This window comes from Kitasatospora griseola, from assembly GCF_014648555.1.
In the GTDB taxonomy this organism is placed as follows: Bacteria; Actinomycetota; Actinomycetes; order Streptomycetales; family Streptomycetaceae; genus Kitasatospora; species Kitasatospora griseola.
The window spans coordinates 1-44,858 of the sequence record NZ_BMRI01000011.1; the positions used below are offsets into that span (position 1 = coordinate 1).

Genomic DNA, 44,858 nt, shown 5'->3' on the forward strand with positions numbered 1-44,858 from the left:
GGCGTCACAACCGACCTTTGGACTCCCTCGCGTCATTTCATGCACGCCAGCGAGCCCTTGGCATCAATCATCTAGGGCAGAAAGGCCGGATCGGCGGCAGAGTTGAAGGGCGAGCGGAGACGGCCCGACAGACCGCACCGCGACCAGCGACTTTCAGCCATTCCCCTGAGCGTGCAACCGAAAAGCTGCTGTTTAGGTCCTGGCAATGCAACACCCCAGGCCCGAGGGGGATGTTCCCGCAATGTTCCCGCGGGAACATAGGGGCCCGTTTGGGCGGGCTGATCCGGGCTGATTCGGGGAGATTCGGGAGCTTTCGCGCTGGCCATCGCATCGCCGCAGGTCAGATGGGGTGCGGCCTCCGGTTCGAGTCCGGCTCTGGGCACCAGCATGCATATATGCCGTGACCTGCGGTGATGGGCCGACTACCGGTCGGCCGGCCCGCCCGGCGTCCCGGGCGGCGTGACGCACCGTCACTTACGCGGCCGTTCCCTCGCTTTGCGTAGCCCCGGAGCGCACCCGCGCGAGGCGGCTCCGCACCCTGCGAATGAACACTTCGTTCACAACAAAGGGTTGACGTCGTCCCGTTCACCGCCGCATGCTGCTGCCATGACCGACACCGACCCGTTCGCTCCCCCGCACCCCGAGACCGCGCGCACCGAGCGCGTCTGGACCTCGCTGTTCCGGATCGCCGAGCGGCACGCCACCACCGACGAACAGCGCCGCCGCCAGACCAACCCGGCGATGCTCGCCCCGCACGAGGCGGTCCGGCTGGTCGCCTTCCTGCTCAGCGGCGCCGCCCTCGCCGAGGACGGCGAACCGGAGGTGGACCGCGCCGACGTGACGGCCGCCCTCACCCTGCTCCCCCTGGTCCGGGCCGAACTCGACGAGCTGGAGGCCGGGTTGCTCACCATGGCCCGCGGCCGCGGGATGACCTGGCAGGAGATCGCGTTCGGCCTCGGCCTCGGCACCCCGCAGGCCGCCCGTCAGCGCCACGAACGCCTGAGCGACCGCACCGCGCCCGCCGACCAGGCCTGACGGCGGCCCGGAGAAGCCCGAAGGCCCCCATCCGGCAGGGGTGGGGGCCTTGGTCAACCGATTGCTGTACTCCGCCCGGCAGCAGGGCCGGCTGAGCACCACGGAGGACGTGGTCCGGCGGCGTTGCCGGGCGGAGGGCCTCCGACTCGTAACCCGAACTGGCGGGTCTGGTCGCCTACTTGCTAGAGGCGAGTTCCTTCTTCGGCTCGGCCGCGGCGGCCGGCTTCGGCGGAGCGGTCGCCTCCTGGAAGGCGTCGAACGGCTTCTCCATCTCGGAGAGGCCGACGGTCTCGCGCTTGAGGAACATCGCCAGCGTCCAGTCGGTGAAGACCCGGATCTTGCGGTTCATGGTGGGGACCATCGCACCGTGGTAGGCGCGGTGGAAGTACCAGGCGAGGCGGCCCTTGAGCTTGACCTTGCCGAACAGGATCGCCACACCCTTGTGCAGGCCGAGGCCGGCCACCGCACCGAGGTTCTTGTGCTTGTACTCGGCCTGCGGGAAGCCGCGCATGCCGGCCACCACGTTGTCGCCGAGGACGGCGGCCTGACGGACCGCGTGCTGCGCGTTCGGCGGGCACCAGGCGCCCTCACCGGCGGCCAGGTCGGGGACCTGGGCGTTGTCGCCGGCCGCCCACACGTAGTCGAAGCCCTGGACCTGCAGGGTCGGCTTGGTGTCGACGTGGCCGCGCGGGCCGAGCGGCAGACCGAAGCGGTTGACGACCGGGTTCGGCTTCACGCCGGCGGTCCACACGATGGTGGAGGCGTCGAACTCCATGCCGTTCTTCAGCACCACGTGCTGGTCGACGCAGGAGTCCATCGAGGTCTCGATGTAGACCTCGATGTTGCGCTCCTCCAGGCGGCCCTTGGTCCACAGACCCAGGTCGGGGCCCATCTCGGGGAGGATGCGGTTGGCCGCCTCCACCACGACGAAGCGCATGTCGTCACGGCTGACGGTCTTGTAGATCTTGGCGGCGTCGCGCGCCATGTCCTCGATCTCGGCGACCGTCTCGATGCCGGCGAAGCCGCCGCCGATGACGACGAAGGTCAGCGCCTTGCGGCGGACGTCCTCGTCGGTGGTCGACTCGGCCTTGTCCAGCTGCGCCATGACGTGGTTGCGGAGGCTGATCGCCTCTTCCACCGTCTTCATGCCGATGCCGTGCTCCGCCAGGCCCGGGATCGGGAAGGTGCGGGAGACCGAGCCGGTCGCCACGACCAGGTACTCGAAGGGCAGTTCGTAGGACTCGCCGGCCGCGGGCTGGATGGTGGCGACCTTGCGGGCGTGGTCCACCTCGGTCACGTGACCGGTGAGCACCTCCGCCTTCTTCAGGGCGCTGCGCAGGGGCGCGACGAGGTTGCGGGGGGCGACGTTGCCGCCGGCCGCCTCCGGGAGGAAGGGCAGGTACGTCATGTACGACCGCGGGTCGACGACCGTGACGGTCGCTTCGCCGTAGCGCATCTTCTTGAGGATGCGCATCGCGGCATACAGGCCGACGTAACCACCGCCGACAATGAGGATGCGAGGACGCTCCGTGGTGCTCATATCCGAAAGTATCCACCCCCGCCTGATGGGCCGTTCGTGAGGCCCATCACAAGCTTCTGGACACCGGCTGCTACACTGCGCGCCCGCACTTTCGGCCCGTCGGCTCCCGCCGGCCCCCGCCGACCGCCCGCCGCGACCAGCGCGGCACCCAGTGCCTCGCTGAGCAGCAACGATCCTTGCGCCGTACGGGTTCCCGGGTGCACTTTCGATTTCTTCGGCGTGAACGACGGGTGGCCTGCGATCCCATGAACCACCCGCCCCGGACGCCTTCGGTCCCACATATCGGACGAACCGATCACCGCGCTGGGCCGAAAGGCCCGATCGCCATGTGAAGAAATTCACGAAGCTTGTTGCCGCGACACGCCGGGAGGCCCGCTCGGGGCCTCCCGGCGCGGCCGGGTCAGGCGATCGACCAGGCGATGCCGTCGAGGATGTCGTGCTCGGAGACCAGCAGTTCGGCGGCGCCGGTGCGCTCCATGATCTCCAGCAGGACCAGGGCGCCGGCCGCGATCACGTCGACCCGGCCGGGGTGCATCACGGGGACGGCGGCCCGCTCGGCGTGCGAGGAGTGCAGCAGCCACTCGGCGGTCTCCCGCACCTGCTGCACGGTCAGCACCGCGTGGTGGATCCGCTCGGAGTCGTAGCCGGGCAGCTCCAGGGCGATCCCGGCGACCGTGGTGACGGTGCCGGCCAGGCCGACCAGGGTGGCGTCCCCGGTCAGCGGGACGCTCTCGGCGACGGCGTCCAGCGCGGCCCGGATGTCGGCCCGGGCGGCGGCGATCTGCTCCTCGGTGGGGTGCCCGCCCGCGAAGTGGCGCTCCGTCATCCGCACGCAGCCGATGTCCATCGAGTGCGCGGCCCGGACGTCCTGCTCGCCGAGCACGAACTCGGTGGAGCCGCCGCCCAGGTCGAACACCAGGTACGGCGGGCGGTGCGGGCCACCGAGCAGCTCGCGGGTGGCGCCGGTGAAGGAGAGCCGGGCCTCCTCCTCGCCGCTGACCACGCTCGGGGTGATGCCGAGGATCTCCTTGACGCCCGCGGTGAACTCGGCGGCGTTCTCGGCGTCCCGGGAGGCCGAGGTGGCGACCATCCGGATCCGCTCCGGGCCGACCCCGTGCGCGGCGATGACCTCCGCGTACTCGCGGCAGGCCGCGAAGGTGCGGTCCAGCGCCTCGGGGTGCAGCCGGCCGGTCCGGTCGACGCCCTGGCCGAGCCGGACGATCAGCATCCGCCGGTCCAGGTCGACGATCTCCCCGGTCTCCGGGTCCAGGTCGGCGATCAGCAGGCGGATCGAGTTGGTGCCGCAGTCGATCGCGGCGACCCGGGTGCTGCTCACGACTCGTCACCCTCCACGGTGTCCTCGGCGTCCTCGGCGGCCTTGCGGGCGGCGGCCCGCTCGGCGGTCAGCGCCTCCTTGGCGGCGATCACCGCGGCGTGGTCCTCGGCCTTGGCACGGTTGCGGACGACCCGCTCACCGGCGGCCTCGACCTCGGCGGGGCTGACGCACGGGCCCTTGGCCCACCAGTCCTCCAGCATGCCGATCGCCTCGTCGCCGAGCGGGTTGACGCCCTCGCCGGCCGCCAGCGAGTGGCCGACCAGCACGTGCAGGCACTTGACCCGGTCGGGCATGCCGCCGGCGCTGGGGAAGCCCTCCAGCACCTCGATGGCGTCCCGGCGGGCGATGTAGTCCTCGTGCGCGGCCCGGTAGGCGGCGGCGAGTTCCGGGTCCTCGGCGAGCCGGGCGCTCTGCTCCTTCATCACGCCGTCCGCCTCCAGGGTGCCGATCAGCGAGGCGGCCTTGGGACAGGTCAGGTAGTAGAGCGTCGGGAACGGCGTGCCGTCGGGCAGCCGGGGCGCGGTCTCCACCACGTCCGGGTTGCCGCACGGGCAGCGGTGGGCGACGGCGCGCAGCCCGCGCGGCACCCGGCCGAGCTGGGCGGCGATGGCCGCGACGTCGTGGTCGGAGACAGGAGGGTTCTGGTTGCTCATCAGCAGTCTGTTCGTCGGATGGGGGCGGGTGGGGTGACGTGGCGTCAGGGCCGTCAGGGGACGGCGGGCGGTGCGGCGAGTGCGGTGTCGGCGGCGTCCACCGAGTCCCAGAAGGAGGAGTACCAGGGGCGGGCGGCCTTCGGGTGTCCGGTGGCGTCCGAGGCGGACTGCTTGTCGCCCGGCGCGGGCGGCGGGGCGACCGAGACGAACGGGATCTCGCCCGGCAGCGCGTAGTGCAGCCGTTCCCGGGCCTGTGCCTTGACGTACTCCGGGTCCTGCCAGCGGGCCCTGGCCCGGCGCAGCTCGTCGACCTGCTGGTGGGCGTGCTCGGCCTTGGCCCGCTGATCGGCGATCTCGCCCCGCTGGGCGATGTACTGCCGGGCGGGGTAGACGAGTATCGCCACCAGTGAGCACAGCACGAGCACCAGCACGGTGGCCCGGCTGGTGAAGCGCGGGCGCGCCGCCAGTCCGGGGATCCTCCACTTGGCCATCTGGTCGCCCCTCCTGCGCATGCCGGTGCCCCGGCCCACCCTACGCGGTGGAGGCCGGGGCACCGGTCACATCGAGCTCAGTGGCGGATCAGCCCTTGAAGCGCGGGAACGCGCCGCGGCCCGCGTACTCCGCGGCGTCGTCGAGGATCTCCTCGATGCGCAGCAGCTGGTTGTACTTGGCGACGCGCTCGGAGCGGGCCGGGGCGCCGGTCTTGATCTGGCCGCAGTTGGTGGCGACGGCGAGGTCCGCGATGGTGACGTCCTCGGTCTCGCCGGAGCGGTGCGACATCATGCAGCGGTAGCCGTTGCGCTGGGCCAGCTCGACGGCGTCCAGGGTCTCGGTGAGCGAGCCGATCTGGTTGACCTTCACCAGCAGCGCGTTGGCGGTGCCGGTCTCGATGCCCCGGCGCAGGCGCTCCGGGTTGGTGACGAACAGGTCGTCGCCGACCAGCTGGACCTTGTCGCCCAGCTTGTCGGTGATGGCCTTCCAGCCGTCCCAGTCGGACTCGTCCAGCGGGTCCTCGATGGAGACCAGCGGGTAGGCGGCGACCAGCTCGGCGTAGTACTCGACCAGCTCGGCGGCCGACAGGGCCTTGCCCTCGAACTGGTAGGCGCCGTCCTTGTAGAACTCGGAGGCGGCGACGTCCAGGGCGAGCGCGACGTCCTTGCCCGGGGTGTAGCCGGCCTTCTTGATGGCCTCGGTGATCAGGTCGAGGGCCTCGCGGTTGGAGTCCAGGTTCGGGGCGAAGCCGCCCTCGTCGCCCAGGCCGGTGGAGAGCCCGCGCTCCTTCAGCACGCCCTTGAGGGTGTGGTAGACCTCGACGCCCCAGCGGACGGCCTCGGAGAAGGACTCCGCGCCGATCGGGGCGATCATGAACTCCTGGATGTCGACGTTGGAGTCCGCGTGCGAGCCGCCGTTGAGGATGTTCATCATCGGGACCGGCAGCACGTGGGCGTTCGGGCCGCCCAGGTAGCGGAACAGCGGCAGGTCGCTGGCCTCGGACGCGGCGTGCGCGACGGCGAGCGAGACGCCGAGGATGGCGTTGGCGCCGAGCGAGGACTTGTCCGGGGTGGCGTCCAGGTCGAGCATGGCCTGGTCGATCAGGCGCTGCTCGGTGGCGTCGTAGCCGACCAGCTCCGGGCCGATCTGCTCGATGACAGCGAGGACGGCCTTCTCGACGCCCTTGCCGAAGTAGCGGTTCTTGTCGCCGTCGCGGAGCTCCAGCGCCTCGAAGGCGCCGGTGGAGGCGCCCGACGGGACAGCCGCGCGACCGGTGCTGCCGTCGTCGAGACCGACCTCGACCTCGACCGTGGGGTTGCCGCGGGAGTCGAGGATCTCACGGGCTACGACGACATCAATGGACGGCACGAGGCATCTCCTAGCGGAAGCGGATGTGTGGTCGTTACGCCCAGAGCCTAGCCGCAGACATGCCTGCGGCCACGCCCGGCCGGGCCCCGTCTCACCGTGTGGCCCGGCTACTCACTGGTAGTTCACCTGTTTGCCCGCCACCCGGCCGCTCCGGGCGGCGCGAACTGCTCGGCGCGCGCCCGGAACGGACGGAGCGTCAGCCCGGCCGGCCGACGCTCCGCGGCGTCACATCGAGAGGACCTGCCCGGGGACGATCAGGTCGGGGTTGCCGCCGATCACGTCGCGGTTCGCCTGGAACAGCTGCTCCCAGCCGCCGGACAGGTTCCGCGCGGCGGCGATCCCGGACAGCGTGTCACCGCTCTGCACGGTGTACTTCCCGGCGGCCTGCGAGGTGGTGGCCGGCTTCGGGGACTTGTAGCCCTGCTGCGGCTGCTGCGCCTTCGGGGTCTGCTGCTGGGACTTCGGTGCCTTGGTCGTCTTGGCCGACTGCTGCTGCGGCGTGGCCGGGCGCTGCTGCGAGCGGGAGGCGGTGTCCTGGGAGCCGCTGCCGCCGCCCTTGGTCAGGCCGGCCTTGCCCGAGCAGACCGGCCAGGCGCCGGGGCCCTGGGAGGCGAGCACCCGCTCGGCCACCGCGATCTGCTGGGAGCGGGAGGCCTGGTCGGCGCGGGACGCGTACTCGCTGCCGCCGTAGGCGCGCCAGGTGGAGGAGGAGAACTGCAGGCCGCCGTAGTACCCGTTGCCGGTGTTGATGGCCCAGTTGCCGCCGCTCTCGCACTGGGCGACGCGGTCCCAGGTGTCGGCGGGCGCGGCGGCCGCTCCGGTGGCGGACAGCAGGGGCAGGGCCAGACCCACGGACGCCACGCCTGCGGCGGCGACGACCTTCTCGGCCTTGGTACTACGGCGGTGACGACCGGAACCGGTGAACAGCATGGGACTTCCTCTCCGCACGCCTGCGAGGTGAGCTGTCGGGTTCGGACCGGGAGGCTGGCCCGGCCGCCGGGGAGCGGGGACGCGACTGCGTCCGCTCCGGGGCGGCTTCACCCCAAGCCGTCGGAACTGCTACGGCGATCACACCTGGGTCCCCCGCTCCTGTCCGAATTCCTGGTCGGTGTCCCGAGGGCGCGGTGGACAGGACTCGGCGTGCCGCGTTCGGGGCCCACGGCTGCGGGCAGATCGGAGAGTAAGCAGAGCTGATGAGCAATCACAAGCTCATATCACCGGTATCACGCCGAAATTACGGACCTTCACATCTCGTGCACAAACCGTCCATGTATGTCCGTATTCGCCCGTCCGGGGGCGCACCGCGCGCCCCTGGCACGGCAGTTGGCGATCCCGCGCGGGAGCAGGTCGGCCGCGGTCGAAACCGGGGTCAGCGGGGCGTGAAGGAGACCGGGAGCTCCCGCAGCCCGCGCATGATCAGCCCGCCCCGCCAACGGAGTTCGGCCGGATCGGCGGCGAGCTGGAGGTCCGGCAGCCGTGTCAGCAGTGTGCCTATCGCGCGCTGCCCTTCGAGCCGGGCGAGCGGCGCGCCGATGCAGTAGTGGATCCCGTGCCCGAAACCGAGGTGCGGATTGTCCGCCCGGGCCAGGTCCAGGGTGTTCTCGTCGGAGAACCGGGCCGGGTCGCGGTCCGCCGCGGCCAGCACCACCAGCACCGGATCGCCCACCGGGATGTCCACCCCGCCGATGGTCAGCGGCCGGGTGGCGAACCGCCAGGTCGCCAGCTCCACCGGGCCGTCGTAGCGCAGCAGTTCCTCGATGCCGGTCTCCAGCAGGCCCGACTCGCCGCGGGCCAGCGAATCCTGCAGCAGGGTGCGCTGGCCGGGGTTGCGAAGCAGGGCGAAAAGTCCGTTTCCGACCAGGTTGATAGTGGTTTCGAACCCCGCGAAGAGCAGGATGAAGGCCATCGCCGCGGCCTCGTTCTCGGTCAGGTGCTCGCCGTGGTCACCGGCCCGGATCAGGCCGGAGATCAGGTCGTCGCCGAGGTCGGCCCGCTTGCGGTGGATCAGGTCGGCCAGGTAGCCGCGGATCTGCTTGACCGCGCGGCCCACTCCCCCGCGCTTGCCGCCCGTGTGTCGGATCATCATGCCGGCCCAGTCGCGCAGGTCGTCCTGGTCCTCGGCGGGGACGCCCAGCAGGTCGCAGATCGCGTAGATCGGCAGCGGGAAGGCGAACTCGTGGATCAGGTCGGCCTCGCCGCGCTCCGCGAAGGAGTCGATCAGCCGGTCGGTGAGCTGCTGCACCCGCGGTTCGAACTCGGCGACCCGGCGCGGCGTGAACGCCTTCGACACCAGGCGGCGCAGCCGGGTGTGGTCCGGCGGGTCGATGTTCAGCAGGTGGGTCATCAGATCGGCCTGCCGCTCGCCCGGGATGCCCACCCGGCCGGTGCGGTGCGCCTGCTCGCTGTGGTGCGCCGGGTTCTTGGAGAGCCGGGAGTCGGCCAGCGCCTGCCGGGCGTCCGCGTACCGGGTGACCAGCCACGCCTCCACTCCGCTGGGCAGGGTGGTGCGGTGCACCGGGGAGTGCTCCCGCAGCCAGGCGTACGCCGGATACGGGTCGGCCGCGAACTCCCAGGTGAAGAGTTGCGGGTGGGCGGCGTGGGGCTGATCTGGCATGTCTTGACCGTATCTGGAACCGCCGTCGCGTGAGTCTGGTCACCTGGCGGGTAATCCCTGTTGCGGAGCGTCGGGGCGAGCCTACGATCCTCCGATGAAGCACAGTGGGCGGCGTGCGGACCGCCCCGGTTTCGCTCTGAAAGGGGAGCAGGCCATGCGAGTAGCCGGTGCAGTGGTCGTCATCGCGGTGCTCGACGGGGGCGAGGGGGGCGACCTGGCCCGCCGGTTCTCCGCCGCCGGAGCCGCCGGCCTGCTCATCGCCGATCTCCGCCCCGGCGTCGCGGAGGACCTGGCGGCCGAACTCGACCGTCCCGGCTGCCCCGTGGTCGGGGTCTCCGGTGACGTCCACCGCCCCGCCGACATCGCCGCGCTGGTCGACACCGCCGCCAAGCACCTCGGGCCGATCGACCTGTTCGCCGTCGCCGGCCCGGACGGCGAGCGGGTCGTCCAGCTCGTCGAGCTGCCGGGCCACCTCGACCCGCTGGCCGAGGTGCTGGCCCTGGTCGGCGAGGCGATCGGCGAGGTCGTCCCGGCGCAGCGCCGCCCGGTCACTGACGTCCCGCTGGCCGGCTGACCTCCGTCAGTCCGTCTCGGGCAGGCCCTCCGCGGTCCGCACCGCCCGGCGGTAGCGCCGGGCGGCGGCCCGCAGGGCCGCGTCCACGTCCACGCCGTGGTCGTAGCCGCGCTGGGCGATCGCCAGCAGCAGGTCGCCGGCCGACTCGGCGGTGAGTTCGGCGGGCAGCTCGTACGGCGCGTCCGGCACCCCGGTGAACCGCGCACGGCGCACCCGGGAGACCAGCTTCGCCGCGTAGGCCAGCGCGGGCAGGCCGGCCGGCACGCCGTCCAGCACCGATTCGCGCTGCTTCTCGGCGGCCTTCAGCTGCTCCCAGTTGGCCTCCGTCTCGGCGGAGTCCTCGACGCTGACGTCGCCGAACACGTGCGGGTGGCGGTACATCAGCTTCTCGACGATGTCGCCCGCCACGTCGTCGATCGAGAACGGGTCCTCGGCGTCCTCCTCGGCGATCCGGGAGTGGAAGAACACCTGGAGCAGCACGTCCCCAAGTTCCTCGCGGAGGGTCGGCCGGTCGTCCTCCTCGATCGCCTCGACCAGTTCGAACGCCTCCTCGACCAGGTACTTCACCAGGCTCCGGTGGGTCTGCTCGGCGTCCCAGGGGCAGCCGCCGGGCGAGCGCAGGCGGTCCATCACCGAGACCAGGTCCAGCAGCCGGGCGCCCGGCAGGTCGTACGAACCCGGCAGCACCTCGATCTCCGGGTGCTCGCCGGCCTCCTCCACCGCGATCCTGGCCAGCGCGTCGGTCAGCCCCGGGTCGCCGTCCGGGCTCTCCAGCCACACCGCGGGGGCCTCGGCGAGCAGCTGCCGGGCCAGCGCCGGGGCGGTGCCCCGTTCGACCAGCCGGGGCTCGACGCCGGCGGCGCGCAGCGCGGGCAGCTGCGGGTGGTCGGCGACGCCGACCAGCACCACGGGCGCCGAGCGGAGGGCCTCCCAGGCCGGCCAGCCGAGCAGGCCGGGTGCGACGCGGTGGGTGGTGGTGAGCAGGATCAGCTTCGGAGTGTCCACGGCACCGAACCTACAACGACGCCGGACGGGGCGGCCGAGCGGTTTTCCCGCGCGGGGCCGGTCACCCGGCGGGCTGCAGCATGATCTGGCGGGTGACGGCCAGCAGGTCGGCGGGCGTCAGCTCGGCCAGCAGCGCGGTGGCGTGCTCGATCAGCGCGGCGGCCGCATCGGTGAGCGCGGCGTCGTCCAGCGGGCGGCCCGGCAGGGCGAGGCTGTCGGCCAGCAGGCTCTGCGCGACGGTGTACAGGTTGGCGCTGGCCGCCTCCCGGATGGTCAGCGACAGGTGCGTGGACGGCGCGCCGTCCTCGGCGCGGGCCCGGTGCGCGAATCCGCGCGGCACGTACAGCACCTCGCCCGGCTGCAGGACGGTCTCCAGCAGCACCTCGCCCGGGTCGCCGTCCTCCCGGTCGGGCACCCAGTTGCCGTCGGCCGGCCCGCCGTGCACCCACCAGCGCTTGGCCCCGGAGATCTGCACCACCAGCACGTCCGCGTCGTCGCGGTGCACCGGGCGGCCCTGGGTGCCGGGCGGGGTGTGGAACCAGAACGCCTCGACCTGTCGGCCGATCTCCGCGGCCAGGCCGCGGGCCAGCTCGCGCACCCCGTCGTGCCACTGGTCGACGTAGCGCAGCAGCAGCGTCGCCTGCTCGTCCCGGATCAGCGCCCGCACGGCCGCGCCGTCGGCGTACCCCCCGACCACCTCGCCGAGCACCACTCGCGGCGGGCAGAACCGCTCGACGGGCAGGTGGGCGTCGCGCTGCACCAGGCCCAGGTACGGCACCTTCAGCAGGCCGTGGTCGAGCAGTCGGTCGAGTTCGGCGGCGGGCAGCACGTCCACCGGCGGGCGCGAAGGGCGCAGCACGGCCGGGGTGGTGCGCCACAGCTCGGTGCGGAACTGCTCCTCGTCCGCGACGAAGCGGCTCAGCCAGGTCTCGGTCATGGTCGGGTCTCCTCTGAGGCTCAGGCAGCGGGGTCGGGTGGCGGGTCGAGGCAGGGTGGGTTCAGGCAGGCGGGTTCAGGCGGTGGGTCGGCTGCTGTACGCGGCGCGGCGGGCGGCGGACACCAGCTCGGCGGGGTCGGCGGTGGCGATCCGGGTGCGCAGGTGGTCGAGCAGCTGCGCACCGGCCTCCAGCAGGTCGTCCTCGTCGCGGGGGCGGGCCGGCAGTTCGAGCCCCTCGGCGAGCAGGGTGCGCAGTTGGGTGCGCAGGTGGACGGCGCAGGCCTCGCGCAGGGCGATCGTCAGGTGCAGCGAGGGGCCGTCCTCGGTGGCGCGGGCGGTGTGGGCGTAGCCGTTGGGCACGTACAGCACCTCGCCCGGGTGGACGACGGTGTCCAGCAGGCACGGGCCCGGGTTGTCCTCGCGGACCGGCTGCCAGCTCGGCTCGGTCGGCCCGCCGTACACCTGCCAGTGCTTGTGGCCGCTGAGCTGGATGACCAGGATGTCGCCCTCGTCGCGGTGCACCGGGCCGTGCCGGCCGGGCTGCGAGTAGAACATGAACGCCTCGGTGAGCCGGCCCAGGCTCTCGGACAGGCCGGCGGTGAGCGCGCGCACTGCCGGGTGCCAGTGGTTGAGGTAGCGCAGCTGCAGCGTGGCGTTGCGGTCCCGGATCAGCGCCCGCACCCGCTCCGGGTCGAGACACCCCTCCAGCGTCCGGCCGGCGATCACCCGCGGCGGGCAGTACTCCTCCTGCGGCACGGTGCCCTCGACGGTGAACAGCCCCGCGTACGGGTCGCGCAGCGTCCCCTCGTCGATCAGGTCGAACAGGCTCTCCACGGTGAGCACTTCGGTGGGCGGATCGGCGGGGCGGAGCACCACCGGGCCCTGGCGCCAGTGCTTGCGCAGGAAGGTCTCGGGGTCGTCGACGCAGCGTTCCAGCCAGTCCATGGCGGTGTTCCTCTCCGGTGTCCGGGTGGGGCAGGGAAGTCGGGGTCGGGGCGGACGCGGGGCGCCGGCGGCGGCAGGGCCGCCGGCACCCCGGGCGTGGTGCGTCGATCAGATGACGTCGGGGTAGCAGGCGCCGCAGCCGTCCGTGGTGGCGTGACCGGCACTCACCGACGGCGCGGTCGCGGCCTGAGCGACGGCCGGCGCGAACACCGCACCACCCACGGCGGCGGCCACCGCCACCGACAACGCCGCCTGACGGGCCAGCGCAGCGAACTTCGAAGCCGACTCAGTGGACTGAACACCCATGACAGAACTCCTTGTTGAGAGGGGGAACCGAGGAATGACGAGCTGGCTCAGATGACGTCGGGGTAGCAGGCGCCGCAACCGTCCGTGGTGGCGTGACCGGCACTCACCGACGGCGCGGTCGCGGCCTGGGCCACGGCCGGCGCGAACACCGCACCACCCACGGCGGCGGCCACCGCCACCGACAACGCCGCATGACGGGCCAGCGCAGCGAACTTCGAAGCCGACTCAGTGGACTGAACACCCATGACAGAACTCCTTGGAGAGAGGGGGGATGAATCGGGAGGAAATGGGCGACCGGAGGCATGTTTGGGCCCGGCCGCAGGTGGTGCGGGGTCAGGCGGTCGGGATCCGCAGGGCCAGGGGTTCGGCGCCGGGGCGGCACTGGAGGTCGCAGCTGCAGCCCGGGGGCAGCAGCAGCCAGTGGCCGGGGAGGAGCCGGACGCCCTGTCGGGTTCCGGTGTCGTCGGGTCGGACCCGACTGCCGCCGTGGTGCTGGAAGAGCAGCAGGCTGCTGTCCTCCGCTGCGGTGAGCCGCCGGACGGGCCGGCTCGGGGCGGGTTCGACGGGGCGGCCGAGGTGGTGACGCAGGGTCTCGGCCCAGTGGGCCGCGCCCGACACGTCGTCGGTCCACAGGAGTGCCGGGCCGGTGCCGAGGCGGCGGTTCAGGAAGGCGACGACCTCGCGTTCCGGGTCGGCCGTACGGTTCTCGTCCTGTCCCCACTGCATGTCGTCACCTCCGTCTCCGCTGTCCCGGCGGGGCCCGGTGTGCCCCGCTGAGATCAATACTGCGGGGCGGCCGGATTGACGCACAGTCACGGATTGCCGGTCCCCGGCGGGCGGTAACGGGACCACGTGACACGCGGTCGGCGAGCGGCGGGCGACGTCAGTCGTCGAGCAGGCCGGCCTTCGCGGCGGCCACGCCCGCCTGGAAGCGGCTCTCGGCGCCCAACTCGTCCATGATGTCGGCGATGTGGCGGCGCGCGGTGCGCAGCGACATGCCGAGACGGCGGGCGATGGCCTCGTCCTTGAGGCCGGCGGCGAGCATCCGCACGATGGTGCGGTCGAGTTCCTGGGAGACCTGTTCGAGGCCGTCCTCGGCGGCGGCGGCGAACGGGCGGGCGAGCGACCAGGCCTGCTCGAAGATGTCGCAGAGGTAGGCGAGCATCGCCTCCTGTCGGACCACCAGCGCGCCCCAGGTGCCGTCGCTGAGCGGCAGGAAAGCGAGTTCGCGGTCGAAGACGATGAGCTGGCCGAACAGCTCGTGCGCCGTGCGGTACTCGGCGCCGAGGGCGGTCGCGGCTTCCACGTAGGCCTGGCTGGGGCCGTTGAAGCGCGCGGTGTGGTGGTACAGGGTGCGCATCCGGACGCCGCGGCCGAGCAGGGCGCGGTCGCGGCGCAGCGCCTCCTCCATCGCGTCGGGCACCCGGGAGCCGCCGCCGGGCTGGCTGGTGATGACTTCGCTGCGGCATTCGGCGGAGGCCCGGTCGAGTGCGGCGCGGACATTCAGCAGGTCGGCGATCACCTCGATCTCGCCGGCGCCGCCGGAGTCCCGGACGGCCTGGTGGAAGGGCAGGAAGCCGGCCACCCGGGCCTGGCGTTCGGCGAGTTCGGCGCGGCTGCGCTGGATCGCGGCCTCGACGGGGGCGGCGAGGGCGGTGATCGCGGTCTGCGGGGGCATGGCCCGCCAGCGTCCGGGGTCGGACGGGTCGGGCTGGAGCAGCTGCCAGGCGGTCAGCCGGTCCAGGGCGTCGCCGGCGGTGGCCGGGTCGAGCCCCTGGCGGGTGAAGTGCCCGGCCAGTGCGGCGGGGTCGAGGCGGCCGTGCTCCAGCACCCAGGCGTAGGCCGCGGCGTCGGCCGGATCGGGTACGAACTCGGTTCCGGCGCACGGCGTTTGGGCCAACAGGTCCATTTTCGTCCCCCGGTCATCTTGCTGCCAGAGCAGTTGGTGAGGTGGCTGCACGATGGTTCGGGCACCCCGCGCTCGCCATGCTAGTTCCAGGCGCCGGCCCCCGGACCGGGAACCGGGCACCAAGATCCGTTCTTCACCGTCCCCAGGAGGACCTGCCATGAAGCGCTTCGCCCGCACCGCCGCGTTCGCCGGTCTGCTGCTCGCCCTGGCCGGCGCGGCCCCGGCGGTGGTCGCGGCGACGCAGTCCGCGCCGTCGGCGATGGTGCGGGCCGACGGCGCGACTCCGTCCGGTGACACCTCCTGGGGCGGCAGCTGCGAGCTGCCGCTGTGCCAGCCGGGGCTGTACTAGGCCCTGTTCGGCCGATCTTGCCGGGCGGACAGGGCCTGGGCGGGACCGGACCGTCCGGTCAGAGCGGGCGGACGTTCATCGGCAGCCAGTTGTCGGTGGTGTCGGTGAGCCCGATCCGGGCGGCGTCCCACGTGCCGTAGCGCGGGTTGACCTGGATGTGCAGGGCGGTGCCCGCGTCCACCAGGGCCTTGCGGATCGTGGCGTCGCCGGCGGGGCCGGTCGGGTCCTGGCCGCCGGCCAGCTTGGCGAGGCCGAGCTGCTGGCGGTAGAAGTCGTCGATCCCGCCGGCCGGCACGCCCTGCTTGACCCGCAGCAGCTCGGCCAGCTTGGCGTCACCGCCCACGGTGCGGCTGTCCGCGGCCCTGGCGGCGCCGATCTCGCTCGCGTCGACCGTCAGCCGACGTTCCGTCAGGGCCCGGCCGATGACCTTGTCGAGGATCAGGTCGTTGACCGCGTGCCGGACCAGCCCGGGCTGCTCGTTCGCCGCCGGGGCGCCGGCCTGCGCACCGCCGACCTCGCGGACCGCCGACAGCCTCGCCTGCACCTGCGCGATGGTGATCCGCTCGTCGCCGACCACGGCGGCGGAGCCCTGGTGCGCCGGCGCCCCGCCGCAGGCGGAGAGCGCGGCGGCGGCGATCGCCACGCCGAGGGCGGCGCGCAGTCGTCGGACGGTGCTGGTGCGGGTCACTGGGGCCTCCTGGTCGATGGAGCGCGTTCCGGTGGTGCGTCGCGTTCGTGGCTGGGACGAACAATAGGGAGCCCCGCCCCCGGGTGCCAGACCCCGCGCGCACGGTGGCCCGTCCGGGATCGACCGCGCCGGCGGCCCGACCCCGCTTCCGATCGACCGTCAGGTCGCGTACGGGTTGGTGGTGGTGCGGTGGGCGCCGAGCTGTTCCAGGTGGGTGCGCAGCCGGCGGACGTCGGGGTGGTGGGGGCCGTGGCGGCGTTCGGTCTCCAGCAGGAGTTCCAGCAGGGTCTGCCAGCCGGTCTCGGCGTGGCCGGTGGCGGCGAGCTGGAGGCCGATGCGTTCGCGCAGCTCGGGGGCGTGCGGGGAGCCGGGCGGGAGGGCCGCGAGGACGGCCCGGTACTCGGCGAGGGCGTCGTGGGCGAGGCCGAGCTGTTCCAGGCAGCGGGCGGCGTGCCGGCGGTGGTCGAGGGCGGCCGGGTCGTGCGGGCCGCGTTCGGCGGCCGCGGCGGCGGCCAGCAGGCGCAGTTCGGGCAGCGCCTCGCCCCAGTGGCGCTCGGCGAGCAGGGTGCGGGCCCGGATGGCGCGCACGGTGTGCACCAGCGGCGCGGCCTCGCCCTGTTCGGCGACGGCCCGGGGCAGCAGCCGGGCGGACAGGTCGAGCACCTCGGTGTGCCGGCCGGCCGCGACCAGGTCGGAGAGCCGGGCGCAGGCCCCCGCCAGCGTCTCCTGCCCGGGCCGCGCGGCCGGCGGCGGGACCACCGGCGGGGCCGCGGGCACGGGCGGCGGCGGTGGCAGGACGGCCCCGCCGACGGGCCCGGGGTGGTGGGGGTAGCGGTACGGGTCCGCCGGGTCGGGGACGACCGGCAGCAGGGTGCGCGGCCGGCCCGCCGGAACGGGCAGCAGCGGCAGCAGCAGGGCGTGCACCTCGGCCGCGTCCGCGGGCCGCCGGTCGGGCTGCTTGGCGAGCAGCCGCAGCACCAACTCCTCCAGCACGGGCGGGACTTCCGCGCGCAACGCACGCAGCGGCTGCGGCGGGTCGTCGACCTGGCGGCGCAGCACGCCGAGCGCGGTGGGCGCGGGGAACGGGGGGCCGCCGGCCAGCATCTCGTGCAGCATGCAGCCGAGCGCGTACAGGTCGCTGCGGCGGTCGGTGTCGGTGGCCATGGCCTGTTCGGGGGCCATGTAGGCGGGGCTGCCGATCGGGCTGCCGGTGAGGGTGAGGCGGGTGGCGGCGGGGTCGATGGCGGCGGCGATGCCGAGGTCGAGCAGCACCACCCGCCCGTCCGGACGGACCATCACATTGCTCGGCTTGAGGTCCCGGTGGACCACCCGCGCCCCGTGCACGGCGGCCAGCGCGGCGCACAGCTGCCCGGCCACGGCGACGGCCCGCTCGACGGTGAACGGGCCCTCCTCGGCGATCAGGTCGGCCAGGCTCAGCCCGGGCACCCGCTGCATCACCAGGTAGAGCTCGTCCCCGTCGGCGCCCGCGTCGTACACGGTGACCAGCCCGGGGTGGTCGAGGGACGCGCCGATCCGGCACTCGCGCAGGAATCGCTGCCGCAGCAGATCGCCCTGGCTGTCGCCGCGACCGGCCGGGTACGGCACCGCGTCGGTGCGCAGCAGCTTGACCGCGACCGACCGGCCCAACTGCTGGTCCCGGGCGGCCCAGACCTGCCCCATCCCGCCGTGCCCGATCTTCTCGTCGAGCAGGTACCGCCCGCCGACGGTGCGACTCACGACTGCCCGTCCCCGGCCTGACGGCGCAACAACTCACCGAGCTCGCGCAGCTCCGCGGCCCCGGTCGCACCGGTCGCACCGGCCGCACCGGCCGGCGGCACGGCGGGCGGCACCGGCCGGGTGACGGCCTGCGGGTGGTCGGCGTACGGGTGGTCGGCGTACGGGCCGGCGGCCGGGTACGTCGGGGCCGACGCCGGGTACGGCTGGTAGGCCGGGTACGGCGCCGGGGCGTCGGCCACCGGCCAGAACCGGCGCTGGTTCATCACCAGGTAGTGCACCGGCGTACCGAGGAACAGCGGGAGCAGCAGCAGCACACCCACCAGGTTGTTGATCTTCTCGCCCGACGGGGTCAGCCCGGCGGCCACGTACAGCCCCAACTGCATCAGCCCGATGACGACCGCACCGACGAGGTCGGCCCGGCGCCGCCGCCCGACCGCCAGCACCAGCGAGGGCACCATGCCGAGCATCCCGAGGGTCAGCACCGGCACCGCGGCGCACAGCAGCGTCACCCAGATCCGGGGCGGGCCGGAGACGGCACGGGCGGGCATGGACACTCCTCGGCGACAGCGGGAAAGTGCGAAAGTGCTGCGCACACGCTACCTCCACCGAGTTGCCGTGCCACGACTGACGGCCGGTCAAGGACGGGGCTTCGCCGCTCCTGCGGCGAGGACGTCGGTGAGTGCCCGGGTCAGGGTGCGGGCCTCGGCGGTGGCGCGGGTCAGGGCCGCCTCGTACTCGGCGATTCGGCGGAACGCCGCGCCCAGCGCCCGCTGTTGCTCGACGGGGACGCGCGGCACCTCGACCCGTCGGATGTCCAGCCGGCTGGTGGTGGAGGCGTAGCTGCTGGCCCGGCGGCCGGCGCCGGTGGCGCGCAGCTGTCCGGCCAGGAAGTCCGGGTCGAGCAGGGCCGGGTCGGGCCGCAGCAGGTGCAGCCGGGCCCCGAGCGCGGCGTCCGCGTACGGGCTGCCGGGGTGCACCGCCTGGGCGCCGTCACCACCCAATGCCGGTACCAGTACGTCACCGTGACAAACCGTCACCACACCTTCCGCGTCCGTGGCGGCGCTCGGCGGGGCGGCGGACTGCAGGTCCTGGTCGGTGAGCAGCGGGGTGCGGCCGCCGGGGCGGGCGGGGGCGCCCTGGCCGGAGGAGTGCACCTCCAGGGCGCCGGAGCGGGCCAGTTCGCCGATGCTGACCTGCGGGGGCGCGGCCGCGCCGGTGGCGGCGAGGGCGGGCAGCGCGGCGTCCAGGTCGGCGAGCCGGGCGAGTTCGGCGGCCAGGCGGGTGCGCAGGGCGGTCAGCGCGTCGGGGGCGGCCTCGGCGGGCAGCGCGGGCAGGTGGCGGGCCGGGGTGAGGTCGGTCTCGTCGTCCAGCAGGTCGAGCGCGGGGACCGCCCGGGAGCGGCCGGGCCGGTCGGCCGGCAGCGGGCCGCCGGTACGGGCGGCCCGGTCGAACGCCTGCCACGCCGTCAGGACGTCGCTCCGGAGCGCGGCGCGGTCGATCCGCTCCCGGCCGCCGTCGGCGGCGGCGTCCAGCAGCAGCAGGTGCCGGAAGTCGTCGCCGGGCTCCGGTCCGCGCAGCACCCACACGTGCAGCGGCACCCCGTACGGCGGGGCGACGCCGGCGGGCAGGGCGATCACGGCGCGCAGCGCGCCCGAGCGGACCAGTTCGGCCCGCACCCGGCGGCCGGCCCGGCGGGACGCCACGGTGGGCGGCAGCAGCAGCACGGCCGTCCCGCCGGGGCGGGTGTGCGCCAGGCAGTGCAGCACCCACGCCAGTTCGGACTCGCCGCGCGGCGGCACCACCCCGCCGGGCCAGCGGCTGTCGTACTGCAACTGGTCGTGGCCCCAGTCGCGTTCGTTGTACGGCGGCCGGCACAGCACCGCGTCGGCGGCCACCCCGGGGAAGGCGTCGGCGCGCAGCGCGTCGCCCGGGCGGACGTCCACCGGCAGCGGGCCGGGGCGGTCGGCGGGGGCGGCCAGCGCGAGGCGCAGCAGTGCGACGCCGGCCAGGCCGGGGTCGGCGTCCTGCCCGAGGCGCGCGGCGGGCGCGGCGGCCAGCAGCACCCCGCCGGCGCCGCACGCCGGGTCCAGCACCGTCCGGTCCTCGCCCGGCGCGCCGGCCAGCGCGGCCAGCAGGGCGGCGGTCTCGGCCGGAATCGGCTGCTGCAGACGGGGGTTGGCCTCGGTGTACCTGGTCAGCAGCTGCTCGTACGCGGCAGCCGGGCCGCTCTCCGCGGCCAGTCGGGCGAGCAGCCGGGCCAGGTCCAGCTGGGTGGCGCCGGCGATCAGCGGCAGGGCGAGAGTCGCGGCCGCGTCCGGACCGAGCAGCGCCCCGGCGGCGCGGCGCAGCGCCTTGGGCAGCGCGGTGGCCAGCCGGGTGTCCGACTGCTCGGCGAGCTCCGCCCACGCGGACGGCTCACGGTGCAGCAGGAGCAGCAGCGAACCCGCCTCCACCAGCGGGGCGACGGCCGATCCGGACGGGTCGCGGAGCGTCTCCAGCTGCTGCCAGACCCGTTCCAGCAGCGGCAGTTCGGCGAGTTTCCCCTGCGCCCGCAGCCACTGCTCGACCTGGTCGAGCCGGAACGTCGGACTGGTCTCGGTGCCGCCCGCGGGCCGCGGGAAGTCGACGTGACGGCGGCGCCAGTTGGACACTGCGGCCCTGCCGACACCGGCGAGCCGGGCGATCTCGGCGGCCGTGACCTCGGGACTCTCCGACATGCGCGGGCTCCTCAGCAGCGTGGTGTGGCCACACAGCATAGCCAGACCGAGATCCGGGAGCGTTCACACGTGAACAGAGAGGTTTCGTGAATCGCCATTGACACTGTTCACAGTCGAGGCTTTACTGGAGTCATCGCCGGAACCCCGGCCCACCGCAGAAAACCTGGGGGAGAGACCCGCCATGCTTGAGTCGTCCGTCCGCATCAGCACCCGCCGCACCGCCGCCGTCCTCCTCGGCGCCTGCCTGCTCGCCGCCGCGACCGCCTGCGGCCCCGACAACTCCGTCTCCACCACCCCCAAGAGCGCCGCCTCCGCCGCGAACACCGCGTCCGGCGACCAGGGCAAGGCCGCCGCCTCGACCGCCAAGGTCGGCGACACCATCGGCCTCAAGGGCACCGAGAAGAGCAACACCGCGGACGTCACGCTGGTGAAGGTCGCCGACAACGCCGAGGGCGCGGACGAGTACACGAAGGCCGCCGACGGCAAGCGCTTCGTCTCGGTCCAGTTCCGGATCAAGGCCACCGGCAGCGCGGCCTACGCCGACGCCCCGGCCAACAGCGCGAAGGTCATCGACGACAAGGGCCAGGGCTACGGCTCGACCGTCGCCGAGACCAAGGCCGGCCCCGAGTTCCCCGTCCCGGCGAACATCGCCCCCGGCGAGACCGCCCTCGGCTTCATCACCTTCGAGGTCCCGGCGGACGCCAAGCTCGACAAGATCCAGTTCGCGCTGGACAGCGGCTTCGCGCAGCAGACCGGCCAGTGGAAGCTGTGACAGGTAGGGGTGCGCAAAGAAGGGGCGCGGGGAACTGCGCGAGCGACCACGCGCCCGCCCGCAAGGTCGCGATCAAGTGCAGGTCAATGTCCCGCGTCGCGATCTTGCGGTTGGGTGCCTTCCGCTTCGCGCAGTTCCCCGCGCCCCTGGTGGTGCCGCTTTTCTCTACCGCTTGAGGTCGTCGAACATCGTGCTCAGGAACTCCGTGCACCAGGACAGCAGTTCACGCCCCACCAGCGGCTTGCCGCCGATCCGGCCGCCGGAGCTGGGGCGGGGGACGAGGAGTTGCTGGGCGGCGGACTTGATCTGGGTACGGGGGTAGAGCCGGTTCAGGCGGAGCTGCTGGGACTCGCGCAGGTCGACCGGGCCGAAGCGGACGAAGGCGCCCTGGAGGGTGATGTCGCCGATGCCGCAGCGCCGGGCGAACAGTCGCAGGCCGGCCACCAGCAGGAGGTTCTCGACCGGCTCGGGGAGCTTTCCGTAACGGTCCGTCAGCTCCTCGCGGACCTGGGTGATGTCGTCCTCGGAGTTGACGGCCGCGATCGACCGGTACGCCTGCAGCCGCAGCCGCTCGCCGGGCGCGTAGTCGTGCGGGACGTGCGCGTCGACCGGCAGCTCGATCTTGACTTCGAGCGGCTCCTCCTCCGGTTCGCCGCCGCCGGCCTCCAGGGACTGGCGGAAGTCGGCGACGGCTTCGCCGACCATCCGCATGTAGAGGTCGAAGCCGACGCCCGCGATGTGGCCGGACTGTTCGCCGCCGAGCAGGTTGCCCGCGCCGCGGATCTCCAGGTCCTTCATGGCGACGTACATGCCGGCGCCCATCTCGGTGTGCTGGGCGATGGTGGCGAGGCGCTCGTGCGCGGTCTCGGTGAGCGGCTTCTCCGGCGGGTACAGCATGTACGCGTAGCCGCGTTCCCGGCCTCGGCCGACCCGGCCGCGGAGCTGGTGCAGCTGGGAGAGGCCGAAGGTGTCGCCGCGTTCGACGATCAGGGTGTTGGCGTTGGAGATGTCGATGCCGGACTCGACGATGGTGGTGGAGACCAGGACGTCGAACTCCTTCTCCCAGAAGTCGACCACCACCTTCTCCAGGTGGGTCTCCCCCATCTGTCCGTGCGCGGTGGCGACCCGCGCCTCGGGCACCAGGTCCTTGAGCCGGGCGGCCGCCTTGTCGATCGACTCGACCCGGTTGTGGATGTAGAACACCTGGCCCTCGCGCAGCAGTTCGCGCCGGATCGCGGCGGCGATCTGCTTCTCGTCGTACGGGCCGACGAAGGTCAGGACGGGGTGGCGCTCCTCCGGCGGGGTGGTGATGGTGGACATCTCGCGGATGCCGGTGACCGCCATCTCCAGGGTGCGCGGGATCGGGGTGGCGGACATGGTGAGCACGTCCACGTTGGCCCGCAGCTTCTTCAGCTGCTCCTTGTGCTCGACGCCGAAGCGCTGCTCCTCGTCGACGATGACCAGGCCGAGGTCCTTGAACCGGGTCTCCGAGGAGAACAGCCGGTGCGTTCCGATGACCACGTCCACCGAGCCCTCGAACAGGCCCTCCAGGACGGCCTTGGCCTCGGTGTCGGTCTGGAACCGGGACAGCGCCTTCACGTTGACCGGGAAGTTCGCGTACCGCTCGGCGAAGGTCGAGAAGTGCTGCTGCACCAGCAGCGTGGTGGGCACCAGCACGGCCACCTGCTTGCCGTCCTGCACGGCCTTGAAGGCGGCCCGGACCGCGATCTCGGTCTTGCCGTAGCCGACGTCGCCGCAGATCAGCCGGTCCATCGGGACGGACTTCTCCATGTCCGACTTGACCTCGCCGATGGTGGTCAGCTGGTCGGGCGTCTCGGCGTACGGGAAGGCGTCCTCCAACTCCCGCTGCCAGGGGGTGTCCTGGCCGAAGGCGTGGCCGGGGGCGGCCATCCGGGCCGAGTACAGCTTGATCAGGTCGGCGGCGATCTCCTTGACGGCCTTCTTGGCGCGCTGCTTGGTCTTCGCCCAGTCCGCGCCGCCGAGGCGGTGCAGCGTCGGGGCCTCGCCGCCGACGTACTTGGTGACCTGGTCGAGCTGGTCGGTGGGCACGAACAGCCGGTCGCCGGGGTGGCCGCGCTTGGCGGGGGCGTACTCCAGCACCAGGTACTCGCGGGTGGCGCCCTGCACGGTGCGCTGCACCATCTCCACGTACCGGCCGACGCCGTGCTGCTCGTGCACCACGTAGTCGCCGGCGGCCAGCGCCAGCGGGTCGATGGCGTTGCGGCGGCGGGACGGCATCCGGCGCATGTCCTTGGTGGAGGACTTCTGGCCGGACAGGTCGGTCTCGGTGATGACGGTGAGCTTGAGGGCCTCGTCGACGAAGCCGTGCTCGATCGAGCCGCAGGAGACGTACACGACGTCCCGGGTGGGGGCCTCGCCCAGGTCGGCGACCAGCCGGGCCGGGATGCCCTCGTTGCCGAGCACCTCGGCCAGCCGGGCGGCCGGGCCGTGGCCCTCCGTCACCAGCACCACCCGCCAGTCGGCGGCCAGCCGCTCCTTGGCGTCGGCGATCGCCCGCGCGGTGTCGCCCCGGTACGCCTCCACGGCGTGCATGCCCAACGTCAGTGTGTCGGCATCGCCGTGCCAATCAGCGGCTCCGCCGCGGGCGAGGATCTCGGACACCGCGGAGTCGCTGGTCGCGAACGGGCTCACCGACCACCAGGGCAGCCCGATCTCGGCGGCGTGCTCGCGCACGTCTGCCAGCGACCAGAGGGACGCGGCGGAGACGTCGATCGCCTCCAGGTCGATCGGCCGGTCGGCGCCCGCGGCGGCGGCCACCCAGGACGCGGCCAGGAACTCCTGGCTGGTGGCGACCAGGTCGGCGGCCCGGGTGCGGACCCGCTCGGGGTCGCAGACCACCGCGATCGAGCCGGTGGGCAGCACGTCGAGCAGCAGCTCCATGTCGTCGACCAGCACGGGGGCCAGCGACTCCATGCCCTCGACCGCGATGCCCTGCGCGATCTTGTCCAGGATCTCGCCCAACTCGGGGTGCCGGGCGGCCAGTTCGGCAGCCCGGCCGCGCACCTCGTCGGTCAGCAGCAGCTCCCGGCAGGGCGGCGCCCACAGGCCGTGCTCGGCGATCTCCAGCGACCGCTGGTCGGCGATCTTGAAGTAGCGGATCTCCTCGACGTCGTCGCCCCAGAACTCCACCCGCAGCGGGTGCTCCTCGGTCGGCGGGAAGACGTCCAGGATGCCGCCGCGAACCGCGAACTCGCCGCGCTTCTCGACCAGTTCGACCCGCGCGTAGGCCGCGGCCGACAGCTTGCGGGCGATCTCGCCCAGGTCGTGCTGCTCACCGCGCTGCAGGGCCACCGGCTCCAGTTCGGCCAGGCCCTTCACCTGCGGCTGCAGCACGCTTCGCACGGGGGCGACCACCACCTGCACCGGCCCGGCGGCCAGGTCGTCGGCGCGCGGGTGGACGATCCGGCGCAGCACCGCGAGGCGGCGGCCGACGGTGTCCGAGCGCGGGGAGAGCCGCTCGTGCGGCAGCGTCTCCCAGGCCGGGAACTCGGCGACCGCGTCGGGCGGCAGCAGGGAGCGCAGCGAGGCGGCGAGGTCCTCGGCCTCCCGGCCGGTGGCGGTCACCGCCAGGACCGGGCGGCCGCCCTCGCCGGCCCGGGCGGCCAGGGAGCGGGCCAGCGCCGCGATCGCGAACGGCCGGGCGGCGGGCGGGCCGACCAGGTCGAGGTGCTGCCTGTGGCCCGTGGCCGCCGCCTCGATCGCCTCGGCGAGGGCGGCGTCCCGTACGACGACATCGAGCAGTCCGGACAGGCTCATACGTCAAGTTCTCCACGGCGGGGAGTGGCCCGGCAGCAGACGGCGGCCGGGCAGCGCGACAGTCCCGGAACGCGGTGCGCCCGGGGGGTGTCCAGCCTACGCCGCGCGGGGCCCGGGCACGTGGCGCGGCGTCCCGGACCGGGGGCGTCGGGTCGACTCGCCGGTATTCGTACAGACTCGTCCAGAGATCATGCAGTCGACATACTCCTGTCACTGTCCGTCCATGGTCGCCGCGCAGGATGGTGTGCAGCGCAGGCCGCATCCAACCGTGGGGGATGGCTGCGGAAGCGCGATCGCACCTCGATGGGGGTCGGGAGTGCGAAGGCCGGGCGACCCTGGGTGGGGGCGCCCGTGCCACTCACGCCGGGACTCGCGGCGTCCGCCTGGGGCGGGCGCCGCGAGATCTCGGCGTCGGCACGCCGGCCTCCGGCCACTTCCGGCGAAGCGGCCCGCGCGACGGCCGGGGCTCCGTACTCTCATGTGAAGAAGGTGTGGGGACACCGGTCTTTCCAGGGGGTTGGGTTCGTCATGCGCATCGTCATCGCAGGTCAGGGCTATGTCGGTCTCCCGCTCGCGGTCCGCGCCGCCGAGGTGGGCCACCAGGTCGTCGGGTACGACGTGGACGAACGCCGGATCAAGCGGCTGGCGGTCGGCGAGTCGTACGTGGAGGACATCCCCGGCGAGCGGCTGCGACCGCTGCTGGACGGCGGCCGCTACCTGCCCACCGCCGACCCCGCCGACGTCGCGGACTTCGACATCGCGGTGATCACCGTCCCGACGCCGCTGCGCGACGGCGTGCCCGACCTGTCGTTCATCGAGGCGTCCGCGAAGCTGCTGGCCCGGCACCTGAAGCGCGGCGCGACGGTGGTGCTGGAGTCCACCACCTACCCGGGCACCACCGAGGAACTGCTCGCCCCGCTGCTGGAGGCCGGCTCCGGGCTGCGCGCGGGCGCCGACTTCCACCTCGGCTACAGCCCCGAGCGGATCGACCCCGGCAACCCGCAGTGGAAGCTGGAGAACACCCCTAAGGTGGTCTCCGGCACCACGCCGGACGGGCTGGCCGCGGTGGCCGGCTTCTACGGGCAGCTGGTGGAGCGCACCGTGCCGGTCTCCTCCTGCAAGGAGGCGGAGCTGACCAAGCTGCTGGAGAACACCTTCCGGCACGTCAACATCGCCCTGGTCAACGAGCTGGCGATGTTCGCGCACGACCTCGACATCGACGTCTGGGAGGCCATCGACGCGGCCTCCACCAAGCCGTTCGGCTTCCTGCGCTTCACGCCCGGCCCCGGCGTCGGCGGCCACTGCCTGCCGATCGACCCCTCGTACCTGTCCTGGCGGGTGGAGCGCGCGCTCGGCCAGTCGTTCCGTTTCGTCGAGCTCGCCAACGACGTCAACAGCCACATGCCGGACTACGTGGTCCGCCGCCTCGCCGAGGCCCTCAACCAGCGCCGCCGCAGCGTCAACGGCTCCCGGGTGCTGCTGCTCGGCCTGGCCTACAAGAAGAACACCGGCGACGCCCGGGAGACCCCGGCCGCCCGGATCGTCGAGCTCCTCACCCGCCAGGGCGCCGAAGTCCGCGCCGCCGACCCGCACGTGGTCGCCGGCGTCCACGTCGCCGAACCGCACGACGCGGGCCCGCTCGCCACCGTCCAGCGGGTCGAGGCCACCCCCGAGGAACTGGCCGCCGCCGACGCGGTCGTCCTGCTCGCCGACCACGACGAGTTCGACTACGCCGCCGTCACCGCCCACGCCCAGTACGTCCTGGACTGCCGCCACCGCCTGACGGGGGCGTCCGTCGAGGTGCTCTGAGCCTCATCGGCCTCGGGACGGCCGGCGCACCAGGACGGCCACGGCCGCCACCGCCGCGACCGACAGGCCGCCGGCCGCCGCCCACCACGGCCAGTCCGCGCTGTCCTGGGCGGCGGGGGCCGCGGCGGGCGGGGCCGCGGGCGTCGAGGGGCGCGGGGGCGGTTGGACGGGGGCGGTGTCGTCGGCGTTGGTGAAGGTGAAGCGGCCCTGGAGCGGCGCCCCGTCGGCTGCGACGGCCCGCCAGACGACCTGGATGGCGCCCTTCGGCAGGCGGCCGAGCTTCTGCTGCACCTGGCCGTTGAGCGCGGTCGGCGGGCCGTCGGTGTACGGCGTCCCGTCGGTGCCGAGGACCGCGACGGTGGTGTAGCCGGGCTGCACCGGGCTGTCGAAGCTCAGCGTCACCGCCGTCGGCGACTCGGCCGTCACGGAGTCCGCGGCCGGGCTGGAGGCGAGCAGCTGCGCGTGCGCCTGGGCCCGCGGTGCGGGCGCGAGGACGGACAGCGCGGCCAGCAGCAGTGCGGTGAGGAACGGCACCGCCGCCGGGCGGGAGGGGACTCGGGGCTTCACACGGCAGTGGTCGGCGGCGGCCCGCGGGAAGTTCCCGCGAGATGCCGGGAACTTCCGGTCCGTGCGGTCCGACCACTGCGGTAACCGCGGGACACCACCACGCCCGCGACCGAGTCGAAAGCCGATGCACGCCATGCCGACCACCACCACCGTTCCGGGCCGCTCCCCCCGCCTGCGCCGCCTCGTCGCCGCCACGGCCCTCGGGGCGATATCCCTCTCCGCGCTCGTCGCCTGCGGCAGCGGCGACTCGTCGTCCCCGGCCAAGGCCTCGCCGAGCACGGCCGTCACGGCCGACGCGGCGCCCCTGACGGTCAAGGACCCGTGGGTGAAGGCCTCCAACACCGAGATGACCGGCGTGTTCGCCACCCTGGTCAACACCACGGGCGCCAAGGTCACCGTGGTGTCCGGCACCTCGACGGTGTCGGCGAAGACCGAGCTGCACGAGGTCGCGGATGTGGACGGCAAGCCGACCATGCGGCAGAAGGCGGGCGGCTTCGTCATCCCGGCGAACGCGAGCCACGAACTCAAGCCTGGCTCCGACCACGTGATGCTGATGGGCCTGACCAAGGCCGTGAAGCCGGGCGACGAAGTCACCGTGACGCTGACCCTCGACGACGGCCGGACGCTGAAGTTCACCGCCGTCGCCAAGGCGTTCGCGGGCGCCAAGGAGGACTACAACGCCGGCATGACGAAGGGCTGAGCTCCCCATGGACAGCAGCCCCACCGACCTCGTCGCACCCGCCGCCGCCGCGGTCGGTCGTCGCCGACTGCTGGCCGGCGGCGCGCTCGCCCTCGGCGGGGCGCTGGCCGGGGCCGGCGTCGGTGCCGCCGCGGCCGGCCGCGGCACCGGGGACTCCCGGCCGCAGCCGCCCGGGTACGGCGTCCAGAAGGTCCCGTTCCACGGGCCGCACCAGGCGGGGATCGACACCCCCGCCCAGGCCCACGCCGTGTTCCTCGGCTTCGACCTGGACGGCGGAACGGACCGCGCGGCCCTGGGCCGGATGATGCGGCTGCTCACCGACGACGCCGCCCGGCTCACCGGGGGCGTGCCGGCGCTCGCCGACACCGAGGCCGAACTCGCCGAGCTGCCCGCCCGGTTGACCGTCACCTTCGGCTTCGGCCCGGGCTTCTTCACCGCCGCCGGGCTGGACGACCGGCGGCCCGCTTCGCTGGCGCCCCTGCCGGTGTTCTCCATCGACCGGCTCCAGGACCACTGGTGCGGCGGCGACCTGCTGATCCAGATCTGCGCCGACGATCCGCTCACCGTGGCGCACGCCCAGCGGATGCTGGTCAAGGACGCCCGCACCTTCGCCCGGCTGCGCTGGGCCCAGCGCGGTTTCCGGCGCGGGCGCGGCGTCCAGGAGGACGGCGTCACCCAGCGCAACCTGATGGGCCAGATCGACGGCACCGTCAACCCGGCGCCCGGCAGCGACGTCTTCGACGGGGCGGTGTGGGCCGAGGACGGCCCGGAGTGGCTGCGCGGCGGCACCACCATGGTGCTGCGGCGCATCCGCATGGAGCTGGAGACCTGGGACGCCGCCGACACCAGGGCCAAGGAGTTCTCGATCGGCCGGACCCTCGGCACCGGCGCCCCGCTCACCGGCGCCGCCGAGACGGACCCGCCCGACTTCGCCGCCCGGGACGCGTTCGGCCTGCCGGTCATCTCCGAGTTCGCCCACGTCCGGCGGGCCCACGTGGCCGATCCCCGGCAGCAGATCTTCCGCCGCCCGTTCAACTACGACGACGCCCCGGCCGCGGACGGCACCCCCGACACCGGTCTGCTGTTCGCGTCCTTCCAACGGGACGTCGCCGGGCAGTTCCTGCCCATCCAGCGCGCCCTCGCCGCGTCCGATCTGCTCAACCAGTGGACCACCCCGATCGGCTCGGCCGTCTTCGCGATCCCGCCCGGCTGCGCGCCCGGCGGCTGGATCGGCCAGACCCTGCTGGGCTGACCGCGGAGAACACACCGCCCCGCTCGGACGGCTGCCGAGCGGGGCGGTGGCGTTCCGCGGCGCGGGGCTCAGCCCCGGCGCTGGATCCGGTCGCGGTTCGGGCGGGTGTCGTGGTTCAGCCCGTCGTCGACGATGACGATCTTGGGGACGATGCGGGTCTCCGCCTCCGGCGCGGCCGCGGCCGCCGACGGCGCGGGCGCGGCGAGCGGTGCCGCCGACGGCGCGGGCGGGGTCTCGGGCTTGGGGGGCAGCGGGTCCTTGGCGAAGCTGGCGGGCTTGACGGGCGGCGCCGGGGGCTCGGCCACGGTCGGGGTGTAGGGCTTGCGCGGGTCGGCGGCCTGCGGCTTGGCCTCCGGCCGGCCCTCGACGCGGTCGAGCACGGCGGTCGGCTGGTCGACGCGGTCGAGGACGGCGGTCGGCTGGTCCTCGATGCGGTCGAGCACCGCGGTCGGCTGGTCGACGGCCGGCTTGGGCTTCTCGACGGCCGGCTTGGTGGCGGTGGCGACCGGGCCCTTGGTGAGGTCGGCCTTCGGCGCGGCGGCCGGCTTCCCGTCCTCGGGCTCCTCCTCGATCGCGCCGACGGCGGCGCCGGTGAGCGAGGCCAGGGTGCCCTTGATGTGGTCGAGGTGGGTCTGGACCTTGTCGAGGCGCTTGGTGAAGTCGACCTGCTCGCGCTCGCTGGCGAGCTTGATCCGGGCGGCCTTCTCCTTGGCGGCGGCGAGCTCGGCGTCGGCCTTGGCCTGGGCCTGGGTGTCGAGGCGGCGGGCCTCGGCGAGCATCGCCTCGCGGTGCTGCTCGGCGTCCTTGACCTTGGCCTCGGCGGCGGCGGTGATCTTGGCGACGACCGCGTCCGCGTCGGCCTCGGCGGTGGCGAACTCCTCGTCGGCCTTGCGGCGGCGCTCGGCGAGGGTGACCTCGGACTGCTCGGAGGCGTCGGCGGCGGAGACCCGGATCCGGGCGGCGTGGCCGGTCGCGGCGTGCACCACGGCGCGGGCCTCGGCATCGGCCTGGGCGCGGATCCGCTCGGCCTCGGCGCGGCTGCGCTCGTCGGCGCCCCGGGCGAACCGGTCGGCGTCCTCGCGCTGCTTGGCGGAGAACTGCTTGGCGTCCTTGGCCGCGGACTCTCCGGCCTCGTGGGCGGCGTCCCGGGCGTCCTCGCCGGAGCGCTTGGCCTTGGTGTGGATCGCCTCGGCCTCGTTCTGCGCGATCTTCAGCAGGATCGCGGCCTGCTCGCTGAGCTCGGTGAAGTCGGGGTCGGGGGCGTCCTCGGCGGCCTGCTGGATGTCGGCGAGGCGCTTCTCCATCTCACGCAGGCCGGTGCCGAGCACGCTGAGGCGTTCCCAGGCCTCGTCCCGTTCGCGACTGAGCGCGGTGACGGCCGCCTCGACCTGGTCGGGCGCGTAGCCGCGCCGGGAGACGGTGAAGCCGTACTGGGACACGGCGTCGCTCATTCGGCTGTTCTCCTCGTGCTCGCGGGCTGCGCAGCCCCGCCGGGTGCGTGGTTCGGTGGGAAGGACGGTCCGTCCCATTGACCTATTTTGCGCAGATACGAACGCAAACCAAACAGGCCGCCACCGCGCGGCCGGGCGAACCGGCCGCGCGGACGGGGCGAGGAATCGTCGGACATGCCTTACAGCAGGCCGTCCCAGAGCTGTTCGACCAGGACGGCCCACCAGCTCTCGGGCGTGTGCACGGCGGCCGGATCGGCCGCCAGCAGCTGGGCCTGGAAGTCGGTGGTCCAGCGGCCGGCCTGCTCGGGCGTGAGGCCGTGTCGCAGATGCCACATCCGGGCCAGCACGGTCAGGCAGCGTACGAACTCCGGGACACCGGTGTTGACGAACCGCGGCGGCTCGGCCGGGTTCTCGATGTCCACGGCGACCACCGCGGCGGTGCCGTACTGGACGCACAGCTGCCGGCCGTAGTCGTTGCCGAGCACCAGGTAGCCGCCGAAGTCCGGGCCGGGCGGCAGCCCGCGCTCGGCGGCCAGCTCGGCCAGCGTCGGGATCGGCCGGCCCTCCTGGGCCTGCGCCCAGAAGAACGGCGGGAACTCGCGCGGCAGGCCGACCCACATCAGGGTCTGGGCCACCGCGTCCGGCACGCCCTGCCGGGCCACCGCGCGCTGCTCGAACCGGAACACGCCCGGACCGAACAGCTGGCCCAGTTCGGCGGCCAGCTGCTGCGGCACCATCGGCGGCAGCGGCGGCACCGAGCCGGGCGGCGGCAGCGGCACCCGCTGGGTGCGCGGGCGCGGCGGCGCGGACACCAGCTGGTGCAGCTGCTCGACGTGCTCGCTCAGCACCGCCATGCCGGCCTGCCGGGCCGCGGTGTCCCGGCCGTACGGGGCGGTGTGGCTGATCCGCGCGTTCGGCCAGGACGCCTTCACCATCCGGGCGCAGTAGCCGCCGGGCAGGTCGCACAGCTCCAGGTCGGTGTGCACCTCCAGCACCTGGTCGGCGGGCACGCCGATCCGGCGCAGCTCCTGCAGCGCCTTCCACTCCGGGTGCGGGGTGCCGGGCTCGGACGTCATCACCAGGCTCCGCTCGGAGCCGTCCGGCGCCCGGTAGTTGACCACGGCGGTGGTGCCGGGGCCGATGGTCGGCACACCGGGCGGCGGCAGCGGGGCGGCCGGCGCGGGGCCGGGCCCCGGCGGCGGGAAACCCGGACCCGGCTGCGGCGGCGGCACGGGCGCGCCCGGGAACGGCCCGGGCGCCTGCGGCGGCGCACCCTGCGGCGGACCGGGGAACGGCGGCGGGGCCTGGAACGGGGCGCCCTGCTGCGGTCCCGGCGGGAACGGCGGCGTCGCCGGACCGCCCGTCGGCGGCAGCTCGATCGCCGGGGCCAGCTGCGTCGCCTGGTACGCGACTGCGGCGGCTTCGGACGCCGGGGCGGCCGGCGGCACGACCGGTGCACCAACGTCGCCGCGCAGCTCCGCGGGTGCGGGCGGCGGCGGCGCGCCGGGGCCGCCACGACCGCCGGGGCCCGGCACAGGGCCGCCGCCCGGGGGCAGCAGGTCGTTCGGCGGGGGCGGCGGCGGAGCAGTCGGACCGGACCGGCCGAGCCCGACGGGCGCGGGGCCGCCCGAGGACGGCAGCAGGTCGTTCGGCGGGGGCGGCGGCGGAGCGGTCGGACCGGACCGGCCGAGCTGCACCCCCTGCGCGGGCGTGCCGGGCGCACCGGGCAGCCCCATCAGCCCGGGCGGGCCGTCGGTGGCCAGCATGGTCGGCGCGTAGTCGATCGACGGCGCGGGCGCGTCCGGCGGAACGGGCGTGCCGGGGACGGGAGTCGACGGAGCGCCCACCGGGAACGGCGGCGTCGCCCCGACCGGCGCGGGCATCGGCGGCGGCACCGGCACCCCGGGCACCGGGGTCGACGGGCCGCCCACCGGGAACGGCGGCGGCACGGGCGCGCCGGGAGCGGGCGTAGCGGCCTGCGGGAAGTGCTCGGGACCCTCCCCCGGGCCGGCGGCAGCCGGCACCGGCGCGGGCGGCACCGGCGCGGGCGGCACCGGCGCGGGCGGCACCGGCGCAGCCGGCACCGGCGGCGCGGCCAGCTGCGCGGCCTCGGCGGCCACCGCGGCGGCGCCCGCGTCCTGCAGCCACTGCGGCGGGCTGAGCAGGAAGGACGTCGCCTCGACCGCCCCGCGCACCGGCTTGGCGGCACCGGCCGGGTTGGGCTCGGCGGGCGTCCCGTACAGCTCCTCGAACTGGCGGACCACCTCGTTGATCGGCAGCGGCGGCCAGAGCATGCTGACGCCGCTGTCGCGGGCGATCACCAGCCGCGGCGAGCTGCCGGTCCCGCCGGCGTGCTCGCTGCCGTCCACCGCCCAGCAGACGTAGCCGAGGTCGAACTCCCGGACCCGCACCTCGCGTTGGAGCGAGCGCGGCACACCGGCGTTGATCCAGTCCTCGGCGGTCTCCTGAGCCTGCGCGTACGTGGTCACCACGTCTCGTCCCACCCCTGTCGTTCGGTCAGTTCACCGGGACGGCGCGCGCGAAGCCGCCGTCCACCATGAGTTCGGCGACGGTCTCCAGCTCCGGGGGGCTGCCCGCGAGCCGCAGCAGGAAGGCGTCGAAGCTGTCGCCGCAGGGCAGCAGCAGCCGGGCCACCCGCTGCTCCGGGGACTCGTCCGCGCCCTCGTCGCGGGCGTCGTCGTAGGGCAGGAACCAGACCGAACCGGTCTGCTCGCCGCGGACCTTGAGGGCGAGCAGGCCGCCCTGCTGGTAGGCGACCGCCAGGTAGTCCTTGGTCAGGTGGTCGCGCAGGCACTTGTTGGCGTACACCAGGTCCTGGACGCCGTACTCCTCGCTGAGGGTGAGGAACGGCTGGTCGACCAGCAGGCCGAGGTCGACGTCCAGCGCGGCGCCGACCGGGCCGCGGCCGCCGGCCAGCTTCAGGAAGTCGCGGTACACCGGCGGCAGCGGGTGGCCCAGGCGCTGCTCGGCGCGCTGCACCAGGTCCTCGGTGACGACCAGCGGGTCGCCGCCGTCCTTCGCCAGCGGGAAGTGCACGGCGCGGCGCTCCTGGAGCGGGCGGGTGCCGCGCCGGGTGTGGTCGGCGGTGGAGATCGCCAGGCCGCCGTGGTGCCGCAGCAGCGCCTTCACCTCGACCGGGACCAGCTCCATCCGCCGCCAGCCCGCGGGGGCGCGGCCGACCACGTGGTGCCACGTCCAGCCGGGCGGGGTGGCGACGGCGGTGTCCAGGTCGGCCCACAGCTCGTGGCCCTGGGTGTAGAGCGCGGCGTTCGCCGACACGTAGTCGGTGAGCCGCAGCTCGTCCACGCCGAAGCCCTCCGGCGGGTCGGCGACCTCGGCGGCGGCGGCCGCGTACGGCGAGAAGTCCGGGTACCCGTGCTCGTCGACCCGCACGCCCCCGGGGTGCCGCTCGGCCCGGACCGGGTCCGGGAACTGCACCACCTGGCCCGCGTAGGCCGCGTTGGGCACGGCGGCGGCGCCGGGCCGACCTGTCGTCATCTGGGGTCCCCCACAGCAGAAGCCGAAATCCTCGGAGACCAGGGTAGGGCAACGACCGTCCGCGTTCGGGGTCACGGGGGTACCCGACCGAAGCCCGCCCGGCCGGGTGCCGACGCCACGTCAGCGACGGCGCACCGCGGCGGCCAGCGTCTCCGCCACCCGCACCTGCTGCCCCTCGGTGAGCTGCGGGAACATCGGCAGCGTGAGCAACTGCCCGGCGGCCCGCTCGGTGACCGGGAACGCGCCCTCCCCGTACCCCAGCTGCCGGAACGCCGGCTGCAGGTGCACCGGCACCGGATAGTGCACGCCTGCCCCGATCCCGGCCTGCTGCAACTCCGCGAGCACCCCGTCCCGGTCCCGCTCGATCCGCACCGCGTACAGGTGCCAGACGTGCTCGTTGCCGGGCAGCGTCCGCGGCAACGCGACCCCCTCCAGCCCGCCCAACAGCTTGTCGTACCGCTCGGCGGCCGCCCGCCGGGCCTCGTTCCACGCCGGCAGCCGCCGCAACTTGCTGCGCAGCACCACCGCCTGCAGGGTGTCCATCCGCGAGTTGAACCCGAACCGCTCGTGCACGTACTTCCGCGCCGAGCCGTGATCCCCGATCAGCCGCACTGCCTCGGCGAGCTCGGCCTCGTCCGTCACCACCGCGCCCGCGTCCCCGTACGCGCCCAGGTTCTTCCCCGGGTAGAAGCTCGTCGCCGAGATCCGCCCCCAGCTCCCCGACACCCGCCCGTGCCGCGCCGCCCCCTGCGACTGCGCCCCGTCCTCCACCACCGGAAGCCCGTCCGCGACCTCCAACACCCGCTCCATCGGGGCGAGTTGACCGTTCAGGTGCACCGGCATCACTGCGACGGCCCCCCGCACCCGCTCGGCTGCCTGCTCGACGTCGATCAGCAGGTGCTCCTCGTCCACGTCCACCAGCACCGGCGCCAGCCCCGCCCGCACCACCGCCTCCGCCGTCGCCACGAACGTGTTCGCCGGCAGCACCACCCCGCCCCCCGGCTCCAACTCCAGCGCCCGCAGCGCAAGTTCGAGCGCATCCGTCCCGTTCGCCGTCCCCACGGCGTGCCCGACCCCGCAGAACCCCGCGAACTCCCGCTCGAACGCGGCCACCTCGGGCCCCTTGATGTAGGCCCCGCTCGCCAGCACCGCCTCGAAGCCCGCACGGACCTCGTCGGCGATCTCGGCGTGGGAGGCGTGCAGATCGACCAGGGGAATGTCGTTCACTGGGGTTCACCACCAAGGGCTCGGGGGGCTGCGAGAAGCCGGAAGACCGATATCGGAAAGATCGCGCCGGAGAGGACGACGTGCACGTGCGAGCGCCGCGAGCGGTCAGAGCGCTCCCTTCAGCGCGGCAACGACGCGCTCCTGCTGCTCCCCCGTCAACGAGTGGAACAGCGGCAGGATCAAGGTCCGCGACGTCAGCAGTTCCGTGACGGGCAACGGCACCCTCGCCGCGCCCTTGTACGGCGTCTCCAGATGCGCGGCCATGATCCCCCGCCGCGCCGAGACCCCCTCCGCCGCCATCGCAGCCAGCACCTGCCCCCGGTCCGGCGCCCCGTCCGGCAGCAGCAGCCACAGCGACTGGAAGTTGGACGTGCCGTACGCCGGCTCGGCCACCAGCCGCCCCGCGAGCTCCGCGCCCAGCAACTCCCGGTACCCAGCGGCGAGTTCGCGCCGTCGGGCGACCATCGCCGGAAGCTTCCCGAGCTGCACCAGCCCGATCGCCGCCTGGACGTCGGTCATCCGGTGGTTGAAGCCGATCTCGTCGTACGTCTCCAGCACGGCCGCCCCGCCCGTCCCGGCGTGCCGGTCCGCGGCCGAGACGCTCATGCCGTGCTCCCGCAACCGCCGCAGTCGGGCCGCGAGTTCGCCGTCCTGGCAGGTGACCATGCCGCCCTCGCCGGTGGTGAGCAGCTTGCGCGGGTGGAAGGAGAACGCGGCGAGGTCCGCGCCCGCACCGGCCGGGCGGCCGCGGTGGACGGAGCCCGCGGCGCACGCGGCGTCCTCGATCACCGCGATGCCGCGCGGCCGGGCCAGCTCCTCGATGGCGTCCAGGTCGACGGGGACGCCGCCCTGGTCGACGGCGATCACCGCACGGGTGCGGTCGGTGAGCAGCGGGGCGACGGTCTCGGGGGTGAGGTTGCCGGTGGCCGGGTCGACGTCCGCGAAGACGGGGGTCGCGCCGACGTAGGTGACGGCGTTGGCGGTGGCGATGAAGGACAGCGACGGGACGACGACCTCGTCGCCGGGGCCGAGGCCGGCGCCCACCAGCGCCAGGTGCAGGGCGGTGGTGCAGGAGGAGACCGCGACGGCGTGCGGCACGCCCACGGCCTCGGCGAACGCCCGCTCGAACTCGGCGACGCGAGGGCCCTGCGCGACCCAGCCCGAGCGGACGGCTTCGGCGGCGGCCCGGGCTTCTTCCTCGCCGAGCCACGGGATCATGACGGGGATGGTGGACATCGGGTTGCTCCTTCGCTGGGTCGCGCCCACGGACAGGTCACTCGTGCCGCGGCGAGCCTTCCGGCAGGTTCCTTCCGCTCCGCGCCCCCGCTGTCTCGCCCTGCCACCAGCCGACCAGCCTCCGCAGCCCGTCCGTCAGCCCCAGCTCCGGCTTCCAGCCGAGATCGCGTTCGGCGGCGGAGATGTCCGCGAGCCGCCGGACCACGCCGCCGGCGGTGTCGCGGGCGGGCCCGTGCTCGACGTGGAGGTCCGACTCCATGGCCTCCAGCAGCGCGTCCGCGAGGCCGCGCAGGGAGACCTCGGTGCCGGAGGCGATGTTGTAGACCCGGTCGGTGACGGGGGCGGTGGCGGCGAGCAGGTTGGCGCGGGCGATGTCCTCGGTGTAGACGAAGTCCATGGTCTGGGCGCCGTCGCCGAAGATCAGCGGCGGTTGTCCGGCGGCGATGCGTTCCATCCAGCGGATGAAGACCTCGGTGTAGCGGCCGTGCACGTCCATCCGGGGGCCGTACACGTTGAAGTACCGCAGGGCGACGTAGTCCAGGCCGTACATGGCGTGGAAGCTGCGCAGCAGGCCTTCGTTGAAGACCTTGGCGGCCCCGTACAGGGTGTCGTTGTGGTACGGGTGCTGGCTCTCCGGCGTCGGGAAGACGTCGGCCAGGCCGTAGACGGACGCGGTGGAGGAGGCGACGACCTTGCGGACGCCCGTCTCGGCCGCGGCCTCCACCACGTCGAAGGTCCCGTCCACCATGATCTCCAGCGCGAGCCGGGGTTCGGCCGCGCACTGGGTGATCCGGATCGCGGCGAGGTGGAAGAGCGCGTCAGTGCCGGGGGCGAGGAGTTCGCGCAGCAGGGCGCGGTCGCGGATGTCGCCGTCCACCACGGTCAGTTGGCCGGGGGCGGCGAGTTCGCGGGCGCGGGCCAGGTTCTCGGTGCGGCCGCGGACGAAGTTGTCGAGCACCACGACCTCGCGGGCGCCGGCCTCGATCAGCTGGTCGACGACGGTGGAGCCGATGGTTCCGGCGCCGCCGGTGACCAGGCAGCGGGATCCTTCGAGCGGAACGGCGGCGTTCATCGGACTGCGGCCCTCTCCTGGGCGAAATCGGTGACGGGGACGGGGACGGTCGCGCCGCCGAGTTCGAGGCTGAGGGAGGCGGCGTGCAGCAGGCGCAGCACGCGCAGGCCGGCCCGGCCGTCGGTGAGCGGGCGGCGGCCCTCGTCGATGGCGGCGGCGAATTCGGCCATCACGTTGCGCAGGGCTTCCTGTTCGACCAGGGCGGGGGCGACCATGTCGCCGACCCGGTAGGAGATCAGGGCGCGGTGCCGGATGGCGTCGGTGAGTTCGTCGGGCGGGGTGAGGTCGACGCCGCGGTCGTGGATCGCCAGGCGCGCCTGCGGGTTGAGGTCGTCCCAGACCAGGGTGCGGCGGGAGCCGCCGATCAGGGTGGTGCGGACCTTGGTCGGGGAGAGCCAGTTGACGTGGCAGTGGGCGAGCGCGCCGTTGGACAGGCGCAGCGTCAGGTAGGCGACGCAGGCGCGGCCCGCGCCGATCGGGTCGGCGGCCTGGGCGCTGACGCCGACGGGTTCGACGCCGGGCGGCAGGACGAAGTCGAGGATGGACAGGTCGTGCGGGGCGAGGTCCCACAGCACGTCGACGTCCGGTTGGACGAGTCCGAGGTTGATCCGGACCGAGTCGAAGAACTGGACGTCGCCGATCTCGCCCGCGTGGACCAGTTCGCGGATGCGGCGCACCACGGGGGTGTAGCAGAAGGTGTGGTCGCACATCAGGACCAGGCCGCGCTCCTCGGCGAGGGCCACCAGGTCGGCGGCCTCCTCGACGGTGGTGGTGATCGGCTTCTCCACCAGGACGTGCTTGCCGGCCTCCAGGGCGGCCCGGGCCAGGCGGTGGTGGGCGGCGGCGGGGGTGGCGATGGCGACGGCCTGCACCCGGTCGTCGGCCAGCACCTGGTCGAAGGAGGTGGTGGCGGCGACGGTGGAGTACTCGCCGAGGACCTTGCGGGAGCGCTGTTCGTCCAGGTCGCACAGCCAGTGCAGGTGCAGGGCGGCGGTCTGTTGGGCGTTGCGGACCAGGTTCGGACCCCAGTAGCCGGCTCCGACGACGGCCAGTCCGATCCGCCGGTCGGGTGCTCGGTCGGTGCTGCCCGATGTGGGCACGTGTTCCCCAGGCGCCTCGTGCGCCACGACGTTCGACCCCATTGCAAGACCCCCCTTGCCGCCGCGTCGCTCGAACGGTACCGGCCCGGCCGGGCCCGTCGAGGCACAATCGGAAAAACCGGTGAACGCCACCAGGGGCGCGCGGTACGGCAGTTCGGCCCTCCGTACACCCCAGTGCGCCCCCGTGTCGCACCCCGGCGCGGCGAATGACGGATCGGTTTGGCAGGCTGGACGCTTCGGGGTGAGGATTCACCGTCCGTCAGCAGACCCCCGGCAGCAGAGAACTGCCGGTGCGCCGCACAACGTCGAGGAGCAGTCATGGAACGGTCGGGCCCGCCGCCCGTGTTGCGCCACCAGCGCGACAGCCTGCTGCCCGCGGTGGCCGCGGCACTGATGCTGCGCGGCGGCGAGGTGCACACGCTCGCCGGGGAGAAGTCCGACCTGGCGCCGATGCTGCACCCGCTGGTCGGCGAGTTCCTGGCCGCGCTGCCGGTCGACAGGCGCGAGCGCTTCCTCGGCCGCTGCCCGGAGCCGGCGCTGCTGTCGCAGTACCTGGGGCAGGTCGACGGGTCCCGCTCGAAGCGGGCCTCGCGCAAGCCGATGACGGTGCAGGAGGCCCGCAAGGCACTGAAGGGGGCCCGGATGACCACGGTGCGGATCCGCGAGGAGGGCGATCCCGCGCACGGCACGCACGCGCCGCCGTGCCGTTCCTGCGCTCCGCTGCTGGATCATCTGAACGTGACCGTCGTCGCGGTCGCGCCGCCCGGCCGCTGAACCCGCCCCTCGTCCCCGTCCCCGAACCACCGGAGCACGTCCTGAACGCCAGCACCGTCCGCACCCAGCCCCGTTTCCCGGCCGACGTGGCCGCCGCCCTCAAGCAGGCCGGCTGGCACCCGGGCCGGTGGGAGATCCGCCAGGCCGAGCAGTGGGCCGATGCGATGGTCGCGCACGGCGGTCCGCGGGACCCGCAGCACTCGGTGTTCCCCGCCGCGATCGAGGCCTGGGCCGAGTTCGGCGGCCTGGCCTTCGACGTCCCGGGCCCCGGCCGCACCCTGGCCCGCACCCCGTTCCTGCTCGACCCGCGCTGCGGCCTGCACGCCCCGCGCACCCTCGTCGACCTCGGCCGCGCCCTGGACACCCGGCTCGCCCCGCTCGGCGAGGAGCTGTACGGGCAGGCCCTGCTGGCCATCGACGAGCAGGGCCGGGTCTACAGCCTCGACCACACCGGCGAGTGGTTCCTCGGCCACAGCGTCGACCAGGCGCTGGCCACCCTGGTGCTCGGCCTGGCCCCGCACCGGCTGCGCACCGCCGAGAGCTGACGCCCGATCAGTTCAGCGGCTCGACGGCCAGCCGCAGCCGGGACGGCAGCACCGCCTCGACCCGGAAGCCGCCGTCGTCCTCCGGCCCGGCGTGGAACATCCCGCCCAGCGTCAGCACCCGCTCGCGCATCCCGACCAGCCCGTTGCCGCCGCTCGGCAGCGCCACCGGCACGGCCGCACCACCGGGGCAGTCGTTGGTCACCGACACCCGCACCCCGTTCGGCACGTACGCCAGCAGCACCGCCACCCGCGCCCCGCCCGCGTACTTGTGGGCGTTCGTCAGCCCCTCCTGCACCACCCGGAACGCGGTCTGCTCGGCCTCCGCGACGTACACCAGGTGCTCGCCGCTGACGGTCAGCGAGACCGCCATGCCGGCCGCCCGGGACTGCTCCACCAGCTCCGGCAGCTCCCCGAGACCGCCGACCGGCGCCTCCACCTGGTCCTGCGCCTCGGTCATCCGCAGCACCCCGAGGATCTCCCGCAGCTCGTCCAGCGCCTGCCGGCCGACCTCGCCGATCAGGTTCGCCGACTGCCGGGCCCTCGCCGGGTCCTTCGGAATGATCCGTTCCACCGCTGCCGCGTGCACCACCATCAGGCTGACCCGGTGCGCGACCACGTCGTGCATCTCCCGGGCGATCAGCGTCCGCTCCTCGACCCGGGCCCGCCAGGCCCGCTCCCGGGCCTGCTCGGCGAGCAGCGTCAACTCCGTCTCCAGGCCCTCCGCGCGGTCCCGCAACGACACCACCAGGCGGCGCCGCGCCCCCATGTACAGGCCGGTCACCACCGGGGCGACCGCCATGCCCACCGCGACGAACGCGGACACGATCACCAGCACCCACCCCGGCGGCAGCGGCTCCTGCGGCGGCGACGGGTTCGGCGCGAACATCGCCAGCAGCACCATGCCGAACGTCTCCGCCGCGGCGACCGTCGACAGCACGATCACCCGGGCCCGCCGCGACGGCCACTCCCAGGTCGCCGCCAGCGTGTACAACGACACCACCAGGAGCACCACACCGAAGAACCCCGGCACGAACACCAGCGCCACCACCACCGGCAGCACCGGCCACCGGCGCCGCACCAGCAGCGAGAGGCCGGCGAGCGTGCCGAGCACCACCCCGACCACGGCTGCCGCGAGGCCCAGGTCCAACCGCACCCGGACCAGCCCGTACGCCCCGGCCGCACACTCCGTCGCCGCCGCCAGCGCCAACGCCACGTCCAACGCCGCGCTGCGCCTCCGCGCCCACCACCACAGGCCGTCCCCCGCCGGCTTCTTACTCATGGGAACACCATACGCAGTGCGGAATGCCGCACAGGGGCGCAGGAGGGTGCGAAGTCAGGCGCTCGTGGGGGCACCTGCTCCCTCCATGTCCGCCATCCGGCCACCTCTCCGTTCTGGCACCGGGTGCCACCTATGCTGTTGCCCGTCGGACAGCGCGGTCCGCACCCGTCACCCGCACTGCGGTGATGGCAGAGCCGTTGCCGAACACCCCACCACCACAGGGAGCCAGCCGTGACCGCTCCGGTCCCCACTTCGGCGGACAACCCATCCCCGATCGCCGACCCGGCAGACAATGCCGCGCTCCGTGCGGACATCCGCCGCCTCGGCGACCTGCTCGGAGAGACTCTCGTGCGTCAGGAGGGCCCGGAACTGCTGGGCCTGGTCGAACAGGTGCGCCTGCTGAGCCGGACGGACGGCGAGGCGACGGCCCAGTTGCTGGCGTCGATCGACCTGGACACCGCCGCGAAGCTGGTGCGCGCTTTCTCGACCTACTTCCATCTCGCGAACGTCACCGAACAGGTGCACCGCGGGCGGGAGTTCGCGTCGCGTCGGGCCCGCGAGGGCTCGGTGCTGGCGCAGACCGTCGACCAGTTGCAGGAGGCGGACCCGAAGCACCTGTCGGACACGCTGGCGAACCTCGCGGTGCGTCCGGTGTTCACCGCGCACCCGACCGAGGCGGCGCGTCGCAGCGTGCTGAACAAGCTGCGCCGGGTCGGCGAGCTGCTGGAGCGGATCCACCGCGAGCAGGCGGCGACCGGCCAGGTGGATTCGGCGCGGCAGACGTCGGCGCGCCGGCAGGCGGACCGCCGCCTCGCCGAGGTGATCGACCTGCTGTGGCAGACCGACGAGTTGCGGATCGCCCGCCCGGAGCCGACCGACGAGGCCCGCAACGCCGTCTACTACCTGGACGAGCTGTACCGCGAGGCGGTGCCGGCGGTGCTGGAGGAGCTGCACGAGGAGCTCGCCCGGATCGGGCTGACGCTGCCGGAGGGGGTGCGCCCGCTGACCTTCGGCACCTGGATCGGCGGCGACCGCGACGGCAACCCGAACGTCACCCCGCAGGTCACCTGGGACGTGCTGAACCTGCAGCACGAGTACGGCATCAAGGACGCGCTGGCGGCGATCGACGACCTGCGGGCGTCGCTGTCGACGTCGGTGCGGCTGGCGGGCGCGTCGGAGGAGCTGCTGGCCTCGCTGGACGCCGATCTGACGCACCTTCCGGAGCTGAGCCCGCGGTACAAGCGGATGAACGCCGAGGAGCCGTACCGGCTGAAGGCCACCTGCATCCGGATCAAGCTGGAGAACACCCGTGACCGGCTGGCCGCCGGCACGCCGCACGTGGTCGGCCGCGACTACGTCGGCACCCGGGACCTGATCGCCGACCTGAAGCGGATCCAGGACTCGCTGCGCGCCCACCGCGGCGGCCTGATCGCGGACGGCCGCCTGGCCCGGGCGATCCGCACCATCGAGGCGTTCGGCCTGCAGCTGGCCACCATGGACGTCCGGGAGCACGCCGAGGCGCACCACCACGCGCTGGGCCAGCTGTTCGACCGGCTCGGCGAGGAGGCGTGGCGCTACACCGACATGCCGCGCGAGTACCGCCAGCGCCTGCTGTCGAAGGAGATGCGCTCGCGCCGTCCGCTGGCCCCGACCCCGGCGCCGCTGGACCCGGCGGGCGCCAAGACGCTGGGCGTGTTCAGCACCATCCGGCAGGGCTTCGAGCGGTTCGGCGACGAGATCGTCGAGTCGTACATCATCTCGATGTGCCAGGGCGCGGACGACGTGTTCGCGGCCGTGGTGCTGGCCCGCGAGGCGGGGCTGATCGACCTGCACGCGGGGATCGCCAAGATCGGCATCGTGCCGCTGCTGGAGACCACCGACGAACTCCAGCAGGCCGACCGGATCCTGGAGGAGATGCTGGCCGACCCGTCGTACCGGCTGCTGGTGTCGCTGCGCGGCGACGTCCAGGAAGTCATGCTCGGCTACTCGGACTCGTCGAAGTTCGGCGGCATCACCACCTCGCAGTGGGAGATCCACCGCGCCCAGCGCCGGCTGCGCGACGTCGCGCACCGGTACGGGATCCGGCTGCGGCTGTTCCACGGCCGCGGCGGCACCGTGGGCCGCGGCGGCGGCCCCTCGCACGAGGCGATCCTCGCCCAGCCGTGGGGCACCCTGGAGGGCGAGATCAAGGTCACCGAGCAGGGCGAGGTGATCTCCGACAAGTACCTGCTGCCGTCGCTGGCCCGGGAGAACCTGGAGCTGACCCTCTCCGCCACGCTGGCCGCGTCCGCGCTGCACACCGCGCCTCGGCAGGCCCCGGAGGAGCTGGCCCGCTGGGACGCGGCGATGGACCGGGTCTCGGAGGCCGCGCACACCGCCTACCGGGGGCTGGTGGAGCAGGAGGACCTGCCGAAGTACTTCTTCGCCTCCACCCCGGTCGACCAGCTGGCCTCGCTGCACCTGGGCTCCCGCCCGTCCCGGCGCCCCGACAGCGGCGCGGGCCTGGACGGCCTGCGGGCCATCCCGTGGGTGTTCGGCTGGACCCAGTCCCGGCAGATCGTCCCCGGCTGGTACGGCGTCGGCTCCGGCCTGGCTGCGGCCCGCGCGGCGGGCCTGTCGGACGTGCTCGACGAGATGCACGGGAACTGGCACTTCTTCCGCAACTTCCTGTCCAACGTCGCCATGACGCTGGCCAAGACCGACCTGCGGATCGCCCGCCACTACGTCGAGCAGCTGGTGCCGGGCGAGCTGCGGCACGTGTTCGACCAGATCGTCGCCGAGCACGACCTGACGATGCGTGAGGTGCTGCGGCTGACCGGCGAGTCGGAGCTGCTGGAGCACAACGAGGTCCTGAAGCAGACGTTCACCGTCCGCGACGCCTACCTCGACCCGATCTCCTACCTGCAGGTGGCGCTGCTGCGCCGCCAGCGCGAGGAGGTCGCGCTCGGCCGCCCCGAGGACCCGCTGCGGGCCCGCGCCCTGCTGCTGACCGTCAACGGCATCGCGGCCGGCCTGCGCAACACCGGCTGACCGGCCGGGCCCGGACGCACGACGAGGTCCGCTCCGCGGGGGAATCCCCGGCGGGGCGGACCTCGTCCGTGCGGTGCCCGGAAGGGCGTCAGGCCTTCTTGCGCTTGCGCAGCCAGGTCGCCGCGCCGCCTGCCACCACCACCAGGCCGCCGCCGACGGCGTACACGCCGGCCGAGCCGACGGAGCCGGTGGGCGGGGCGAGCTTGGCCGCGGCCGGCTCGGGGGTGACGGAGCTGACGGGTTCGGCGGCCAGCGCCGGCGAGGCGGCGAACCCCCCGGCGGCCAGGCACAGCACGGTGCCACCGACGACCTTGCCCACGCGCTTCGAGCGGATCACGCTCCATACCCCCAGTGACGGCACTTCAACCCTTGTGGATCGGGACCGACGGTATCCGATTCCGCGCGGGTTCTGACCATCAGTCAGCTTCCACGAGGCAAGCGTTGTATGAATGTTGTGTACGGAGGGTGGTCGAAGCAGGTCAGGCGTTGTAGTTCTGCTGGGCGCGTTCCAGGCCGTCGGCG

General features: G+C 73.7%; 38 protein-coding genes, 1 pseudogene and 1 riboswitch. Of the genes and pseudogenes, 10 read left to right on the forward strand and 29 right to left on the reverse strand.

What is annotated here, in order from left to right; all coding sequences use genetic code 11:
• Positions 1-606: 606 nt before the first annotated feature.
• On the forward strand, positions 607-1,035 hold the full coding sequence (locus tag IEZ12_RS15955) for a DNA-binding protein (RefSeq protein WP_189272641.1): 429 nt from the start codon (positions 607-609) through the stop codon (positions 1,033-1,035).
• 175 nt (positions 1,036-1,210) lie between these two features.
• On the opposite strand, the gene IEZ12_RS15960 is transcribed toward IEZ12_RS15955, so the two are convergent.
• The 7 genes and pseudogenes from IEZ12_RS15960 to IEZ12_RS15990 form a co-directional block, all read right to left on the reverse strand.
• Positions 1,211-2,575: an NAD(P)/FAD-dependent oxidoreductase gene (locus tag IEZ12_RS15960; RefSeq protein WP_043915785.1), complete on the reverse strand. Its 1,365-nt coding sequence runs from the start codon at positions 2,573-2,575 to the stop codon at positions 1,211-1,213.
• 400 nt (positions 2,576-2,975) lie between these two features.
• Positions 2,976-3,911, reverse strand: coding sequence for a Ppx/GppA phosphatase family protein (locus tag IEZ12_RS15965; RefSeq protein ID WP_189272642.1), 936 nt, complete (start codon positions 3,909-3,911; stop codon positions 2,976-2,978).
• Positions 3,912-4,045: 134 nt separating this feature from the next.
• Positions 4,046-4,564: pseudogene (locus tag IEZ12_RS15970) on the reverse strand (DUF501 domain-containing protein); the annotation flags it as partial.
• 53 nt (positions 4,565-4,617) lie between these two features.
• Positions 4,618-5,055: an FtsB family cell division protein gene (locus IEZ12_RS15975; RefSeq protein ID WP_229847583.1), complete on the reverse strand. Its 438-nt coding sequence runs from the start codon at positions 5,053-5,055 to the stop codon at positions 4,618-4,620.
• Positions 5,056-5,143: 88 nt separating this feature from the next.
• Positions 5,144-6,424: a phosphopyruvate hydratase gene (gene eno, locus IEZ12_RS15980; RefSeq protein ID WP_189272645.1), complete on the reverse strand. Its 1,281-nt coding sequence runs from the start codon at positions 6,422-6,424 to the stop codon at positions 5,144-5,146.
• Positions 6,425-6,649: 225 nt separating this feature from the next.
• Positions 6,650-7,354, reverse strand: coding sequence for a LysM peptidoglycan-binding domain-containing protein (locus IEZ12_RS15985; protein ID WP_189272646.1), 705 nt, complete (start codon positions 7,352-7,354; stop codon positions 6,650-6,652).
• Positions 7,355-7,357: 3 nt separating this feature from the next.
• Positions 7,358-7,541: riboswitch (cyclic di-AMP (ydaO/yuaA leader) on the reverse strand.
• A gap of 252 nt (positions 7,542-7,793) precedes the next feature.
• Entirely contained in the window at positions 7,794-9,038 is a 1,245-nt protein-coding gene (locus IEZ12_RS15990; protein WP_189272647.1) for a cytochrome P450 family protein, read from the reverse strand.
• A 154-nt stretch (positions 9,039-9,192) separates the two neighbouring features.
• Between IEZ12_RS15990 and IEZ12_RS15995 the strand changes: the two genes are divergently transcribed.
• A complete protein-coding gene (locus IEZ12_RS15995; protein ID WP_189272648.1) occupies positions 9,193-9,612 on the forward strand; it encodes an SDR family NAD(P)-dependent oxidoreductase in 420 nt (139 codons plus the stop codon).
• A 6-nt stretch (positions 9,613-9,618) separates the two neighbouring features.
• Here the strand turns inward: IEZ12_RS15995 and IEZ12_RS16000 are convergent, their stop codons facing one another.
• The 7 genes from IEZ12_RS16000 to IEZ12_RS16030 all read right to left on the reverse strand — a co-directional run bounded on the left by IEZ12_RS16000 (position 9,619) and on the right by IEZ12_RS16030 (position 14,714).
• Positions 9,619-10,617 (reverse strand): nucleoside triphosphate pyrophosphohydrolase, encoded by a 999-nt coding sequence (locus IEZ12_RS16000; protein ID WP_043915778.1) that lies wholly within the window; start codon positions 10,615-10,617, stop codon positions 9,619-9,621.
• Between the two features lie 61 nt (positions 10,618-10,678).
• Complete coding sequence (locus IEZ12_RS16005) at positions 10,679-11,554, reverse strand: JmjC domain-containing protein (protein WP_189272649.1); 876 nt, start codon at positions 11,552-11,554, stop codon at positions 10,679-10,681.
• A 75-nt stretch (positions 11,555-11,629) separates the two neighbouring features.
• Entirely contained in the window at positions 11,630-12,499 is an 870-nt protein-coding gene (locus IEZ12_RS16010; RefSeq protein WP_100588752.1) for a JmjC domain-containing protein, read from the reverse strand.
• A gap of 108 nt (positions 12,500-12,607) precedes the next feature.
• Positions 12,608-12,805, reverse strand: coding sequence for a hypothetical protein (locus IEZ12_RS16015; RefSeq protein WP_043915775.1), 198 nt, complete (start codon positions 12,803-12,805; stop codon positions 12,608-12,610).
• Between the two features lie 47 nt (positions 12,806-12,852).
• Positions 12,853-13,050, reverse strand: coding sequence for a hypothetical protein (locus tag IEZ12_RS16020; protein ID WP_189272650.1), 198 nt, complete (start codon positions 13,048-13,050; stop codon positions 12,853-12,855).
• A gap of 88 nt (positions 13,051-13,138) precedes the next feature.
• The gene (locus tag IEZ12_RS16025; RefSeq protein WP_043915774.1) at positions 13,139-13,531 is read right to left on the reverse strand and encodes a hypothetical protein; all 393 of its coding nucleotides are present in this window, start codon (positions 13,529-13,531) and stop codon (positions 13,139-13,141) included.
• Between the two features lie 157 nt (positions 13,532-13,688).
• A complete protein-coding gene (locus tag IEZ12_RS16030) occupies positions 13,689-14,714 on the reverse strand; it encodes a helix-turn-helix transcriptional regulator (protein WP_189272651.1) in 1,026 nt (341 codons plus the stop codon).
• Between the two features lie 157 nt (positions 14,715-14,871).
• Here IEZ12_RS16030 and IEZ12_RS16035 point away from each other — a divergent pair, with 157 nt between their 5' ends.
• Positions 14,872-15,063 (forward strand): hypothetical protein, encoded by a 192-nt coding sequence (locus IEZ12_RS16035; RefSeq protein WP_043915772.1) that lies wholly within the window; start codon positions 14,872-14,874, stop codon positions 15,061-15,063.
• Between the two features lie 58 nt (positions 15,064-15,121).
• Here IEZ12_RS16035 and IEZ12_RS16040 read toward each other — a convergent pair whose 3' ends face one another.
• From IEZ12_RS16040 to IEZ12_RS16055, 4 genes are all read right to left on the reverse strand, one after another.
• Positions 15,122-15,751: a hypothetical protein gene (locus IEZ12_RS16040; RefSeq protein ID WP_189272652.1), complete on the reverse strand. Its 630-nt coding sequence runs from the start codon at positions 15,749-15,751 to the stop codon at positions 15,122-15,124.
• A gap of 159 nt (positions 15,752-15,910) precedes the next feature.
• Complete coding sequence (locus IEZ12_RS16045; RefSeq protein WP_268250255.1) at positions 15,911-17,488, reverse strand: serine/threonine-protein kinase; 1,578 nt, start codon at positions 17,486-17,488, stop codon at positions 15,911-15,913.
• The gene (locus tag IEZ12_RS16050) at positions 17,485-18,036 is read right to left on the reverse strand and encodes a hypothetical protein (RefSeq protein ID WP_189272653.1); all 552 of its coding nucleotides are present in this window, start codon (positions 18,034-18,036) and stop codon (positions 17,485-17,487) included. The genes IEZ12_RS16045 and IEZ12_RS16050 overlap by 4 nt, the downstream gene beginning before the upstream one ends.
• An 87-nt stretch (positions 18,037-18,123) precedes the next feature.
• The gene (locus IEZ12_RS16055) at positions 18,124-20,205 is read right to left on the reverse strand and encodes an N-6 DNA methylase (protein ID WP_189272654.1); all 2,082 of its coding nucleotides are present in this window, start codon (positions 20,203-20,205) and stop codon (positions 18,124-18,126) included.
• Between the two features lie 181 nt (positions 20,206-20,386).
• Here IEZ12_RS16055 and IEZ12_RS16060 point away from each other — a divergent pair, with 181 nt between their 5' ends.
• Complete coding sequence (locus tag IEZ12_RS16060; RefSeq protein ID WP_100588745.1) at positions 20,387-20,977, forward strand: DUF4352 domain-containing protein; 591 nt, start codon at positions 20,387-20,389, stop codon at positions 20,975-20,977.
• Positions 20,978-21,142: 165 nt separating this feature from the next.
• On the opposite strand, the gene mfd is transcribed toward IEZ12_RS16060, so the two are convergent.
• On the reverse strand, positions 21,143-24,775 hold the full coding sequence (mfd, locus tag IEZ12_RS16065; RefSeq protein ID WP_189272655.1) for a transcription-repair coupling factor: 3,633 nt from the start codon (positions 24,773-24,775) through the stop codon (positions 21,143-21,145).
• A 528-nt stretch (positions 24,776-25,303) separates the two neighbouring features.
• Here mfd and IEZ12_RS16070 point away from each other — a divergent pair.
• Positions 25,304-26,584 (forward strand): nucleotide sugar dehydrogenase, encoded by a 1,281-nt coding sequence (locus IEZ12_RS16070; protein WP_189272656.1) that lies wholly within the window; start codon positions 25,304-25,306, stop codon positions 26,582-26,584.
• A gap of 3 nt (positions 26,585-26,587) precedes the next feature.
• On the opposite strand, the gene IEZ12_RS16075 is transcribed toward IEZ12_RS16070, so the two are convergent.
• Positions 26,588-27,151, reverse strand: coding sequence for a copper resistance CopC family protein (locus tag IEZ12_RS16075; protein ID WP_189272657.1), 564 nt, complete (start codon positions 27,149-27,151; stop codon positions 26,588-26,590).
• A gap of 133 nt (positions 27,152-27,284) precedes the next feature.
• Between IEZ12_RS16075 and IEZ12_RS16080 the strand changes: the two genes are divergently transcribed.
• Positions 27,285-27,851, forward strand: a complete 567-nt coding sequence (locus tag IEZ12_RS16080; RefSeq protein WP_189272658.1) for a copper chaperone PCu(A)C — start codon at positions 27,285-27,287, stop codon at positions 27,849-27,851.
• Positions 27,852-27,858: 7 nt separating this feature from the next.
• Entirely contained in the window at positions 27,859-29,103 is a 1,245-nt protein-coding gene (locus IEZ12_RS16085; protein ID WP_189272659.1) for a Dyp-type peroxidase, read from the forward strand.
• 68 nt (positions 29,104-29,171) lie between these two features.
• Here the strand turns inward: IEZ12_RS16085 and IEZ12_RS16090 are convergent, their stop codons facing one another.
• The 7 genes from IEZ12_RS16090 to IEZ12_RS16120 all read right to left on the reverse strand — a co-directional run bounded on the left by IEZ12_RS16090 (position 29,172) and on the right by IEZ12_RS16120 (position 38,708).
• On the reverse strand, positions 29,172-30,554 hold the full coding sequence (locus IEZ12_RS16090; RefSeq protein WP_189272660.1) for a coiled-coil domain-containing protein: 1,383 nt from the start codon (positions 30,552-30,554) through the stop codon (positions 29,172-29,174).
• A 179-nt stretch (positions 30,555-30,733) separates the two neighbouring features.
• Positions 30,734-33,046 carry an SUKH-4 family immunity protein gene (locus tag IEZ12_RS16095; RefSeq protein ID WP_308431040.1) on the reverse strand — a complete coding sequence of 771 codons (2,313 nt, stop codon included), beginning with the start codon at positions 33,044-33,046 and terminating at the stop codon, positions 30,734-30,736.
• 25 nt (positions 33,047-33,071) lie between these two features.
• Positions 33,072-34,073, reverse strand: coding sequence for an SMI1/KNR4 family protein (locus tag IEZ12_RS16100; protein WP_043915762.1), 1,002 nt, complete (start codon positions 34,071-34,073; stop codon positions 33,072-33,074).
• Positions 34,074-34,193: 120 nt separating this feature from the next.
• Complete coding sequence (locus IEZ12_RS16105; protein WP_189272661.1) at positions 34,194-35,300, reverse strand: DegT/DnrJ/EryC1/StrS family aminotransferase; 1,107 nt, start codon at positions 35,298-35,300, stop codon at positions 34,194-34,196.
• 105 nt (positions 35,301-35,405) lie between these two features.
• Positions 35,406-36,536, reverse strand: a complete 1,131-nt coding sequence (locus tag IEZ12_RS16110; protein WP_189272662.1) for a DegT/DnrJ/EryC1/StrS family aminotransferase — start codon at positions 36,534-36,536, stop codon at positions 35,406-35,408.
• A 37-nt stretch (positions 36,537-36,573) separates the two neighbouring features.
• Positions 36,574-37,608 carry an NAD-dependent epimerase/dehydratase family protein gene (locus IEZ12_RS16115; protein WP_189272663.1) on the reverse strand — a complete coding sequence of 345 codons (1,035 nt, stop codon included), beginning with the start codon at positions 37,606-37,608 and terminating at the stop codon, positions 36,574-36,576.
• Entirely contained in the window at positions 37,605-38,708 is a 1,104-nt protein-coding gene (locus IEZ12_RS16120) for a Gfo/Idh/MocA family protein (protein WP_189272664.1), read from the reverse strand. The genes IEZ12_RS16115 and IEZ12_RS16120 overlap by 4 nt, the downstream gene beginning before the upstream one ends.
• Positions 38,709-39,026: 318 nt before the next feature.
• Here IEZ12_RS16120 and IEZ12_RS16125 point away from each other — a divergent pair, with 318 nt between their 5' ends.
• Positions 39,027-39,482, forward strand: coding sequence for a YwqJ-related putative deaminase (locus IEZ12_RS16125; RefSeq protein ID WP_189272665.1), 456 nt, complete (start codon positions 39,027-39,029; stop codon positions 39,480-39,482).
• An 86-nt stretch (positions 39,483-39,568) separates the two neighbouring features.
• Positions 39,569-40,027, forward strand: coding sequence for an SUKH-3 domain-containing protein (locus IEZ12_RS16130; RefSeq protein ID WP_189272666.1), 459 nt, complete (start codon positions 39,569-39,571; stop codon positions 40,025-40,027).
• 7 nt (positions 40,028-40,034) lie between these two features.
• On the opposite strand, the gene IEZ12_RS16135 is transcribed toward IEZ12_RS16130, so the two are convergent.
• On the reverse strand, positions 40,035-41,306 hold the full coding sequence (locus tag IEZ12_RS16135) for a sensor histidine kinase (RefSeq protein ID WP_189272667.1): 1,272 nt from the start codon (positions 41,304-41,306) through the stop codon (positions 40,035-40,037).
• Positions 41,307-41,537: 231 nt separating this feature from the next.
• Here IEZ12_RS16135 and ppc point away from each other — a divergent pair, with 231 nt between their 5' ends.
• Positions 41,538-44,336, forward strand: coding sequence for a phosphoenolpyruvate carboxylase (gene ppc, locus IEZ12_RS16140; protein WP_189272668.1), 2,799 nt, complete (start codon positions 41,538-41,540; stop codon positions 44,334-44,336).
• Positions 44,337-44,424: 88 nt separating this feature from the next.
• Here ppc and IEZ12_RS16145 read toward each other — a convergent pair whose 3' ends face one another.
• Positions 44,425-44,673 carry a hypothetical protein gene (locus tag IEZ12_RS16145; RefSeq protein ID WP_189272669.1) on the reverse strand — a complete coding sequence of 83 codons (249 nt, stop codon included), beginning with the start codon at positions 44,671-44,673 and terminating at the stop codon, positions 44,425-44,427.
• Between the last annotated feature and the right edge of the window lie 185 nt (positions 44,674-44,858).

Coding starts and splice junctions, on each gene's coding strand:
- IEZ12_RS16055 (WP_189272654.1), bottom strand. CDS start 20,205: ATGTCGGAGAGTCCCGAGGTCACGGCCGCCGAGATCGCCCGGCTCGCC.
- IEZ12_RS15955 (WP_189272641.1), top strand. CDS start 607: ATGACCGACACCGACCCGTTCGCTCCCCCGCACCCCGAGACCGCGCGC.
- IEZ12_RS16070 (WP_189272656.1), top strand. CDS start 25,304: ATGCGCATCGTCATCGCAGGTCAGGGCTATGTCGGTCTCCCGCTCGCG.
- IEZ12_RS15995 (WP_189272648.1), top strand. CDS start 9,193: ATGCGAGTAGCCGGTGCAGTGGTCGTCATCGCGGTGCTCGACGGGGGC.
- IEZ12_RS16125 (WP_189272665.1), top strand. CDS start 39,027: ATGGAACGGTCGGGCCCGCCGCCCGTGTTGCGCCACCAGCGCGACAGC.
- IEZ12_RS16005 (WP_189272649.1), bottom strand. CDS start 11,554: ATGACCGAGACCTGGCTGAGCCGCTTCGTCGCGGACGAGGAGCAGTTC.
- IEZ12_RS16010 (WP_100588752.1), bottom strand. CDS start 12,499: ATGGACTGGCTGGAACGCTGCGTCGACGACCCCGAGACCTTCCTGCGC.
- IEZ12_RS16035 (WP_043915772.1), top strand. CDS start 14,872: ATGAAGCGCTTCGCCCGCACCGCCGCGTTCGCCGGTCTGCTGCTCGCC.
- IEZ12_RS16135 (WP_189272667.1), bottom strand. CDS start 41,306: ATGAGTAAGAAGCCGGCGGGGGACGGCCTGTGGTGGTGGGCGCGGAGG.
- IEZ12_RS16015 (WP_043915775.1), bottom strand. CDS start 12,805: ATGGGTGTTCAGTCCACTGAGTCGGCTTCGAAGTTCGCTGCGCTGGCC.
- IEZ12_RS15975 (WP_229847583.1), bottom strand. CDS start 5,055: ATGGCCAAGTGGAGGATCCCCGGACTGGCGGCGCGCCCGCGCTTCACC.
- IEZ12_RS16060 (WP_100588745.1), top strand. CDS start 20,387: ATGCTTGAGTCGTCCGTCCGCATCAGCACCCGCCGCACCGCCGCCGTC.
- IEZ12_RS15985 (WP_189272646.1), bottom strand. CDS start 7,354: ATGCTGTTCACCGGTTCCGGTCGTCACCGCCGTAGTACCAAGGCCGAG.
- IEZ12_RS16115 (WP_189272663.1), bottom strand. CDS start 37,608: ATGAACGCCGCCGTTCCGCTCGAAGGATCCCGCTGCCTGGTCACCGGC.
- IEZ12_RS16030 (WP_189272651.1), bottom strand. CDS start 14,714: ATGGACCTGTTGGCCCAAACGCCGTGCGCCGGAACCGAGTTCGTACCC.
- IEZ12_RS16090 (WP_189272660.1), bottom strand. CDS start 30,554: ATGAGCGACGCCGTGTCCCAGTACGGCTTCACCGTCTCCCGGCGCGGC.
- IEZ12_RS16100 (WP_043915762.1), bottom strand. CDS start 34,073: ATGACGACAGGTCGGCCCGGCGCCGCCGCCGTGCCCAACGCGGCCTAC.
- IEZ12_RS16025 (WP_043915774.1), bottom strand. CDS start 13,531: ATGCAGTGGGGACAGGACGAGAACCGTACGGCCGACCCGGAACGCGAG.
- IEZ12_RS16110 (WP_189272662.1), bottom strand. CDS start 36,536: ATGTCCACCATCCCCGTCATGATCCCGTGGCTCGGCGAGGAAGAAGCC.
- IEZ12_RS15960 (WP_043915785.1), bottom strand. CDS start 2,575: ATGAGCACCACGGAGCGTCCTCGCATCCTCATTGTCGGCGGTGGTTAC.
- IEZ12_RS16020 (WP_189272650.1), bottom strand. CDS start 13,050: ATGGGTGTTCAGTCCACTGAGTCGGCTTCGAAGTTCGCTGCGCTGGCC.
- mfd (WP_189272655.1), bottom strand. CDS start 24,775: ATGAGCCTGTCCGGACTGCTCGATGTCGTCGTACGGGACGCCGCCCTC.
- IEZ12_RS16085 (WP_189272659.1), top strand. CDS start 27,859: ATGGACAGCAGCCCCACCGACCTCGTCGCACCCGCCGCCGCCGCGGTC.
- IEZ12_RS16050 (WP_189272653.1), bottom strand. CDS start 18,036: ATGCCCGCCCGTGCCGTCTCCGGCCCGCCCCGGATCTGGGTGACGCTG.
- IEZ12_RS16080 (WP_189272658.1), top strand. CDS start 27,285: ATGCCGACCACCACCACCGTTCCGGGCCGCTCCCCCCGCCTGCGCCGC.
- IEZ12_RS15990 (WP_189272647.1), bottom strand. CDS start 9,038: ATGCCAGATCAGCCCCACGCCGCCCACCCGCAACTCTTCACCTGGGAG.